At 39.8% G+C, this 57,671-nt stretch carries 56 protein-coding genes and 2 riboswitches (1 of these 58 running past the window's edge); of the genes, 44 read left to right on the forward strand and 12 right to left on the reverse strand.

The genetic code is table 11. The features are described 5' to 3' along the window. A partial coding sequence (locus CH76_RS03200) for a CPBP family intramembrane glutamic endopeptidase (protein ID WP_235190341.1) occupies positions 1-748 on the reverse strand: 748 nt, incomplete at its 3' end. 156 nt (positions 749-904) lie between these two features. On the opposite strand from CH76_RS03200, the gene groES reads away from it, so the two are divergent. From groES to CH76_RS03245, 9 genes are all read left to right on the forward strand, one after another. Further along, positions 905-1,189: a co-chaperone GroES gene (groES, locus tag CH76_RS03205; protein ID WP_036142879.1), complete on the forward strand. Its 285-nt coding sequence runs from the start codon at positions 905-907 to the stop codon at positions 1,187-1,189. Between the two features lie 26 nt (positions 1,190-1,215). After that, positions 1,216-2,850, forward strand: coding sequence for a chaperonin GroEL (groL, locus tag CH76_RS03210; protein WP_036142882.1), 1,635 nt, complete (start codon positions 1,216-1,218; stop codon positions 2,848-2,850). A 267-nt stretch (positions 2,851-3,117) separates the two neighbouring features. Then, a complete protein-coding gene (locus CH76_RS03215; RefSeq protein ID WP_036142885.1) occupies positions 3,118-3,813 on the forward strand; it encodes a DUF2225 domain-containing protein in 696 nt (231 codons plus the stop codon). Beyond that, positions 3,797-4,144, forward strand: a complete 348-nt coding sequence (locus tag CH76_RS03220) for a hypothetical protein (RefSeq protein ID WP_036142888.1) — start codon at positions 3,797-3,799, stop codon at positions 4,142-4,144. Before CH76_RS03215 ends, CH76_RS03220 begins: the two co-directional genes overlap by 17 nt. Positions 4,145-4,205: 61 nt before the next feature. Next, complete coding sequence (locus CH76_RS03225; protein WP_036142891.1) at positions 4,206-5,090, forward strand: CoA ester lyase; 885 nt, start codon at positions 4,206-4,208, stop codon at positions 5,088-5,090. 132 nt (positions 5,091-5,222) lie between these two features. Next, entirely contained in the window at positions 5,223-6,410 is a 1,188-nt protein-coding gene (locus CH76_RS03230) for an FAD/NAD(P)-binding oxidoreductase (protein WP_152553284.1), read from the forward strand. A 14-nt stretch (positions 6,411-6,424) separates the two neighbouring features. After that, positions 6,425-6,988: a DUF1641 domain-containing protein gene (locus CH76_RS03235; protein ID WP_036142897.1), complete on the forward strand. Its 564-nt coding sequence runs from the start codon at positions 6,425-6,427 to the stop codon at positions 6,986-6,988. A gap of 69 nt (positions 6,989-7,057) precedes the next feature. Next, positions 7,058-8,074, forward strand: a complete 1,017-nt coding sequence (locus tag CH76_RS03240) for an ATP-binding protein (RefSeq protein WP_036142900.1) — start codon at positions 7,058-7,060, stop codon at positions 8,072-8,074. Beyond that, positions 8,075-8,704 (forward strand): response regulator transcription factor, encoded by a 630-nt coding sequence (locus CH76_RS03245; RefSeq protein WP_036142903.1) that lies wholly within the window; start codon positions 8,075-8,077, stop codon positions 8,702-8,704. A 54-nt stretch (positions 8,705-8,758) separates the two neighbouring features. On the opposite strand, the gene CH76_RS03250 is transcribed toward CH76_RS03245, so the two are convergent. Next, positions 8,759-9,079, reverse strand: coding sequence for a general stress protein (locus tag CH76_RS03250; protein ID WP_036142906.1), 321 nt, complete (start codon positions 9,077-9,079; stop codon positions 8,759-8,761). A 109-nt stretch (positions 9,080-9,188) separates the two neighbouring features. Here CH76_RS03250 and CH76_RS03255 point away from each other — a divergent pair, with 109 nt between their 5' ends. The 7 genes from CH76_RS03255 (at position 9,189) to CH76_RS13440 (ending at position 14,666) form a co-directional block, all read left to right on the forward strand. Continuing rightward, positions 9,189-9,746 carry a hypothetical protein gene (locus CH76_RS03255; RefSeq protein WP_036142909.1) on the forward strand — a complete coding sequence of 186 codons (558 nt, stop codon included), beginning with the start codon at positions 9,189-9,191 and terminating at the stop codon, positions 9,744-9,746. After that, a complete protein-coding gene (locus tag CH76_RS03260; protein ID WP_036142912.1) occupies positions 9,743-10,951 on the forward strand; it encodes an RtcB family protein in 1,209 nt (402 codons plus the stop codon). The genes CH76_RS03255 and CH76_RS03260 overlap by 4 nt, the downstream gene beginning before the upstream one ends. Positions 10,952-11,093: 142 nt before the next feature. Beyond that, a complete protein-coding gene (locus CH76_RS14260) occupies positions 11,094-11,483 on the forward strand; it encodes a YHYH domain-containing protein (RefSeq protein WP_369792353.1) in 390 nt (129 codons plus the stop codon). 114 nt (positions 11,484-11,597) lie between these two features. Further along, the gene (locus tag CH76_RS03270; protein WP_036142915.1) at positions 11,598-12,260 is read left to right on the forward strand and encodes an LPXTG cell wall anchor domain-containing protein; all 663 of its coding nucleotides are present in this window, start codon (positions 11,598-11,600) and stop codon (positions 12,258-12,260) included. A 37-nt stretch (positions 12,261-12,297) separates the two neighbouring features. Next, complete coding sequence (locus CH76_RS03275; protein WP_036142918.1) at positions 12,298-12,990, forward strand: AIM24 family protein; 693 nt, start codon at positions 12,298-12,300, stop codon at positions 12,988-12,990. A 133-nt stretch (positions 12,991-13,123) separates the two neighbouring features. Beyond that, positions 13,124-13,657 (forward strand): copper resistance protein CopC, encoded by a 534-nt coding sequence (locus tag CH76_RS03280; RefSeq protein WP_036142921.1) that lies wholly within the window; start codon positions 13,124-13,126, stop codon positions 13,655-13,657. 13 nt (positions 13,658-13,670) lie between these two features. Beyond that, positions 13,671-14,666, forward strand: a complete 996-nt coding sequence (locus CH76_RS13440; RefSeq protein WP_161769857.1) for a copper resistance D family protein — start codon at positions 13,671-13,673, stop codon at positions 14,664-14,666. A gap of 41 nt (positions 14,667-14,707) precedes the next feature. Here CH76_RS13440 and CH76_RS03290 read toward each other — a convergent pair whose 3' ends face one another. Beyond that, positions 14,708-15,160, reverse strand: coding sequence for a DUF1572 family protein (locus tag CH76_RS03290; RefSeq protein ID WP_036143060.1), 453 nt, complete (start codon positions 15,158-15,160; stop codon positions 14,708-14,710). Between the two features lie 53 nt (positions 15,161-15,213). Here CH76_RS03290 and CH76_RS03295 point away from each other — a divergent pair, with 53 nt between their 5' ends. Together CH76_RS03295 and CH76_RS03300 are read left to right on the forward strand one after the other, a co-directional pair. After that, the gene (locus tag CH76_RS03295; protein ID WP_036142924.1) at positions 15,214-17,007 is read left to right on the forward strand and encodes a glycerophosphoryl diester phosphodiesterase membrane domain-containing protein; all 1,794 of its coding nucleotides are present in this window, start codon (positions 15,214-15,216) and stop codon (positions 17,005-17,007) included. Positions 17,008-17,066: 59 nt separating this feature from the next. Continuing rightward, entirely contained in the window at positions 17,067-18,791 is a 1,725-nt protein-coding gene (locus CH76_RS03300; RefSeq protein ID WP_036142927.1) for a glycerophosphodiester phosphodiesterase family protein, read from the forward strand. Positions 18,792-18,920: 129 nt separating this feature from the next. On the opposite strand, the gene CH76_RS03305 is transcribed toward CH76_RS03300, so the two are convergent. Next, positions 18,921-19,532, reverse strand: coding sequence for a superoxide dismutase (locus CH76_RS03305; RefSeq protein WP_036142929.1), 612 nt, complete (start codon positions 19,530-19,532; stop codon positions 18,921-18,923). A 205-nt stretch (positions 19,533-19,737) separates the two neighbouring features. Between CH76_RS03305 and CH76_RS03310 the strand changes: the two genes are divergently transcribed. From CH76_RS03310 to CH76_RS03325, 5 genes are all read left to right on the forward strand, one after another. Further along, entirely contained in the window at positions 19,738-21,264 is a 1,527-nt protein-coding gene (locus tag CH76_RS03310; RefSeq protein WP_036142931.1) for a class I adenylate-forming enzyme family protein, read from the forward strand. Between the two features lie 38 nt (positions 21,265-21,302). After that, complete coding sequence (locus tag CH76_RS13885) at positions 21,303-21,452, forward strand: hypothetical protein (protein WP_161769859.1); 150 nt, start codon at positions 21,303-21,305, stop codon at positions 21,450-21,452. Between the two features lie 145 nt (positions 21,453-21,597). Continuing rightward, entirely contained in the window at positions 21,598-22,743 is a 1,146-nt protein-coding gene (locus CH76_RS03315) for a thiolase family protein (RefSeq protein ID WP_036142933.1), read from the forward strand. 12 nt (positions 22,744-22,755) lie between these two features. After that, positions 22,756-23,523 carry a 3-hydroxyacyl-CoA dehydrogenase gene (locus tag CH76_RS03320; RefSeq protein ID WP_036142934.1) on the forward strand — a complete coding sequence of 256 codons (768 nt, stop codon included), beginning with the start codon at positions 22,756-22,758 and terminating at the stop codon, positions 23,521-23,523. A gap of 14 nt (positions 23,524-23,537) precedes the next feature. Next, complete coding sequence (locus CH76_RS03325) at positions 23,538-24,680, forward strand: acyl-CoA dehydrogenase family protein (protein WP_036142936.1); 1,143 nt, start codon at positions 23,538-23,540, stop codon at positions 24,678-24,680. Positions 24,681-24,712: 32 nt separating this feature from the next. Here the strand turns inward: CH76_RS03325 and CH76_RS03330 are convergent, their stop codons facing one another. Next, positions 24,713-25,099: a GyrI-like domain-containing protein gene (locus CH76_RS03330; protein WP_036142938.1), complete on the reverse strand. Its 387-nt coding sequence runs from the start codon at positions 25,097-25,099 to the stop codon at positions 24,713-24,715. Between the two features lie 86 nt (positions 25,100-25,185). On the opposite strand from CH76_RS03330, the gene CH76_RS03335 reads away from it, so the two are divergent. Continuing rightward, complete coding sequence (locus tag CH76_RS03335) at positions 25,186-26,802, forward strand: long-chain fatty acid--CoA ligase (protein ID WP_036143063.1); 1,617 nt, start codon at positions 25,186-25,188, stop codon at positions 26,800-26,802. 36 nt (positions 26,803-26,838) lie between these two features. Here the strand turns inward: CH76_RS03335 and CH76_RS03340 are convergent, their stop codons facing one another. Next, a complete protein-coding gene (locus CH76_RS03340; protein ID WP_036142942.1) occupies positions 26,839-27,123 on the reverse strand; it encodes a DUF2653 family protein in 285 nt (94 codons plus the stop codon). After that, a complete protein-coding gene (locus CH76_RS03345) occupies positions 27,114-27,551 on the reverse strand; it encodes a hypothetical protein (RefSeq protein WP_036142946.1) in 438 nt (145 codons plus the stop codon). Before CH76_RS03345 ends, CH76_RS03340 begins: the two co-directional genes overlap by 10 nt. A gap of 151 nt (positions 27,552-27,702) precedes the next feature. Here CH76_RS03345 and CH76_RS03350 point away from each other — a divergent pair, with 151 nt between their 5' ends. From CH76_RS03350 to CH76_RS03385, 8 genes are all read left to right on the forward strand, one after another. After that, positions 27,703-28,731: a YdcF family protein gene (locus CH76_RS03350; protein ID WP_036142949.1), complete on the forward strand. Its 1,029-nt coding sequence runs from the start codon at positions 27,703-27,705 to the stop codon at positions 28,729-28,731. Between the two features lie 12 nt (positions 28,732-28,743). Continuing rightward, positions 28,744-29,415, forward strand: a complete 672-nt coding sequence (locus tag CH76_RS03355) for a tetratricopeptide repeat protein (RefSeq protein ID WP_051910197.1) — start codon at positions 28,744-28,746, stop codon at positions 29,413-29,415. Beyond that, positions 29,412-30,788, forward strand: coding sequence for a protoporphyrinogen oxidase (hemG, locus tag CH76_RS03360; protein WP_036142952.1), 1,377 nt, complete (start codon positions 29,412-29,414; stop codon positions 30,786-30,788). The genes CH76_RS03355 and hemG overlap by 4 nt, the downstream gene beginning before the upstream one ends. A gap of 157 nt (positions 30,789-30,945) precedes the next feature. Then, a riboswitch (SAM riboswitch) is annotated at positions 30,946-31,047 on the forward strand. 77 nt (positions 31,048-31,124) lie between these two features. Beyond that, positions 31,125-32,966 (forward strand): bifunctional homocysteine S-methyltransferase/methylenetetrahydrofolate reductase, encoded by a 1,842-nt coding sequence (locus tag CH76_RS03365; protein WP_036142954.1) that lies wholly within the window; start codon positions 31,125-31,127, stop codon positions 32,964-32,966. After that, positions 32,959-36,387, forward strand: coding sequence for a methionine synthase (metH, locus tag CH76_RS03370; protein WP_036142957.1), 3,429 nt, complete (start codon positions 32,959-32,961; stop codon positions 36,385-36,387). Before CH76_RS03365 ends, metH begins: the two co-directional genes overlap by 8 nt. A gap of 148 nt (positions 36,388-36,535) precedes the next feature. Continuing rightward, the gene (locus CH76_RS03375; protein ID WP_036142960.1) at positions 36,536-37,561 is read left to right on the forward strand and encodes a fatty acid desaturase; all 1,026 of its coding nucleotides are present in this window, start codon (positions 36,536-36,538) and stop codon (positions 37,559-37,561) included. 287 nt (positions 37,562-37,848) lie between these two features. Beyond that, the gene (locus tag CH76_RS03380) at positions 37,849-38,808 is read left to right on the forward strand and encodes a sensor histidine kinase (protein ID WP_036143067.1); all 960 of its coding nucleotides are present in this window, start codon (positions 37,849-37,851) and stop codon (positions 38,806-38,808) included. A 5-nt stretch (positions 38,809-38,813) separates the two neighbouring features. Then, a complete protein-coding gene (locus CH76_RS03385) occupies positions 38,814-39,419 on the forward strand; it encodes a response regulator transcription factor (protein WP_036142963.1) in 606 nt (201 codons plus the stop codon). A 31-nt stretch (positions 39,420-39,450) separates the two neighbouring features. Here CH76_RS03385 and CH76_RS03390 read toward each other — a convergent pair whose 3' ends face one another. From CH76_RS03390 to CH76_RS03405, 4 genes are read right to left on the reverse strand one after another with little or no spacing between them, the layout of a single operon-like run. Next, the gene (locus CH76_RS03390) at positions 39,451-40,425 is read right to left on the reverse strand and encodes a proline dehydrogenase family protein (RefSeq protein WP_036142966.1); all 975 of its coding nucleotides are present in this window, start codon (positions 40,423-40,425) and stop codon (positions 39,451-39,453) included. Positions 40,426-40,461: 36 nt separating this feature from the next. Continuing rightward, complete coding sequence (gene fetB / locus CH76_RS03395) at positions 40,462-41,211, reverse strand: iron export ABC transporter permease subunit FetB (protein ID WP_036142969.1); 750 nt, start codon at positions 41,209-41,211, stop codon at positions 40,462-40,464. After that, complete coding sequence (locus CH76_RS03400; protein ID WP_036142972.1) at positions 41,208-41,921, reverse strand: ATP-binding cassette domain-containing protein; 714 nt, start codon at positions 41,919-41,921, stop codon at positions 41,208-41,210. The genes fetB and CH76_RS03400 overlap by 4 nt, the downstream gene beginning before the upstream one ends. Before the next feature lie 48 nt (positions 41,922-41,969). Continuing rightward, positions 41,970-42,488, reverse strand: coding sequence for a phosphoribosyltransferase family protein (locus CH76_RS03405; protein WP_036142974.1), 519 nt, complete (start codon positions 42,486-42,488; stop codon positions 41,970-41,972). Positions 42,489-42,622: 134 nt separating this feature from the next. Here CH76_RS03405 and CH76_RS03410 point away from each other — a divergent pair, with 134 nt between their 5' ends. The 11 genes from CH76_RS03410 to guaA all read left to right on the forward strand — a co-directional run bounded on the left by CH76_RS03410 (position 42,623) and on the right by guaA (position 55,027). Further along, the gene (locus CH76_RS03410; protein WP_036142977.1) at positions 42,623-44,092 is read left to right on the forward strand and encodes a nicotinate phosphoribosyltransferase; all 1,470 of its coding nucleotides are present in this window, start codon (positions 42,623-42,625) and stop codon (positions 44,090-44,092) included. Further along, positions 44,092-44,919 (forward strand): ammonia-dependent NAD(+) synthetase, encoded by an 828-nt coding sequence (gene nadE / locus CH76_RS03415; protein ID WP_036142979.1) that lies wholly within the window; start codon positions 44,092-44,094, stop codon positions 44,917-44,919. The genes CH76_RS03410 and nadE overlap by 1 nt, the downstream gene beginning before the upstream one ends. A 135-nt stretch (positions 44,920-45,054) precedes the next feature. After that, complete coding sequence (locus CH76_RS03420) at positions 45,055-45,723, forward strand: nitrous oxide reductase accessory protein NosL (RefSeq protein ID WP_036142982.1); 669 nt, start codon at positions 45,055-45,057, stop codon at positions 45,721-45,723. Between the two features lie 62 nt (positions 45,724-45,785). Then, positions 45,786-47,039 (forward strand): nitrous oxide reductase family maturation protein NosD, encoded by a 1,254-nt coding sequence (locus CH76_RS03425; protein WP_152553282.1) that lies wholly within the window; start codon positions 45,786-45,788, stop codon positions 47,037-47,039. Further along, positions 47,036-47,488, forward strand: coding sequence for a nitrous oxide reductase accessory protein NosL (locus CH76_RS03430; RefSeq protein ID WP_036142988.1), 453 nt, complete (start codon positions 47,036-47,038; stop codon positions 47,486-47,488). Before CH76_RS03425 ends, CH76_RS03430 begins: the two co-directional genes overlap by 4 nt. Then, on the forward strand, positions 47,485-48,291 hold the full coding sequence (locus CH76_RS03435) for an ABC transporter permease (RefSeq protein ID WP_235190342.1): 807 nt from the start codon (positions 47,485-47,487) through the stop codon (positions 48,289-48,291). Before CH76_RS03430 ends, CH76_RS03435 begins: the two co-directional genes overlap by 4 nt. Continuing rightward, positions 48,288-48,971: an ABC transporter ATP-binding protein gene (locus tag CH76_RS03440; RefSeq protein WP_051910201.1), complete on the forward strand. Its 684-nt coding sequence runs from the start codon at positions 48,288-48,290 to the stop codon at positions 48,969-48,971. Before CH76_RS03435 ends, CH76_RS03440 begins: the two co-directional genes overlap by 4 nt. An 88-nt stretch (positions 48,972-49,059) precedes the next feature. After that, positions 49,060-50,004, forward strand: coding sequence for a MoxR family ATPase (locus tag CH76_RS03445; RefSeq protein ID WP_036142992.1), 945 nt, complete (start codon positions 49,060-49,062; stop codon positions 50,002-50,004). Then, positions 50,001-51,134 carry a DUF58 domain-containing protein gene (locus tag CH76_RS03450; protein WP_051910203.1) on the forward strand — a complete coding sequence of 378 codons (1,134 nt, stop codon included), beginning with the start codon at positions 50,001-50,003 and terminating at the stop codon, positions 51,132-51,134. Before CH76_RS03445 ends, CH76_RS03450 begins: the two co-directional genes overlap by 4 nt. After that, positions 51,131-53,260, forward strand: a complete 2,130-nt coding sequence (locus CH76_RS03455; protein ID WP_051910205.1) for a DUF3488 and DUF4129 domain-containing transglutaminase family protein — start codon at positions 51,131-51,133, stop codon at positions 53,258-53,260. Before CH76_RS03450 ends, CH76_RS03455 begins: the two co-directional genes overlap by 4 nt. A 23-nt stretch (positions 53,261-53,283) precedes the next feature. After that, positions 53,284-53,385: riboswitch (purine riboswitch) on the forward strand. Between the two features lie 88 nt (positions 53,386-53,473). Then, positions 53,474-55,027, forward strand: coding sequence for a glutamine-hydrolyzing GMP synthase (gene guaA / locus CH76_RS03460; protein WP_036142995.1), 1,554 nt, complete (start codon positions 53,474-53,476; stop codon positions 55,025-55,027). Positions 55,028-55,110: 83 nt separating this feature from the next. On the opposite strand, the gene CH76_RS03465 is transcribed toward guaA, so the two are convergent. After that, on the reverse strand, positions 55,111-56,817 hold the full coding sequence (locus tag CH76_RS03465) for a retron Ec67 family RNA-directed DNA polymerase/endonuclease (RefSeq protein ID WP_036142998.1): 1,707 nt from the start codon (positions 56,815-56,817) through the stop codon (positions 55,111-55,113). Positions 56,818-57,307: 490 nt separating this feature from the next. Here CH76_RS03465 and CH76_RS03470 point away from each other — a divergent pair, with 490 nt between their 5' ends. Further along, positions 57,308-57,671 carry the 5' portion of an MOSC domain-containing protein gene (locus CH76_RS03470; RefSeq protein ID WP_036143000.1) on the forward strand. Its footprint extends 269 nt past the window's final position, so the window shows 364 of its 633 coding nt (coding positions 1-364); the start codon lies at positions 57,308-57,310; the stop codon falls past the right edge of the window.

A 57,671-nucleotide genomic window follows, 5' to 3' on the forward strand; every position in this document is an offset into this window, starting at 1 on the left:
AAGACATAAAGAAAATAAATTGCTCGACATTTTCAGCCCAGCGTTGTAAATCTTCACCAAAAAACTGTGCAATCGTTACAAACGTATTTAATAACATATGCGCAATAATTGGCGCCCAAATACTACGTGATTTGTAATACACCGTAGCAAAGATAAAGCCGGATACTAAATAAACAAGTAAGTGTGTAAAATCAAAATGAATAACCGCAAATGCCAATGAGCTAATTAGTGCCGCTACCACAAAGTTAGTAGGACCAAGTAGTGTACCAAAAATACTGCGGCGGAACACAAACTCCTCTAATATAGGCCCAATAATTGCGACTAATACAATAATGATCGGAGCGGCCTTTGCTGCTTCAAAAATTTGTGCGGTGTTTTCACTGCCCATTTCGATACCAAGAAAGGTTGTTTCAATATAAGCAGCTAAGCCTTGGCCCACTAAAACAAGTATAAATCCTGTAATACCCCATAAAACAACACTAATGTAGTTTAGGCGTGGTGCATTAAAGACGCTATACCAGTAGCCCTTGTCACGCGTTAACAACAACATCACAAGTAGTGCAATTACAGCACTTACTACAAGGTAAATGCCTGCAGGCTGAATCGTTGCGTCACCTGTAATCGCGACAAGTAATTTATAAAAAGGCTCAAGCAAAAATAAGCCAGATACTTGCATAAACGCATAGACCACAATTACTGCTAATGAGATGAAGAAATATTTTTTAAAATCTTGTACCTTATACTCCATAAAATCGTCCTTTCGCTCGTTCTCTTTCACTATTGTAGAGGAAACCAAAGTAATTTGCTTGCAAAAGAAAATAAAGTTTTATATTATGAATAGTGTATTAGCACTCTCATTAAATGAGTGCTAAAAAATAAAAATTGTAATTGGAGGTTGTTTCACTTGTTAAAACCATTAGGTGATCGTCTTGTAATCGAAGTAATTGAGGTAGAAGAAAAAACAGCATCAGGTTTACTATTACCTGAGACAGCAAAGGACAAGCCACAAGAGGGCAATGTCATTGCAGTAGGTAACGGCATGTTCTTACCAAGCGGTGAGCGAGTAGCGCTTGATGTAACAGTTGGCGACCGCATTTTATTTGAAACATACTCAGGCACTAAAGTGAAGTATGATGGACAAGAATATTTAATCCTACGCGAATCAGACGTATTAGCAATCGTTGAATAATATAAAATATTAAGGAGGACTTTATCATGGCTAAAGATATTAAATTTGCAGAAGAAGCACGCGCACTTATGGCGCAAGGTGTAGATAAATTAGCAAACACAGTTAAAGTAACACTTGGACCTAAAGGACGTAATGTGGTACTAGAAAAACAATTTGGTTCACCACTTATTACAAATGATGGTGTAACTATCGCTAAAGAAATCGAGTTAGACAATGCCTTTGAAAATATGGGCGCTAAGCTTGTATCAGAAGTGGCACAAAAAACAAATGAAATCGCAGGCGATGGTACAACAACAGCTACCGTTTTAGCGCAAGCAATGATCCGCGAAGGCTTAAAAAACGTAACAGCTGGTGCTAACCCTGTCGGCATCCGTAAAGGTATGGACTTAGCTGTAGCTGCAGCGTTAACAGAGCTTAAGGCAATTTCACGCCCAGTCGAAAACAAAGAGTCAATTGCTCAAGTAGCAGCGATTTCTTCGGCAGACGAAGAAGTAGGCGAACTAATTGCAGAGGCAATGGAGCGTGTTGGTAACGATGGTGTTATTACAATTGAAGAATCTAAAGGCTTTACAACAGAGTTAGACGTTGTAGAAGGTATGCAGTTTGACCGTGGCTACTTATCACATTATATGGTGACAGACTCAGACAAAATGGAAGCTGAGCTAGACAATCCATACGTATTAATTACAGATAAAAAAATTACAAACATTCAAGAAGTGCTACCAGTACTTGAGCAAGTTGTACAACAGGGTCGCCCACTATTAATTATTGCTGAGGATATTGAAGGCGAAGCATTAGCTACATTAGTAGTAAATAAATTACGCGGTACATTTAACGCAGTAGCAGTTAAGGCACCAGGCTTTGGTGATCGTCGTAAAGCAATGCTTGAAGATATTGCTATCTTAACAGGTGGTCAAGTTATCTCAGAAGAAATCGGCTTAGATTTAAAATCAGCTGATATTACAATGCTAGGCCGCGCTGCGAAAGTTGTTGTAACAAAAGATCACACAACAATCGTTGAGGGTGCTGGTGGTGTTGAAGCAGTTGAAGGTCGCGTAGGTCAAATTCGTGCACAATTAGCTGAAACAACTTCAGAGTTTGATAAAGAAAAATTATTAGAGCGTCTTGCAAAATTAGCAGGCGGTGTTGCAGTAGTTAAAGTAGGTGCAGCAACTGAAACAGAATTAAAAGAGCGCAAACTTCGTATTGAAGACGCACTTAACTCTACACGTGCAGCAGTAGAAGAAGGCATTGTATCTGGTGGTGGTACAGCATTAATGAACGTATATGGTGCTGTAGAAAAAGCCGCAGAAAATGCAGAAGGTGACGTAGCAACAGGTATTAACATCGTACTACGCGCACTTGAAGAGCCAGTACGCCAAATCGCAAACAATGCAGGCTTAGAAGGCTCAATCATTGTTGACCGCCTAAAACGTGAAGAAGTTGGTCACGGTTTTAACGCAGCAACAGGCGAATGGGTAAACATGATTGATGCGGGTGTAGTTGACCCAGCTAAAGTAACACGTTCGGCACTACAAAACGCAGCAAGCGTTGCTTCACTATTCTTAACAACAGAAGCCGTAGTAGCAGACATCCCAGAGCCAGCAGGCGCAGCAATGCCAGATATGTCTGGCATGGGCGGCATGCCGGGTATGATGTAAGTTAACTAGTTCATTAGGATTAGTTAGCCTTAGCCACCTCTCAAGGTATATACTTGAGAGGTGGTTTTTTTGTGCTAACCATTACTTTTTACATGCAGGATTGACAATGCAAATTTAATTTGTCACGAAATTATTAAAAAACACACGCTAAAAGCTAGATATTTTAGTGAAAAAGATATAAATTTATATAGAATGGCTCACATTGTACGATATAATGGTAGAACTAAATGAATACATAAAAAATTTGATAGAAGGGAGAATAAGCATATGAAATTTAATGTCAATTATTATCAAAGTGATGTGGCGTGTAAATACTGCAAAAAAACCTATAAAACATATAAAGCACGACCAGTACGTTGCAAAATTATTGGCGAGGATACAGATTTTATGCCGATTTATGAGGGACTTAACCCACTACTTTATGAAGTAGCAGTTTGCCCACACTGCGGCTATGCCTACCACAAATCTATGACGCGTACATATGGCCCCTTCTTATTAATGATTGAAGAACTTTACATTAATGAGTTGAAAACGAGTTTTGATTTATGTGGTGAGCGTACGATTGATGACGCTATTATGAGTTATAAACTTGCCTATTTAGTGGCGCGCTCAGCAATGGAAGAAGCCTTATTAATGGGTAACTTTGCGCTAAAAATTGCTTGGCTCTACCGCTTAAAGGACGATACTAAGCATGAGCTACACTATTTACAAGCCGCACGAGACTTTTATAGTAAAGCCTTCGCCTCTAACCGCGACGGTGAGGAGCGCATTAAATATTTACATGCGGAGATTAGTCTGCGTATTGGTGACATTGACGAGGCACGCAAGGAGTTTTCGCGCATTATGAGTGACCGTAATATGTCTAATAAATATCGCAAATACGCTCGTAATCGCTGGGAAGATTATAAATATACGTTAGCTCCAAAGGTTAAAGAGGGTGAAGTCAATGAAGTTTCAATTTAATCGCTTAGATATTAGAGAAGAAGATATTTTTGCGGAGCTTCACCATTACTTATTACGTAAAAATAATCGTTATATGACCAATGATGAAATTATAGAAAAAACAGGAGTGTCTGGTGAGTTACTAGCGAAGTGGGCGAAGAACGGCAAATTTAAAGCGTCCATCTTTCCTAATATCGGTGCACCTTGTGAGCGTTGTGGCACAGTGACTCAAACGCGTCTGTGCTTAAACTGTGCCGAAAATATTACAGGCACATTAGCTAAGGAAGAACGCGACCGCGAGTGGTTTAAAAAAATTAATCAAAAACAGCGTAGTACCTATCATTACCGCTAAGGCACTTTCCGTAGAGAGTGCTTTTTTTGTGGTAAAATTTATGGCAAAGGGGGAAGTGGAAATGAAATGGCAATATCGTTCGATGTTATTTATACCAGGGGTAAAGGATATATGGTTAGCAAAATTAAATGAAAATGTGGCGGATGCCATTATTATGGATTTAGAGGATAGTGTGCCACAGGAGCGCAAAGCGCAAGCGCGTGACTTCGTAGCACAGGCATTAAACATGCCAACTAAAAAATCATTGTGGGTGCGCATTAATAAAACGACGCAAGGCTATGCATTAGAAGATATTGAGGCAATTGTTTGTGCTAAACTCACAGGTATTGTTGTACCAAAGGTGGCAAGTGTAGCAGATGTGATTAGTTTAAGCGCTCAACTTGCGCAAGTAGAGCAAGCAAGAGGTTTGGCTGTTGGTAGCATTCGATTATTACCTATGCTCGAAACCGCACAAGCATTATGGTTTGCTTATGATATTGCTAGTATTCCACGCGTAGCGGGTATTGCAGGCATTAGCTCAAAAAACGGTGATGCAGAGCGCTCACTTGGCACACGTTGGACAGAAGAAGGGCTTGAGACGCTATATTTAAAATCACGTACCGTAATGGCGGCACGTGCTGCTGGTAAAATGCCGATTGGTGGGTTATGGCAAAATGTTCACGACCTAGACGGCTTAACAAAGGCAGCGAGTTTTAATCGACAACTTGGCTATGATGGCGAATTAATTTTACACCCTAGTAATGCGCCTATCGTTAATCAAGCTTACGCACCAACCTTAACAGATATCGCTTACTATGAAGGTATGATTGCGGCATTTGAACAAGGTAAGCAACAAGGGGTAACAGCCATGCTGTATGAGGGTGAACATATTGACTATGCCCATGTTGAGACGGCAAAGGAAATTGTAGCCTATGCTAAAAAAATGCTAGAAGGCGACGCTATCTAATACAGATAGCGTTTTTTTGTGCAAGGCTTCACAAAGATGGGGGAATACCCTAATAGTAAGCGTTGTAAAAATCCCTTACGATAAAAGGAGTTAAATTGAACTTTTATTTTGAGGAGGATTTTTATGACGGAAATGAAAAAAACAATCGCTATTGTTGGTGCGGGTACAGCAGGTGTAACAATGGCAGCACAGCTTTTACGTAAAGCATCTTACTTAAAAAATAACATTGTAATTATTGATCCATCAGACAAGCATTACTACCAACCCTTCTTTACTTTAGTAGGTGGCGGCGACTCTAAACTTGAAGATAATGTGCGACCACAAGCTGAAGTTGTGCCAGAGGGTGCATTACTTTTACAAGAAGCGGTTACAACATTTAAGCCAGATACTAATCAAATCGAAACAAATAAAGGTACAGTCATTACTTATGATTATTTAATGGTAGCGGCTGGTATCCAGTTAGATTGGGATAAGGTTAAAGGCTTAAAGGAAACAATGGGCAAAAACGGTGTGTGCAGTAACTACCACCAAGATTATGTAGAAAGTACATGGGAGGCAATGAAAGCAGTAAATGGTGGACGTGCGATTTTTACGCAGCCTTCTACACCTGTAAAATGTGCAGGTGCACCACAAAAAATTATGTATCTTGCAGACGAGCACTTCCGTCGTGTGGGTGTGCGTGACAAAACTAAGGTAGAGTTTATTTCAGGCATGGACGATTTATTTCCAGTTAAGCGCTACTACCCTATCCTAAAAAAATTAGTAGCCGACAAAGGTATTGGCGAAACGTACTTTATGGATTTAGTTGAAGTGAACGGCGCAGCACGTAAAGCAACATTTAAAAATAGTAAAACAGGTGAAACTATTACACGTGAGTTTGATATGTTGCATGTTACACCACCAATGTCAGCACCTGACTTTATTAAAAAGAGCCCCATTGCAAATGAGGCAGGTTGGGTAGATTTAGATATGCATACACTACGCCATACGAAATACGAAAATATTTTTGGCGCAGGCGATTGCACAAGCTTACCAACCTCACGTACGGGAGCAGCCATTCGCAAACAGGCACCTGTTGCAGTTGATAACTTACTTGCGCATATGAATAAAAAAGAAATGACCGCAAGCTATGATGGCTACTCATCTTGTCCAGTAGTAACAGGCTATAGCACTGTAATGCTTGCAGAGTTTGTGTACGGCTATGAGGCACAGGAGTCATTCCCTATTGACCAACGTAAGCAACGCCATAGTATGCACATGCTAAAGAAAAACGTACTGCCAATGATGTACTGGAATGGCATGCTTAAAGGCACAATGTAAAGGGAGGGATTACCGTGACCGAGAAAAAAGAAATTGCTGAAGTGTTAGCCCAATTAGAAAGTGAAGAACAATTAGCCTCACTGCAATACCTTGTCGAAAAATTGCCGACCTTTGTCGATAGCTTAAAAGTAGCCGAGGATAAGCTTGCTTTTGTAACCTCATCGATGCAGGATGAACGCTCCCTAAAAATGATTGCCGCAGAAACCGAAGAAAAAATTGAGCGTCTGCATATTGATGAGTCACATATTAATGCCATGATGGACCTTGTACAATTACTACCACGCTTAGCACCCGTTGTGCAACAGCTAGATAATGTGATGTCCTTTGCACAAAGCGTATGGGGCGATAAACGTACGGTTGATCAATTACTTACTACTACTAAAGAGACTGTTAATTTATATGTACCAATTGATAAAGGGCAGGAAATCATTGAGGAAACGAAGGAAGAATTTGCACGCACGAAAGACAGCGCGCCCATTTCTGTATTCGGTTTGATGAAGATGATTAAGGACCCTGTTGTCCAAGATGGATTGAAAATGGCACAAGCCTTTTTAACCGTAGCTAATAAACATCGTTAAATTTCCTTGAGCGGCGAGTACACACTTCGTCGCTCTTTTTTTGTACACTACAGCTAAGGGGTGATTGCGGTGGATTATACAGAAGAATTATTTCACCATTTACAGGACGGCATTATTATTATGGATGGTAAGCGCCAAATTCGTAAAATTAACAAGGCAGCCGAAAAGCTAATGGGTTGGCATGTGGGAGATGTTGTACCGTTTTGCTCCTACTGCGAAACACGTAAGCTCGCGGCCCATGAGGAGCGTTGTTATTTAATTGCTAACCAAGGTAAAGTGCCGTACTTTGAGTCAAAGATGCCGCGCATGGGAGAGTATTTAATTAATGTCGAAATGAGTAATGCCCTGATTTATGAGGCAGATGATGGAGACAAACATTATTTATTAGTGATGCGTGACGTGACAGTAAAAAATCAGCAAGAGGCGGCAAGACTATCTAAAAAAATGCTACATCATTTAACAGAGGCTAAAGAGGCAGAGCATAAAAGGTTAAGTCAAGAGTTGCATGATGGTGTAGGGCAATCATTGTATAGTGTAGCGATTGCGATGGACAATTTGTCGATGGCTATTGATGATGAGCAATTAGCGGCTTATATCCAAGAGGTGCGTGATGAGGTAGGTAAGGCTATGGAAGACGTAAAATTTTACTCGCAGTCATTACGCCCTAAAAGCTTAGACCAGCTAGGGTTACTGCCAACCATCGAAACACTTGTTAAATCACTGCGCCAAAAACGTGTGGATTTACATATTACTGTAGTAAGTAATTGCTATGACCGTCTTTCGCCTGTGGCAGAAATTAATTTATACCGCGTGGTACAAGAGGCACTGCACAATATTATGAAGTATGCGGAAGCTACTGAGGTACAAATTATTTTTGAAAAGGACCGCTTCGGCCTACAACTCATCATTCAAGACAATGGGATAGGTTTTAATGTAGAGGAAGAAAAGGAAGGGCTTGGCCTGTTACATATGGGAGAGCGTATTTCGCAGTTAAAGGGTAAGACGGTTATTCAATCTGTAGCGGGTGAAGGTACAAAGATTACTGCCTACATCCCTAAAAATGAGCTCATACGAGAGGGCGATTAAATGAAAATTTTAATTGTAGATGACCATTTATTAATTCGTAAAGGTGTACGTTTATTACTGGAACGTATACCCTATATTACCGAAGTATACGAAGCGGATAGTGGGACAGCTGCTATGATGCTAGCTCAAAAGTATATACCAGATGTTATTTTATTAGATTTATCCATGCCAGGTGGATTAGATGGCTTTACAACAGCACGTAATATTCAAGCCACTGTACCTTCTGCTAAAATTATTGTACTTACGATGCACGACGAGGAAGCTTATATAAAAAAAGCACTCCAACATAATATTGCAGGCTATTTATTAAAAAATAGTGAAGGTAATGAGTTAGCCGATGCTATCGAAACCGTATCGCGAGGAGAGCGCTATTACCGCACACCGCTATCTGCTGAGCAATTAGAAAAACTAAAAGGCAATAATGAACATTCTGTGCTAACACCGCGTGAGCGCGAGGTACTACGACTCGTAGCATTAGGTTACAGTAACATTCAAATTGGTGAGCAACTCTCTATTAGTACGAAAACTGTTGAACGCCATAAATCTAATATGATGAATAAATTAGCCTTAAAAGAGCCCCACGAGCTCATCCAATATGGTATTAAAAATGATTACTTGTCGTTGAGTTAAAATATAATAAAAAAACAGCTAGAGTGTGAATGAACTACACCCTAGCTGTTTGTTTTATTTATTTGCAATAATTACGAGACGACCTTTGTCGAGCTCTGATTCTGCATCTGCTGCCTCACGTTCTGTTAAGCCAACTGATTGCATTTTACTACGTAGCTCATCGCCGCGTGATGTGAAGATATTTTTAATAGCTTCAACCATACCTTGTTCTTTTAAACCAACATTTTCTGTGTGAAGCTCTTTCGTAATATCCTCTGAACGTTTTTCATAGTGTGCGAAAATATAAATCTCATCGCGTTTATAACCCTCGTCCACTAATCCATCAATAATTTCTCTTGCTTGAACACCGTTTTCTACTATACGTGTAACTGCCATAATTATTACGTCCTTTCTTGAATATACTGTATTTGCTTACACTACTATGTATACCCTAGCGCTATAAAACAAAACATAAAGGTGCTAAAATTCTAGTGAGGTGATGGCAATGAAAAAAGTATTGTTAACAGGCTTTGAGCCATTTTTATCGAATAAAACTAATCCTACAATGGCAATTGTACAGGCATTAAACCATACAATTATAAAAGAACATATCATTATAGGAGAGGTGCTACCTGTTACGTTTACAGGTGCGCGTGCTAAGTTACGTGCCTTAATAGAACAAGAGCAACCAGATATCGTAATAGCTTTAGGTTTAGCGAGCAATCGTACAACAATTACACCAGAGCGTGTTGCGATTAATTGCATGGATGGTGCGCCTGATAATGAGGGCTACTTCCCACAAAATGAACCGATTGGTAATACAGCGGCGTATTTTTCGACCTTACCAATTTATCAAATAGTAGATGCTTTAGAGCAGGCAGGCTTTAAAGCAAAAATTTCGAATACTGCAGGCACTTATGTGTGTAACGCTGTGATGTATGAGTTGTTAAGTATAACAAATGAACAACTACCTGCAGGCTTTATTCATATTCCACCTGCATTAACAAATCAGCAACAAGCAATAGAGATTTGTATTGCGACAACAATAGGAGAGATTACATGAAAACAACAATTTTTGGCCAGCATGAGGAGGGTACGCTACGTCAATTTGATAACTGTTTAGCAACAGGTCAAGTAGGAGGCGGCGTGCTATGCGCGGATGGGCATTATGGATATAGTCAACCCGTAGGAGGGGTCATTGCGTATAAAGAGCAAGTTGCACCGTCGGGCGTCGGTTATGATATTGCGTGTGGTAATAAGGCTGTGCGTACTAACTTAGTGTATGACGATATTCGTGAGGATATGAAAGTTATTATGGATGATGTGGCTAAGCGTATTTCTTTTGGGATTGGTCGTAAAAATAAAAAGAAGATTGACCATGAAGTGTTTGATGATGGACGCTGGGATGTGTATCGCACATTTGGTCAACAAGAGCACGACATACTAAAAAAATTAGCGTATGAGCAACTTGGTACAGTTGGTGCTGGCAATCATTTTGTTGATATTTTTGTAGATGAGGCTACGAGTGAGGTATGGGTAGCCAATCACTTTGGTAGCCGTGGTTTTGGTCATAAGACGGCAAGTGGCTTTTTAAATCTTGCGGCAGGGCGTAATTTTTTAGACCGTGCCCCAGGCGAAACAATGGAACAGCTACCAACATTGCTTAGCACTACTACGGAACTTGGCCAACTTTATTTAGAGGCTATGAGTTTAGCAGGGCGCTATGCTTATGCAGGACGTGATGTTGTGATGGATGAGGTGTTAGCGATTTTAGGTGCAAGGGAAGTTGAGGCTGTACACAATCACCATAACTTTGCGTGGCAGGAGCAACATGATGGTGAAGATTTTATTGTTGTACGTAAAGGTGCAACACCAAGCGCGCCTAACCAACTAGGTTTTATTGGCGGTAGTATGTGTGATACTTCGGTTATTGTACGTGGTAAAGACAATGCAGCAAATGCTGATGCATGGTATAGCACAGTACACGGTGCAGGGCGTGTTATGAGCCGTACCGAAGCGGCAGGTAAAATGAATTGGAAAACAAAAAAGCGTCGTGGTGGCAAAATCACACCACATCAAATGCAAGAGGCGGTACAAGCTTATGGTATAGAGCTACGTGGTGCGGGCACAGATGAGAGCCCCTTCGTTTATCGTAAATTGCAAACGGTATTAGACGCACATGCGGACACTATAGAAGTTATTCATAAATTGCGACCAATTGGTGTAGCAATGGCAGGTGCTAATGAGTTTGATCCTTATAAAGATTAAGCAGTAAAGAGGTGGGAGAAATTCCAACCTCTTTTTTTATGCGCTATGTGGCAATTATAGTTGAAAATTCAAATTCAATAGAAAAAAATAGGTCATTTGGATAATGTTTGAGGTAACGAATAGTAAAAAGGGCATGTTAGGTATGAAGAAGTTAGTAGGTCTTTGTTTTTCGGCATTATTAGTGAGCACAGCAGTATCAGTAGAGGCACACCCAGGGCGTACAGATAGTAATGGTGGACATACTTGTCGTACAAATTGTGAAAAATGGGGGCTTCAATACGGTGAGTATCATTACCATAATGGCGGAGGTTCGTCAGGCGGTGGAGGAGGAAGTGTAGCGCAGCCTGTTGCCGCACCACAACCAACCGCAGAGGAAATCCGTCAGCAAGAGCTAACAGCAGGACAAAATGCAGGGTACACAGCAGGAGCGGCCTATGGTGCAACCTCATTAACAGTTAAAGAGGGCAAAACAACAGAGGGTAGTAAAGCGTATCAAGAGGGTTATGTCGCAGGGTATAAAAAAGGTATGTAAGAAGCACAGCAACAACTCAAACAAAAAATTGAACAAGCAAAAACAGCAGGTGAGAAAGCAGGTAAAGCTTTACAAACCGAGCAAGTACCTGAGCAGTTTGCACAAATTGATGAAGTGAAAAAAGCCTACCAAGAAAGTTATAAACCAGCCTATAAAGCGGCTGAGCAAGAGAAGATAACAGAGCATAAGGCACAAGGTAAAGAGCATGGACTTGTATTAGCTGAAGCAGCTAAAGTAGATGACCGCTTTAAAGCGGCGTACGAAGAAGGCTATAAAGAAGGCAAGCAACAAAAAGAAAAGCAACTGCACAAAGAAGGTTATGATAAAGGTTTTGAATTAGCACCCGCAGACAAGTTAGATCAAAAATTTATGGCAGCTTATACAGCAGGTTATGAAGAAGGTAAGCAGGCAATTGAAGATAAAGTGAAGGCGGAAGGTGAAGCGTTAGCCTTTACAGCAATTGATTATGAACCAGCTTACAAAGAGGAGCCTTTTGCAAGTTGGCATCAACAGGGCTTTGATAATAACACTGAGCGCGAAGCAATTATTACACGTGCCTATGAAAGTGGTGTAGCTGGCGAAAAATACGAATTACCTACAGAGCTTGCGCATGCCGAACCATTATTTGAACATCACTATGCTATTGGTAATGAAGCGTATAAACAAAAACAAAACGGTGCATTAGCAGCGGGCGCAGGTATTGTAGCCGCAGGTGGCGGAGGATATTATTTATATCGCCGTAAACGTAACAACAAAAAGAAAGCGGAACTTTTTTGACTAGTATGCGTAAATGAAAGAAAGGGAGTGGTGAACAATGGCAAAAACACTGCGAGATTTCATTCAACAAACGCAACAAGATGAAGCGAAAAATGATTACTTTCAATTAGAAACAGAGCGTGTGCTAGAAGTTAACCTGAACGGTGAAGTTTGGTCAAAGATGGGTGCAATGATTTCCTATACAGGCGCTATTAAATTTGAACGCGAGCGTGTACTAGAGCATGGCTTCGGTAAAATGTTTAAAAAGGCATTTACAGGCGAGGGTACACAATTAATGAAGGCGAGTGGTAATGGGCGTCTTTACTTAGCTGACCAAGGTAAAAAAATCACGATTTTTGATTTGCAAGGTGATGCACTTTGCGTCAATGGTAATGATTTATTAGCCTTTGAGCCAACTGTAAATTGGGATATTCAATTAATGCGTAAGATGGCAGGTATTATGTCAGGTGGCTTATTTAACGTTACGCTAAATGGTACGGGTAAAGTAGCAATTACCACACACTTTGAGCCGTTAACACTTGTGGTGAAGCCAGGTGAAACAGTTTATACAGATCCACATGCAACCGTTGCGTGGTCAGGTAATTTAACACCAGAATTTAAAACAGATATTAGCTACCGCACTTTTATTGGTCGTGGTAGTGGTGAGTCTATCCAAATGGCTTTTTCAGGTGAAGGTTTTGTTATTATCCAGCCATTTGAAGAAGTTTATACAGCTAGCACAGAAGGTTGAATAATGTAGTACAAAGCTACTAGTAAGTATGTAGCTTTGTATTTTTTTTGCAAAATACACCGAAATTTCAATCAAAGTTCACATCTGTCTTATACAATGAAAAAAGATTTCACATAGACAGGAGAAGATTGAATTGAAAAAAATACTAGCCTTAACATTTTTATTACTAGCAACAACATGGTCAACAGCATTTGCGCATACGCATATTGCGAGCTCAACACCAGCAGATGGTGATGTGATTACAACACCATTACAAGAAATGACGTTAACATTTGAAGGTAAGCTAGAAGCAGGTAGCACATTTACATTAAAGCAAGATGGTCAAGATGTAGCGGTAACGACAGCAGTTGACGATGCAGTATTAACAGGTACAACAACTGAGCCATTAACAAATGGTGCATATGATTTACATTGGAATATTATTGGCGCAGATGGTCACGTGATTGAGGGCGACATTGCCTTTACTGTTGATGCACCTGTAGAAGAGCCTGCAGAAGAACCTATTGAACAAGAAAAGGCAGAAGTTACTTCAGAGGTACAACCAACTGAAACAGTGGAAGCACCTCAACAAGAAAAAGCACAAGCATCTAAGGCACCTTTACTTATTGGTGGCGGTTTAGCCATTATTTTATTACTAGCAGTAGTTATGATGCGCAGAAAGAAATAAGCTGATGTTAATTGTGACACAGACACTTTTATACACAGGTCTTGCTGTGATGATGGGTGTTATTATTGTGCGCTTAAGCCCGCTAACCATTACAGTACCTCGTAGTGTTTTGCCACTTGCGGTTGTAACAGTAGTGAGCTGTGCGGCACTGCCTGTACTTAAACTTATACTGTTTTTAAATGCACAGTATGATGTGGCAACAAGTACTAAAATGGTGCTCTTTACTTTTGAAGTGGGGCGTTCATGGTTAGTAGTAGCATTACTTGGTGGTGCATTATTACTTAGCTCTCAGCGCTCTACTGCAGTTCAACTAGTGCTCGCTTTAGCGATGATTATTGCCTTTAGTTGGTCGAGTCATGCGAGTTCATTTAATCAATTTACAGGTTTTATGAGTCATACTGTGCATACAATGGCTGTTTCTATTTGGGTAGGCGTATTACTAGTAGCAAGTTTTTTTGCGAGTGAGCAGCAATTAGGTAAGTCATTTTTACGTTGGTTTACACCGATTGCTCTTACGGCGTTACTAGCAGTGAGTGTAAGCGGTGTGATGTTAGTAACAATTATTACACCAGCTTATGTAACAGCATGGCAAATCCCTTATGGTCAGGCATTAGTTATCAAGCATGCTTTGATTGTACCGTTAGTAGTATATGCTTTAATAAATGGTGTGCTTAATCGTAGTGAGCGTCGGAGTAGTAAGGCGTGGCTACGTGCAGAGAGTGTGATTATGCTAACGATATTTAGTGCAACGGCTGTGCTCAGTATTAGTTCACCAGATAGTAAAACCGAAAAAACAGCGGCACTGTATCAAGCATTTCATGCTAATCTTTCAGCACCTATATTAAGTTGGACGTTTGAAGGTTGTATTTTTTTAGTGGCAACACTCGCATTTAGTGCGTTACTCCTTCAAAGCTTTACTAAAAATCAACCCGCTAAGCTATCACTTGTACTTGGCTTTGCAACAGCTTGTAGTATGTATTGCACAGCTATGCTTATGATAAGTGCATAAAAAAACGAGTCGTCATCCATTGGGTGACGGCTCGTTTTGTTTTAGCTTCTTTTTAATTTAGTAATATAAATAATTTGCCCAACATGCTCACTATAATGAACAAGCATACGTGTTAGTGCCTCAGTAACCGAAATTTGCTCACCACGTAATAATACATATTTATGAACATCATAAGGGCGTAGGTTTTGCAACATAACTAGTAACTTATCCCATCCCTCTTGCCACAATGCTAGTAACTCCTTTTTAGAAGAAATATCATTATAAAACTCTGCGTTGCGGTTACGTGTTGGTTTTTCACCGTCGGCGTGTAAAAAATTAGTAGCGCGTGATACCATATTGCCATGCAAATGCTTGACCAAAATACTAACGCTATTTGAATCTTTATTAGGTTGCCATGTTAAGGCAGATTCAGCGATTTCAGCAAGCATTTCATCACCTTGCTGTTTAATAACGGAAAAACGTCGGTACATTTCTTGCAGGAAAATCGTTTCCATCTAAAAACCTCCTTAAAGTTAGGTTACAATATGTAAAAAGAGGGAGTGACATTGTGGGGAAAACAATAGAAATTGTAAGAGCAAGTATACGCCGGATTATGATAGACCCGCGTGACTACATTATAGGCTTTATGATTTTACAAATACTACAGTGGCTTGTTGCAATACCAATTTTATCATTTTTATTTCATCGTGCACTAAGCACTGCAGGTATGCAAGGTATAACAGATGGTAATATTGGTCAGTTATTACATAGCCCATTAGCTATTATCTTATTAGTGGTACTTGTATTATTACTAACGGTATTTATTTATTATGAGCTAGGCTTCTATTTTTTACTAGCAGATTTTCAGCGTAAACAACAAACATTTACGTATCGTACAATTTTTAAGCAACTCAATAAAAAATCCAAATACTTTTTAAGTGTACACACATTACTCTTTAGCCTGTACTTTATGTTAATTGTGCCAGTAGCAACTGTTGGTGTTAACTCAAGTTTTACTGAGCAACTTAAAGTGCCAGATTTTATTGTGGACGAAGTAATGACGACTACGAGCGGTCAAATTTTATGGTTAGGTTTAATGGTGCTATTGTTTTATATTAACCTTCGTTTGATTTTTAGTATTATGTTTTTTGTTACAGGTAAGGACACAACTATTTTACAAGCTATGAAAAAAAGTTGGCAGTTGTCACGTCAAAATATGTTGTTATTAATTACAGTGTTAGGAGGTATTATACTTAGCTTTACTATAGTAATGACTGTGCTAACTACACTAATATTAACACCGCTACTTATTGTTGAGAGTACTATTAAGCTAAGTATGCCAATTTTTGCAGGATTGACGTTAACTCTTATTCAAATTTTATTCTTTTGTGGTGGTGCTATTTTACAGCCACTATTAGCAGAAGCCTTAACTTCGATTGGCCATAATTTAGAGCAACCGTCGCTTAAAAAGGTTGAGCGTCATTTAGTACGCCCTAAAATTTTAGGCTGGTTAGCTGAGCATAAGTTATTACAAGCTTTAGTAATTATAGGGTTCATCGCGCTTTGCGTAAGTAATTATTTCACCTTACAAAAAACAGTGTATCAACCTACTACGCAAATTGTAGCGCACCGCGGTTATGCCAATAAAGCTTTAGAGAATACAATCACCTCTATGGAAAAGGCAGCAGAGGCAGGTGCAGATTTTGTAGAGATGGACATTCAACAAACAAAGGATGGCAAGTTTGTGGTCTATCATGATGCTACGTTATCACGCTTAGCAAATCGCAGTGGCCATATTTATAATATGAATTTAGATGAACTTGTCGGCATCCCGATTAAAAACAATCAATTTACGGACGAAATCCCTTCCTTTGAAGCTTACCTTGACCGCGCAAAGGAATTGAAAATGAAACTACTTGTAGAAATTAAAACACATGGGCATGAAACGAAAGATATGGAAGAGCGACTTGTGGATTTATTACGTGCAAAAGGTGTGGCTAATGATTATATTATCCACTCATTAGACCGTTCCTCATTAGAGCGCGTGCTAGCTTACGATCCGACTATTACAACAAGTTATATTCTAGCAATGAGCATAGGACGCTTGCCTGATGTACCTATGCCGTACTTAGGTATCGAAGAGTTTTGGATGACAAGTGATTTATTAAAACAAGCTGAGGAACAAGGTAAAGGAATTATGGTCTGGACTGTCAACAAGGAAAACTTATTGCATAAGTATGTACGCATGAATACATTTAGTCTTATTACTAATAATGTAGATAAAGCGATAGAAGTTCGAAATTCCTATGATAAGCAAAAAACATTATATGAACGTATTCAAATTATAATGGAACGTTTGTAAATTATCGAAATGCGTTTAAATAAAAGAACAAGGGTATAGTTGTGTAAAGAGGTGAGTGTATGAAGCGTTTACTAAAAGTAAGCTTGCAACAATTCATTCAATATCGAAATAACTATCCCAAGGGGCTATTTTATTTATACAGTTTACAATGGCTACTGGGTTTACCAGTGGCCTTTTTTTTGTATTATAAAATTGTAGATATTGCAGGGATGCAAGGATTTCTACGAGGGCCGATTACACAATGGTTAAATTCGCCCAGCATCGTAATTATTGTAACCTTATTAGCCTTTGGAGCTTGTTGTGCTTACCAATATACATTAAATTATTATTTTATAAGCGCACATTTGCAAACTACTAAACCCACAACTATATTTGCTGCGCTTCGTTTAAAAAAGCGTCGATTTTATTTACTACCTGCAGGTTTAATGACAGCGGGCTTATTATTAATCATGCCCTATGCGCCATTTGGTATCGGGCCGACATTATTACGTAGCTCAGGTTTTATGACACCTTTTACTACAAAGGTTGGTGTAGTAGTTTGGTTTATTTTAATTGGCTTAATACTATATTTAAGTTTACGCCTATTATTTAGCGCTTATTATTATATGGCAGATGATACAACATTTGCTCAAGCACTACGCCACAGCTTATATGTTTCGCGTACTAAACTTACACAAAGCATTGCTATTTTAATCGGTGCGTTACTTGCTTACCTACTAACACTTACGCTAGTAACAATTATAGTATCGGTACCGTTAATTATAATGGAAGCAATCATGCAAAGCGGTCTACCTATTGTGGCTGGCATTACTGTAAGTGTTATTGGATTTAGTTTTTTCTGGATTACAGCTTATGCTCAAATTGTAGTAGCTCAACTTATTATGCAGTTAGCTGTTTACACGGGTCCTGCGCCAAAAGTAAAAGCGTGTAAGAAACAAAAGCATACAAGCATCTTAATAGGTATGGTATCACTAGTTGTTTTATGCGCTATTGTTAGTAGCTATGTGCTAGCTAATAGTATTTATGAGCCTACTACTAAAATTGTAGCGCACCGTGGCTATTCACAAAAAGCTTTAGAGAACACCATTCCTGCCATGCAGGAAGCAACAAAAGCAGGCGCTAATTTAGTAGAGCTCGACATTCAACAAACAAAGGATGGCAAGTTTGTTGTTTACCATGATGAGTCACTTAAGCGCTTAGCTAAGGACAAACAAAAAATTTATAAAACAACAGCACAAGATATAACAGGGACAGCCATTCAAAAGAAAGAATTGAAAGGCGAAATCCCAAGCTTTGAGGCATATTTAAAAGCTGCTAAAACAAGTAAGAGTTACTTACTTGTAGAAATTAAAGTTCATGGACATGAAAAAGAAGGGTATGTAAAAGATATTGTAGCGTTACTTAAAGAGTATGGCGTAGCTAATGATTATATTGTTCAGTCGCTAGATAAGCAGGCTATTGAAGATGTCAAAAAAGCCGATCCTACAATTAAAACAAGTTATTTAGTGAAAGATGAAGAAAAGGATATGTACGGTATTACTGCAGAGTTTTTAGGTGTAAAAGAAAAATATGTAGATGAAACCCTACAAAAAAAATCTCATGATGCGCATAAGGGCGTTATGGTTTGGACTGTAGAAGGTGAGAAAGATTTAAAAAAGTTTATTGAGCATGATGTATATGCTGTCATCACAAATGAGGTTGCTAAAGCGGTAGAGCTACGCGATGATCACAATAAAACAAAAGGCATTATAGAGCGTCTATGGCTAATTCGTCAACGACTATAAAAAAAAGAAGCAGGCTTTTAAGCCGGCTTCTTTTTTCGTTGTGGTTGCTGTAGTAGGTTAAGTAGTTTGTAATAAACGTTCGTTTACAATGTCCCAATCAATCGTGTTCCACGTGGTTGCTGTAGTAGGTTAAGTAGTTTGTAATAAACGTTCGTTTACAATGTCCCAATCAATCGTGTTCCACCAGTTGGTTACAAACTCAGGACGTCGGTTTTGGTATTTTAAATAATAGGCATGCTCCCATACATCGATGATTAATAATGGTTTTTTACCTGCAGCAAGCGGTGTATCTTGATTGGCTGTACTAAGTACTTCTAGCTTGCCATCATGTTCCACTAACCAGCCGTAGCCACTACCAAAGCGACTAACAGCTGCTTTTGATAGTTCGTTTTGGAAGTTGTCAAACGTAGTGAAGTATTTTTCAATTTCACGTTTAATATCTGCTGTAGGCTCACCGCCACCTTTTGGTTTCATAGACTCCCAAAATAATGAGTGACAATAGTGCCCACCACCATTGTTTTGTACTGCAGTACGAATCTCCTCAGGTACTTCGTTAAGGTTTGTTAAGATTTCCTTAATTGATTTTTGCTGTAATGACTCATGCCCCTCTAATGCAGCATTTAAATTATTTACATACGTAGCATGGTGCTTACCATGATGGATTTCTAATGTTTGTGCATCAATATAAGGTTCTAATGCATCTACAGCATACTGTAGTTTAGGTAATACAAATGTAGACATTAACGTCATCTCCTTTTTGTCTTATAAGAAATATTGTTTCCTAAAGGAAACTTTAAAGTATATTACATAATAAAGCAAGGTAAATTGCTTTATTGACGTGGTGCACAAAAAATATACCGTTATTTCGACAAGATAATTGAATAAACTAGCAATAATTGTTACAATCATTAAAAATATAGAATTTTCAGAAAACGGAGTGATAATTATGCATGTCAGTGAAGCGCTAGCGATTAATGCAACAAGACACCCAAATAAATTAATTTTTGCCTGTGAGGGGCGTGAGTACACGTATCGTCAATTTAATGAGGAAGTTAACCGCTTAGCTCATGGCTTATTAGCAAATGGTTATCATAAGGGCGATAAAATTGGTATCTTTATGAAAAATTCGGATCATTTTATGTTAGCTTTTTTAGCAATTGTACGTGCTGGCTTTGTGGCTGTACCCATTAATTTTAGGTTAACTAGTACGGAGACATCGTATATTTTAGAGCAGTCAGAGGCTAAGGCAGTATTTTGTGATGATGTGTTTGAAGAAACTGTCGTAGGAGCGAGCGCAAAAACAGAGCGCACGCATGACATTATAGTGCAGCCTAGTGCACAGCACGCAGACTCAGTAGATTGGGCAACTGTGCGTACAGATGATACAAGTTATCCTCGCGTTTTAGTTACGGGTACAGATGATGCCGAAATTTTATACACATCAGGGACTACAGGCTATCCGAAAGGTGCTTTGTTTGATCATCAAACGGTTATTAATGTGCATATCTCTTATACATTATGTTTAACTTTAACGAGTGAACATCGTGCGTTATGTATTGCACCTCTATTTCATTCAGCACAATTAAATGGCATGACATTAACCGCAATTTATTTAGGTATGTTTACCGTGATTCATCGTGATTTTAATCCAGAGGCAGTGCTTGCAGATATCGAAAAATATAAGCTAAGTGCTTTCTTTGGTGTACCTGCGATGTATACAGCATTACTACAAGTACCCAATAAGGAACAATATGATTTATCCACAATTGATAAATGTATGTATGGTGCAGCACCAATGGCCCCAGCATTAATTGAGAGTGCTATGCAATTGTTTGGTACACGTTCATTTTATAATTTTTGCGGTATGACAGAGGCAGGACCAGGTGGCGTATTTTTAAAGCCCGAGGAGCACGATACTAAACTTGGTGCAGGTGGCAAAGCCATGTTTTTATATAATACGCGTGTTGTGGATGAGGATATGAATGATGTAGCACCTGGTGAAATTGGCGAATTTATTATGCGCGGAGCAACTATTATGAAAGAGTACTACCGTAAGCCAGAAGAAACACAAAAAACATTTCGTGATGGTTGGTTAATGACAGGTGACCTTGCGACAATTGATGAGGATGGTTACATTACAGTAGTAGATCGCAAAAAAGATATGATTATTTCAGGTGGCGAAAATGTATACTCAGTAGAAGTAGAGCAAGTATTAAATAGTCACCCTCATATTTTGGAAGCAGCAACGATTGGTTTACCGGATGAGCGTTGGGGTGAGAGTGTAACAGCTGTTATTGTAGCAAAGCCAAATGTAGTAATTGACGAGCAAGAGATTATTGCTTATTGCCGCGAGCATATTGCGAGCTATAAAATCCCACGTAAATTTTTATACGAAGATGCATTACCACGAAATGCATCGGGTAAAATTTTAAAATACCAATTACGTGATGAGTATATTAAAACGCAAGTTTAGCAAACTGTATGCTACAGTTAGCTAAGAGGTGGCAAAGGATGAAGCGTTATTTGTGTACAGCTTGTAAAGTCAAATCAACCGATAGTGCTGAGGAGCTTGCGCGAAAGATGCAACCTCGTATTTGTATTGGTCATGTGGGGCTAGCTATTACAGGCATTATTATTGTAGCAATTGAGTTATTTGTATAGTAGGAATGATGAGGTTCACCTCATCATTCTTTTTTTATGTTATTTTTTATTTTTCGACAGATAACTTGATGTTAAGTAGAAAAATTGGTAAAGTTTTAATTAGAAAGAAAAATCAGAAAATTTTGCTTGAAGGGGAGGAATTGGGATGAGAGAGGTAGTAATTGTTGCGGCAGCTCGTACAGCAGTGGGCAAACGAAAAGGGGCGTTAGCTACGACACGTGCAGATGATTTAGCGGCAGAGGTGTTAGCTGAGGTGGTGCGTCGCGCTACTATTGAAAAGGGGCAAGTTGAGGACGTTATTTTAGGTTGTGTTACCCAGACTGCAGAGCAAGCAGGAAACGTTGCACGCACAGCATTATTAATTGCTGGCTTCCCTGTACATGTACCAGGTGTAACAATTGACCGACAGTGTGGTTCAAGTCAGCAAGCTGTTCACTTTGCCTCGCAGGCCATTTTAGCGGGTGATATGGATATTGTAATTGCTGGTGGCGTGGAGAGTATGACGCGCATGCCGATGGGCTCTAATTATTTGGATACTAAGCCGAGCCAAAAGTTAACGGCACAGCACGAAATTATTCATCAAGGTCTCTCAGCAGAGCGTATTGCAGCACAGTGGGGTTTTAGTGCAGAAAAACTGAATGACTATGCACTCACTAGTCATAAACGTGCATTAGCAGCTATTGCCGCAGGTCATTTTAAAAAAGAAATTGTTGGACTTGATGTTACAACAGACGAAGGCATCAAGCATTTTGATACAGATGAGGGACCACGAGCTAATACTACACGAGAAAGTTTAGCTGAATTAAAAACTGTCTTTAAGGAAGATGGTGTAATTACAGCAGGTAACGCTAGCCAAATGAGTGACGGAGCATCAGCTGTAGTCTTGATGTCTAGCGATAAAGCAAAAGAGCTTGGTATTAAACCCCTCGCTCGTATTGTAGCGCGTTCGGTAATAGGCTCAGATCCAACGTTAATGTTAACAGGTCCTATTGCAGCAACAGAAAAAGTATTGCAAAAAGCTGGGCTTACAATTAATGATATGGATACGTATGAGGTAAATGAAGCATTTGCACCTGTACCACTTGCATGGCTTAAGGATACGGGAGCGGATGCGAGTAAATTAAATGTAGATGGTGGCGCTATTGCCCTAGGTCATCCGCTAGGTGCAACGGGCACGAAACTATTAACAACAATGCTTTATCGTATGCATCGAGAAAATCAACGTTATGGCTTATTAGCAATCTGTGAAGGCATGGGCATGGCTAATGCCACGATCATTGAAAAATTATAAGGGGTGAAGGATATGCAATTAAATGAAGTTGTAGCTTTTATAACAGGTGGTGCTTCGGGAATGGGAGCTGCTACGGCACAACATATCGTGTCAGCAGGAGGTAAGGCTATCTTAGTAGATGTTAACGAACAAAAAGGGCAGGAGCTTGTAGCGAGCAATCCTTCAAGTATAGTGTTTGCCAAAACAGATGTTACAGATGAAGCCTCTGTTAATGCGGCATTAGATAAGGGAATACAAGCATTTGGCAAGATAAATGTAGTGGTTAATTGCGCAGGTATCGCGCCACCTGCTAAGTTATTGTCGCGTAAAGGCATCCATACATTAGCACAATTTGAGCAAGTTATTTCGATTAACCTTGTAGGAACATTCAATGTTATTCGGTTAGCATCAGACCGTATGCAACATAATACACCTGATGTTGATGGGCAACGCGGCGTAATTGTTAATACAGCTTCAGTAGCTGCATTTGATGGGCAAATTGGACAAGCGGCCTATAGTGCCTCTAAAGGCGGCGTAGTAGCAATGACTTTACCTATTGCTCGTGAGTTAGCAGACCATGGCATACGTGTAATGACTATTGCTCCAGGCTTAATCGAAACCCCGATGTTTGCGGGCCTACCAGAGCCAGCACAACAAGCATTGGCACAGATGACACCGTTTCCTAAGCGTTTAGGGAAACCATCAGAGTATGCATTTTTAGTAGAGAGTATTATTCGTAACACTATGTTAAACGGTGAAGTAATCCGCTTTGATGGCGGAATTCGTATGCAACCAAAATAAAGGAGTGTGGGGATATGGTACGTTATCGATTTGAAACAAAGGAGCATGATTTATTTCGTAAATCAATACGTCAGTTTTTAGCAGAAGAAGCTGTGCCCTATTACGACGAGTGGGAGCAAAACCACCTTATCCCTAAGGATTTTTGGCGCAAGCTTGGAGAGATGGGGTATTTATGCCCTCAAGTAGAAGAAAAGTATGGTGGTCTCGATTTAGATTTTAGCTTTGGTGTAGTTATAGGTGAGGAGCTAGAGCGCGTAGGTAGTGGTTTAATTGGTGTTGGTTTACACAATGATATTGTAGTGCCTTATATCGAAGCCTACGGTAATGAAGAGCAAAAAGAGCGCTGGTTACCGAAATGTGTAACAGGTGAGTATATTACTGCTATTGCAATGACAGAGCCCGGGGCAGGGTCGGATTTAGCAAGTATTAAAGCAACAGCTATTCGAGATGGTGATCATTATATTGTAAATGGGCAAAAAACATTCATTACAAATGGGATCCATACAAATCTGGCAGTAGTAGCAGTAAAGACAGACCCAAAGGAGCGCCATCGTGGTGTAAGTTTACTTGTAATTGAAGAAGGGACACCAGGTTTTACTAAAGGGCAAAAATTGAACAAGGTAGGTATGCATTCGCAGGATACTGCAGAGTTATACTTTGAAGATTGCCGTGTGCCTGTAGCTAATTTATTAGGTGAGGAAGGTAAGGGTTTTACCTACTTAATGGAAAAGTTACAACAAGAACGCTTATTTGTAGCTATTTCAGCGCAAATTGCAGCTGAGGATATGTTTGAGCTAACAATGACCTATATTAAGGAACGCGAGGCTTTTGGGAAGTCGATTAGCCAATTTCAAAATACACAATTTAAAATGGCGGAGATGGCAACACAGTTAGAGTTAGGTAAAACGTTTCTTGAGTCATTAATTGAGGACCATATTGCAGGCAAGGATGTTGTCACTAAAGTATCTATGGCAAAGTATTGGATTACCGAAAAGGCACGTGATATTGCTACGGAGTGTATGCAGTTGCATGGTGGTTACGGCTATATGGAGGAGTACAAAATCGCAAGGCGTTACCGCGACATTCCGGTAATGTCGATTTATGCAGGCACTAATGAAATTATGAAAGTCATTATTGCTAAAAATTTAGGTATATAAAAGCCCATAGCATAAGGCTACGGGCAAATTCCTTATTTAAAGGCTACAAAAATTTCGACACGACCATCTTCTAGGTAGCGTTCAAAATCAATTGTGTAGGCACGGTTAATCGAGCCTTCAGACTCACGTTGCCAAATTGATTCCCATGTATCAAAAATATGGGGAGCAGAAGTAATATATGTTGTGTAAGTAGCTTGCGGTAATGCTATTACATCATCACTAATTGGTGATGTGGTAGCTACACTTAACGTATAGTCTCCGCGGTAGTCACTTTCGTAATCATGGTAAATACCATAAAGCATGCCGCCATCATTTTTTTCGCGAGCCGTGTGCCAAACTGCACGGATTTTATCTTGTAATGCATCGTCTGTAAAATTATTAGTACGTACTGACGCCAGTATGTAAACTTCTTTCTCCATAGTAACAACTCCTTTTCTAGATTGTAGCATGCTTGCGCAGTGTAATCGAAAAATACGTTTAAAAATATGAGGAGTGATGAGTAATGATGATGGATACACCTTTATTATTAACGGGATTTTTGGAGAGAGCTAGACGCTATTACCCTAATAAAATGATTGTGTCACGCACAAGCGAAACGATGATACATCGCTTTACGTATACAACATATGTCGAGCGCACAAAGCGTTTAGCTGATGCATTAACAAAGATTGGGATGACAAAGGGGATGAAGGTGGGCTCTTTTGCATGGAATCATCATCGACATTTAGAGGCCTATTTCGCTGTACCTTGTGCAGGTGCGGTATTGCACATGATTAATATCAGGTTAGCACCTGAGCATATTGTTTATGTAATTAATCATGCAGAAGACGAAATCCTATTAGTAGATAGCGATTTATATACGCTAATGGCACCCTTAGTGCCACAGCTTACAACGGTTAAAAAAATTGTCATTATGCAAGATACGCCTAAGTTACCACCAGCGCCGACAGGTATTACACTTTATGATTATGAAACATTATTAGCTGAAGCCTCGGCAGCGTTTACTTTCCCAAAAGATTTAGACGAAAACACACCAGCGGGCATGTGTTATACGAGCGCAACAACAGGTATGCCAAAGGGTGTAGTGTACACGCACCGAAGCCTTGTCTTGCACAGTATGATTAGTGGTTTATCAGATACGCTTGCGCTTGCAGAGCGCGATGTAGTGATGCCAATTGTACCGATGTTTCATGCTAATGCTTGGGGGCTACCATTTGCGGCAGTTAACTTTGGCGCTACACAAGTATTGCCAGGTCCAGCATTTACACCAGCATTGTTACTAGACCTAATTGAACAGGAGAAGGTAACGATTACTGCAGGTGTACCAACGATTTGGTTAGGTATGGTTAAGGAGCAGGATAATGCGCCGCGTGATTTATCCTCATTACGTCTTGTAGTAAGTGGTGGCTCAGCGTCGCCAAAAGGCTTAATTCGTAAATTTGAACAGGACTACGGCGTGCCATTTTTAGTAGGCTATGGCATGACGGAAACCTCGCCCCTTGTTAGTGTTTCTAATTTTAAAGAGGAAATGGACGACTGGACTTACGAAGATAAATTAGAGCTACGGGCTACACAAGGTTTAACAACACCTCTAATTGAAACGCGTGTGATTAATCAGCATGGTGAAGTGCCATGGGATAATGAAACGATGGGTGAGCTAATTATTAAAGGGCCATGGATTGCGAGTGGTTATTATAAAGATGAGCGAACAGCAGAAGCGTTCCAAGATGGTTGGTTATATACGGGAGATATTGCAGTTATGACGCCTGAGGGTTATATTCGCATTACAGATCGGACGAAAGATTTAATTAAATCTGGCGGTGAATGGATTTCTTCTGTAGATTTAGAAAATGCTCTAATGACCCATCCGGCCGTTTTTGAAGCGGCAGTAGTAGCCATGCCACATGAAAAGTGGCAGGAGCGTCCATTAGCTTGTGTCGTCTTAAAGGAAGAAGGTGCAGTTACTAAGGAAGAGCTTATAACTTATTTAGAACAACATGTAGCAAAGTGGTGGTTACCAGATGAAATTGTCTTTATTGATGAGGTACCTAAAACGTCAGTAGGTAAGTTTCTAAAGGCGAAGATTAGGGATAATATTGCGACATATTTAGAACAAGCGTAATAAAACACCTACGAAATTTTCGCTAGGTGTTTTTGGTTAGCTCTCTACAGTTGCATAGATGCCATCATTTTCATTAAATTGCAGTTGAATACGTGAAGCAAATGGGTCCATATGCATTTGTTCCTTCACCCACATGCGTAGTGCGCCAACCATATCGCCAGCGTCTAACATAATTGATTTACCTGGTAAAAAAACCTCCGCACTGTACTGCTCTTCATCATAGCCTAGCTCCACTTCAACTTGCTCAAGAGCTACGTTGTTGTGGTAAGCCTGTGATAGGCAGATTGCGTTAATAATATCGTCTTCACAAATTATCGCCATTGTTTAGCTTCCTCTTCGTCACGTTTCTTTTTCGTTACCATTGACCAGATTTTAGCTGCAAGGAAAACAACTAATAAAATAGCACCAACGTTAACCAGCAAACCTAAAATTGAACCAAGCATACCCATGCCGCTAAATAGACTACCAAATAATAAACCAGCAAGACCACCCATCATTAGGCCTTTCATTAAACCGCCGCTTTTGTTGGCAGTATTTTTAGAAGCAGGTGATTGATTTTTTGTTGTTTGGTTTTGATCTTTCTTTTGAATATTTGTATTAGTGTTAGAGTTGTTGCTTTTGTTAAAGCTTTTTTTACCTGATTTGTAGCCTTTAGCTTCGGCTGTCATGCCATCATCAAAAGGTAGAAAAGCACCAACTGATGAAAACATTAATGTCATTGCAAATAGCGCTGCTAGTAATTTTTTCATTGTATATGATTCCTCCAAAAAAGTTAGTATGTTTAGTTTACATGAAGTGAGCGAAAAATAACAATAAACACGTTAAGAAATGTTCATATCGTGAAAAATGTGCAAATGTTATACTTACTATAGGATTTTAATGTAAAGGAGGCATAATAAAATGGTTTTGCTAGTGGTATTTTTTATTGTTTTTTTAATAATGTATATACAGGAGAAGCGACGCTTTGCGAATGCTGTAGTATTTGGTATTTTTATGATGTTGCTTGGAATGACTCTATTATCGACAACACTACCAGCTATTAGTAGCCAATCTGAGATACTATCTTTGATTTATTTAGCCTTTTTAGTGGCGCTTGTGCCGGTTGCTATTTTTGGTATGACAATTGGGACATTCTTTAATAGCAAAATTTTATTAGAGAAGGAGGGGCGACGACTTAGTAATCTATTCTTCGGCTTAATTGGTTTTGGGATTTCAGTAATGATTATCGCATTCGTGTTTATAGTGTTGTCTGGGCAAGCTGCCAATGACCGTATCTTACTTCTCTATATTTGGGTGGCTATGTTATTTGGTTATGGCTTATTTTTATATAGCTGTGTCGTACTTTATGCAACACTTTATTATTTCACACCCATTTTTTATAAGCCTGATTATATTATAGCGCTCGGCTCAGGCTTGATTGGTGATAAAGTGCCGCCATTACTTGCAAGTCGCGTGGATAAGGCTGTTAGTTTATATTATAAATACGCGGCAAAGAAGGGCGTGCCACCTATTTTAGTAATGTCGGGTGGGCAAGGTAGTGACGAGTTAGTAGCAGAGGCTACGGCTATGCGCGATTATATTGTCGAAAAATACGGCATTCCTTCAGAGCATATTTTAGTTGAAGATCAATCTGTTAATACGGAGCAAAATATGCGTTTCTCTAAAAAAATTATGGATGCTCATAGCGGTGAGCGCGAGTATCGCTCAGTATTTGTAACAAATGAGTTTCATTTATTTAGAGCAAGTCTTTATGCACGTAAGGCTGGGCTTGATGCGGAGGGCGTTGGCTCACGCACAGCGTTTTATTATGTACCAAATGCCTTTACACGAGAATTTATTGGGCTACTCGAAATGAATAAAAAATATCATATTATTATATTTATTTTAGTGACGCTAATGATGGCTTTGCTAATGCGTAGCTATTGGTAAGGAAGTGATGATGTGAGTGAAGCAGAAGAATTATATTTACAAGGCAATGCCGCTTATGAGGAAGGGCAATTAGAAAATGCTTTTCGTTCATATGAGGCATCGTCGGCACTTGGGCATCCCGATGCTACTAATAATTTAGCAGATATGTATTTACACGGAGAGTATGTCGAAAAAAATACGAAGCGTGCCTTTCAATTATTTTTAGTAGCAGCTAAAGCAGGTGTACATGAAGCTATGTTTACCCTAGGATTGCTATGCGAAAATGGTATTGGTGTTGTAGTTGCACCTGAGCAGGCCTATTTTTGGTATCGTCGGTCTGCAAAGTATAACGATGTGATGGCGCAATACCGTTTAGGCTCGATTTATTACGAGGCATTACTCGGTAAGCCACGTAATGTATCAAAAGCGCTTTATTGGTATCAGCTCGCTGCACAGCAAGGACATCTCGATGCGCAATATAATCTTGGTTATATTTATAACAATGAGCAAGACGGCGAGATTGATTACGCTAAGGGACGCTTTTGGTATGAGGAGGCTGCAAGCCGAGGAGATATTTTGTCATGCCGTCGCTTAGAGGAAATTTACGAACTAGGTTTAGGTGTAAAGGCGGATGCCACACGTGCTAAATATTGGTGTGAGCAAGCAGAAGCAATTGAACGTATGAAGGGAGAAAATGAAAAATGAAAACAGTAGCAGTAGTAGGTGGCGGGATTACCGGCGTATGCACAATGCATTACTTGCAACGTCAAGTACACGAAAAAAAATTGGATGTTAAACTCGTACTCATTGAAAAAAATGAATACCTTGGTGGAAAAATCCATAGTGAAGCGCAAGACGGCTTTATTATGGAGACAGGTGCAGACTCTATTGTAGCGCGTCACCCAGGTGTTATTGAATTAGTACGTGAGGTTGATTATGAGGATGAGCTAGTTTATAACGAAACAGGTACATCATTTATTTATACGAATAATGAACTGCACGCTATCCCGAAGGACTCAACTTTTGGTATCCCGATGTCATTAGCTTCACTAGAGGCGAGTACATTAGTATCAGCAGAGGGTAAGGCAGAGGCGCTAAAAGATTTACATATGCCAAACAAAAGCTTTACGAAAGAAAGCTCGATTGGCGAATTTTTAACGTATTACTTAGGTGAAGAGCTAGTACAAAAACAAATTGCTCCTGTACTATCAGGCGTTTACTCAGGTAACTTAAACGAGTTATCCATCGCTTCTACACTGCCCTATTTAATTGATTATAAAAATGATTTTGGCAGTATTATTAAAGGTTTTGAAGCGAATAAGGCGCAATTTTCACGTGCTGCTGACAAAAAGTTTATTTCCTTTAAAAAAGGATTAGATAGTTTGTTATATCGAATTGTTGAAACGTTAACAGATGTTGATGTAAAGCTAGGTACGGGTGTAGAAACAATTGAAGAAGGACGTACACTTCATTTAACAAACCGCGAAACACTGACTGCAGATGCTATTGTATTGGCGCTGCCAAATGATGCCATTGCAAAGTTATTGCCAAGCGAAGCCTTGCAGCCATATTTTACAAAATTTACGACAGCTTCAGTGATTACAATGTATTTAGGTTTTACTGTACCGGATGCGCTATTACCAGCAGACGGCACAGGCTATATTGTATCGGATAATACAAATGTCGTGTGTAATGCCGCAACTTGGACAAGCCGCAAGTGGAAACATACTTCAGCACAAGGTAATTTATTAGTACGCTTATTTTATAAAAATATAAATGCACGCTATGAGGAGCTAGAGGCAATGACGGAGGACGAGCTTACTGCAATAGGTATCGCTGACGTGAAAAATAGCTTAGGTATTGATGCAGAGCCAAGTGTTGTTAATGTTACAAAATGGACGAACCAAATGCCACGCTATGATTTAGCTCATCGAGATGCGCTACAAGGCTTGGAGCAAAAAATGGCTGAACACTACCCAACGATTTATTTAGCGGGTTGTTCGTATTATGGTGTAGGCATTGGCGCCTGCATTCAAAATGGTAAAACAATTGGCGAAAAGGTCGCTAACGAATTATAAATTGAAATCCACCAGTGCCTTACTTGCACTGGTGGATTTTTTGTAAACGATAACATCTGTACAATAGGTAGCATTTTTTGTTAGAAATGCATAATAGTATTGACGTGAGTGAGCCCTAGCGATATGATACTTCACAATAGTTAGAAATTTCATAACATTCTTATCGAGAGAAGCGGAGGGACTGGCCCTACGAAGCTTCAGCAACCAACAGCGATGTCAGGTGCTAAATCCAGCTAGTGAATTACTAGGCAGATGAGGAGGAAACATACGATGCGTAGCCCTCTTTTTTGTACATAAAAAGAGGGCTTTTTTATTTTACTTTAGGAGGAATAAGGTATGGGCTTGCTTGAAAAATTACAAACATCAATTGTTGTGGGTGATGGTGCGATGGGAACGATGCTGTACGCGACAGGTTTAGCATCATGCCATGAAGAATTAAATTTATTACAGCCAGCACTAGTAGAGAAAATCCATAATGAATACATTGCGGCAGGTGCAGATGTCATTCAAACAAATACGTACGGCGCAAATGCTATAAAGTTAGCGCGTTATGGGCTTGCGGATAAAGTAACAGAGATTAATAAAGCAGCAACACATTTAGCTAAAAAGGCAGCGGATGGTAACGTATATGTATTAGGTACAATTGGTGGGATTCGTGATATTCGTAAGACGGATGTTACACTAACGGAAATTTTGCAAGGGGTAAAAGCGCAAGCTACAGTATTTTTAACGGAGGGTGTGGATGGGTTATTACTCGAAACATATTATGATTTTGATGAGCTAGTGGCAACACTTGAGCTACTACGTGAGATGACGACGCTACCCATTATTGCACAGGTATCCATGCATGAAGTAGGTGTGCTTCAAAATGGTAAGCCACTCAATGAAGCACTAACAGAGTTAGAACGATGTGGTGCAGATGTGGTAGGTGTTAACTGCCGTCTTGGTCCGTTTCATACGATACAGGCTTTTGAGCAGGTAGATTTGCCACAGCACGCTTTTTTATCCACCTATCCGAATGCGTCATTGCTTGATGTAGAGGACGGTAGGATTGTTTATGAGTCGGAGTATGATTACTTTGGACGAGCTGCAGCAACATTATGTAAGCAAGGTGTGCGCTTAATTGGTGGTTGTTGTGGCACAACACCAAAACATATTGCTGCTGTTAAAAAACACGTAGCGAGTTTAACACCTATTAACGAGAAGCCCAAGCGCCAAATTGCAGTGGACTTTGTGCGCGAGGCTGAGCCACGTACTGTAAAACCGCTTCATGAGAAGGCAAAACAGGAGCGCTCGATTATTGTGGAACTTGATACACCAAGGCATTTAGAGGTGGAGGGCTTTATTAAAGGCTCAGAACAACTGTATGCGGCAGGTGCTGATGTAGTGATGATGGCTGATAACTCCCTTGCGTCTCCGCGTATTAGTAATATTGCAATGGGCGCAATGATTAAAGAGAAGGGTGTACGTCCATTAACACATATTACGTGTCGAGATCGTAATTTAATTGGGCTACAATCACATTTAATGGGGCTAAATGCATTAGGCATTCATGATATTTTAGCTGTAACGGGTGATCCAACAAAGGTTGGCGACTTCCCAGGGGCAACGAGTGTTTATGATGTTACTTCCTTTGAACTGATTGCGCTGATTAAGCAATTAAACGAGGGCATTTCGTTTTCAGGCAAACCTTTACGTAAAAAGGCAAACTTTTCGGTGGCGGCGGCTTTTAATCCAAACGTGCGTGTAGTAGCACGAGCTGTGCCACGCCTAGAGAAAAAAATTGAACACGGCGCAGATTACTTTATTTCGCAGCCTGTCTATACAAAGGAAAAAATTATCGAAACCTACGAGGCAACGAAGCATTTAAGTGTACCAATTTATATTGGTATTATGCCTGTAACTAGCTATCGTAGTGCCGAGTTTTTACATCATGAAGTACCTGGCATTAAGCTGTCAGATGAAGTACTTACACGCATGCGCGATTGTGGTGAGGATAAGGAGCGCGCCACACAAGAAGGCATCGCTATTGCGAAAGAACTGTTAGATACAGCAGCCAAATACTTTAAAGGCATTTATTTAATTACACCATTTTTACGATATGATATGACATTACAATTAATCGCTCACATTAAGGAAATGGATGAAGCGGCAAAAGGGGTTTCGATTAATGGCTAAGCAGACGATACAACAACAACTAGAGCAACGCATTTTAGTAATGGACGGCGCAATGGGCACAATGCTACAAAACGAAAAGCTAAGCGAGGATGATTTTGGTGGTGAGGCATTAGATGGCTGTAATGAAAACCTTGTATTAACGCGACCTGATGTGCTGTTAAAAATTCATGGACAATATTTAGCGGCAGGCGCTGATTTAATTTGTACAAATACATTTGGTGCTACACCACTGGTATTGGATGATTATGATATTGGCGACAGAGCAGAGGAGATTAATATTCGTGCTGCTCAACTTGCGCGCGAGGCAGTAGATGCAGTATCGACAGAGGAGCACCCACGCTATGTGGTTGGCGCAATGGGGCCGACGACTAAAACATTATCCGTAACAGGTGGTGTAACGTTTGAAACGCTAGAAGAAAACTTTTACATTCAAGCTAAAGCATTAATTGAGGGTGGCGTTGATATATTATTGCTCGAAACCACACAGGATACGTTAAATTTAAAGGCAGGAACAATTGGCGTACAGCGTGCTTTTGCAGTGACGGGCAAAGAGTTACCTATTATGATTTCAGGTACGATTGAGCCGATGGGTACAACACTTGCAGGACAAACAATTGAAGCATTTTATATTTCAATCGCGCATACTAAGCCATTATCTGTTGGCTTAAACTGTGCAACAGGTCCTGAGTTTATGACGGACCACCTACGTTCACTATCAGAGCTTGCGACTAGCTTTGTGAGTTGCTACCCTAATGCTGGTTTACCAGACGAAGAAGGTTGCTACCATGAGTCACCTGAGTCATTATCTATTAAGCTACGAGGTTTCGCTGAAAAGGGATGGCTTAACATTGTTGGAGGGTGTTGCGGGACAACGCCAGCGCATATTAAGGCCATTTGCGAGGCAGTAGATGGTTTTGCCCCGCGCAAGCCACAATCGCCGAGTGCTGAGCATCGTGTTTCAGGTATTGAGCAACTCCAATACGATGACTCTATGCGTCCACTATTTATAGGAGAGCGTACGAACGTTATTGGCTCACGTAAATTTAAAAAGCTTATCATTGACGAAAAATACGAGGAAGCGGCTGAAGTAGCGCGCGCTCAAGTAAAAAACGGGGCGCATGTTATTGATATTTGTTTAGCCAACCCTGACCGCGATGAGATTGCAGACATGAAAGGCTTTATGCATGAAGTCGTAAAAAAAGTTAAAGTACCACTCGTGATTGACTCAACAGACGAAAAGGTAATGGAGGAAGCGTTAAAATTTTCGCAAGGTAAGGCGATTATTAACTCTATTAACCTTGAGGATGGAGAGGAGCGCTTTGATGCGGTTGTACCGCTTGCAAAAAAATACGGCGCGGCTTTAGTTGTTGGTACGATTGATGAAGTCGGCATGGCTGTAACACGTGAGCGCAAACTAGAAATTGCCAAGCGTTCGCATGATTTGCTAGTTGAGAAGTGGGATTTCCCTGCGGAGGATATTATTTTTGATCCGCTCGTATTCCCTGTTGGGACAGGGGATGCGCAATATATTGGCTCAGCTGTCGAAACAATCGAGGGCATTCGTTTAATTAAAGAGGCGCTACCTAAATGTTTAACTGTGCTTGGTGTTAGTAATGTGTCCTTTGGTTTGCCACCAGTAGGACGTGAGATTTTAAACGCGGTATATTTATATAACTGTACACAGGCAGGGCTAGATTATGCGATTGTTAATACAGAAAAACTAGAGCGCTACGCATCTATACCAGAAGCTGAAATTACAATGGCCAATCAATTATTATTCCATACAACGGACGCTACACTTGCTGAGTTTACGGATTTTTACCGTGATAAAAAGAAAGAAAAAACAGAAGAGGACCTACCAAAAACAGTGGAGGGACGCTTAGCGTACTACATTATAGAAGGAACAAAAGAAGGGTTGCTTGAAGATTTACAAGCAGCATTAGCGTTATATGACACCCCACTTGCTATTATTAATGGTCCTTTAATGAGTGGCATGGCTGAGGTAGGGCGTTTATTTAATGACAACCAACTAATTGTTGCTGAGGTGTTACAGTCAGCAGGTGTAATGAAGGCAGCTGTATCATTCCTTGAAGACTTTATGGAAAAGAGCGATAGTGATGCAGGTAAAGGCAAAATTGTGCTAGCTACAGTTAAAGGCGACGTACATGATATTGGTAAAAACTTAGTGGACATTATTTTAAGTAATAATGGTTACAAGGTAGTTGACCTTGGTATTAAGGTTACGCCAATTGAGTTAATCGAAGCGATTAAAGCAGAGAAGCCGGATATTGTAGGGCTTTCAGGTTTACTTGTAAAATCAGCACAACAGATGGTAATTACAGCACAAGACTTTAAGGACGCAGGTATTGATGTACCCATTTTAGTTGGAGGAGCAGCATTATCACGTCGCTTTACCGAAACAAAAATTTCTGCACAGTATGACGGTCCAGTGCTTTATGCGAAGGATGCCATGCAAGGTTTAGCTATTGCTAACCGTTTGCAAGATGATGTAGACCGCGCGTTATTATTAGCTGAGCTTGCGGAGGCTATTGATAAACGTAAGGTTGCTGATGAGCTACGTGCGCAAAAGCCAGCACCAACTTTAACCGAAAAACCTGTGCGTACAATCGCTGATGCTACTGTGCGCGTGCCAAGTGATTTGCGTCGCCATGTGCGACACTCCCATTCTGTACAGCATTTATATCCTTACGTAAATATGCGTACATTAATTGGGCATCATTTAGGCTTTAAAGGAAATGTCCTAAAAGCATTAGCAGACAAAGACCCACGTGCCACCGATTTATATGACTTAGTTACAGGCTATCTTGCAGAGGATTTATTTAAGCCAGCTGCGATGTATCAATTTTATAAGGCGCAAGCAGAGGGGGATGATGTTGTATTGTATGCAGAAGACGGCACAACAGAAATCCAACGCTTTACCTTCCCGCGTCAACAAGTAGCACCTTACTTATGTCTTGCAGATTTTTTAAAGACAAAGGATAGCGGTGAGATGGACTATGTAGGTTTAATGTGTGTCACAGCAGGCCATGGTGTTACCGCCTATGCAAATGAATTAAAAGAGCAAGGTAAATTTTTAGAGAGTCATGCTTTTCAGTCTACCGCACTTGAATTGGCAGAAGGCTTAGCTGAACGTATTCACCAAGAGATGCGTGATCAGTGGGGCTTCCCAGATGCTACCGACTTTACGATGCGTGACCGCTTTGCAGCAAAGTATGAGGGACAACGTTTTTCATTTGGCTATCCTGCTTGTCCAAATCTAGAAGATCAAGAAAAACTATTTGCTACATTACGTCCAGAGGATATTGGTGTGCAGTTAACAGAAGGTTTTATGATGCAGCCTGAGGCATCAGTATCAGCTATTGTTTTTGCGCATCCAGAGGCGCGTTATTTTAATGTATAAGCTAGTAGAGAGGAGAGCGTGAAACTGCGCTTCTCTCTTTTTTTATGACAGATGTCATATAAAACACATGACGTTTTCATCTACTGACAATGATGACTGTATCTTATGATTAGGTCATAAAGAAAAAACGTAGGGAGTGGCAACATATATGACAAGCTTTACAGAAAAGAAAAACCAATTGCGTAAAGATGTAGCACAGTTTGCAAAGTCAGATACACGTAAAAGTATTATGCAACTCGTTAATACATTGGGACCGCTACTTATTTTATGGGTAATTGCTTACCAAACTATCGCAATTTCACCTTGGATTACAGTAGGTGTTAGTGCAATTGCATCAGGATTTGTTGTACGTAGCTTTATTATTTTCCACGATTGTACACATGGTTCATTTTTTAAAAACAAAAAGGCTAATGATATCGTAGGATTTTGGACGGGTGTGTTAACATCATTCCCTTACGAAAAATGGAAGCGTGAGCATACAATTCACCATGCTACAAGCTCAAATCTAGATAAACGTGGTATTGGCGATATTGATATGCTAACACTTGAAGAATATAAAGAAGCATCAAAACTACGTCGCTTTGGTTACCGTATGTATCGTAACCCATTAGTAATGTTTGGTTTAGGACCACTTTACATGGTATTAGTATTAAATCGTGTAAATCGTAAAGATGCAAAAGCTAAAGAACGTAAAAACACGTACTTAACAAATATTACAGTGGTCGCAATTTGTGCGGCTATGATTTACTTAGTAGGTTGGCAGGCATTTTTATTAGTACAAGGCACAACATTATTTATTGCAGGTGCTCTTGGCATTTGGTTATTCTACATTCAACATACGTATGAGGATTCATACTTTGAAAATGATGACGAATGGGATTATGTAAAAGCTGCAGTAGAAGGCAGCTCATACTATAAATTACCGCGCGTACTACAATTTTTAACGGGGAATATCGGCTTCCACCACGTGCATCACTTATCACCACGTGTGCCAAACTATAACCTTGAAAAAGCGCACGAAGAAGTAAAGCCATTACAAAAGGCAACAACCATCACATTAGTTACAAGCCTAGAGTCAATTCGTTATAAATTATACGACGAAGAAAACCAAAAGTTTGTCACGTTCCGTGAAGCTTCTGAACGTCTGCGTATGAAAAATGCGGTAAATATTTAAGCGGAAGCTGTTTCATTAAGCGGTGTATACGGCTAATGGAACAGCTTTTTTGTTATACTAAAGCAAAAACAAGAAAGTTTGTGAATACCGATATGAAAAAGTGGTATACGATTATCCCAAATAGTCCATGGCTCAGTTTATATTTATGGATTATTTTTTGCCTATTACCCTTCTTCTCTTTATTTAAGGATGCTAGTGCTACTGAAATTGGTGTCGTTGGTATGTTAGTTGCCATTTATGTAATTTTTAATCGCTGCTCAGCTATGTCACGTAGTGGGCTACTTTATATGTGGATTAGCTTTGAGATGGTCATTAGTTTAGTCATGACAGTATTTTATGGTTATGTTTACCTCGCTATTTTTACGGCGTTTTCTATTGGGACAATACGACGTCCTGTGGGCTTTTATATTATGTATGGCCTTCATGTTGGTTTTACCGTCATTGCGACGGGCGTGACATTCTTTTTAAAGTTTGATGTATTGTTTGCACAACTCCCCTTTGTGATTTTTACGTTAATCGGTGTGGTGTTGATGCCTTTTACGCTCTATACCAAAACGCGTCGCGAAAAATTAGAGGGACAACTCGAAACAGCCAAAGACCGTATTGCAGAGCTTATTGTATTTGAGGAGCGCCAGCGTATTGCGCGTGATTTACACGACACATTAGGACAAAAGTTATCAATGATTGGCTTAAAGAGCGACCTTGCTGCGCGTTTAATTGAGCGTGATAAGGAACAGGCCTTGACCGAAATTAAAGAGATTCGACAAACCGCGAGTATCGCACTCAAGGAGGTACGCGAGTTAGTTGCCAATATGCGTACAACACGCTTTGAGGACGAGTTAACACGCGTGTCCCAAATTTTACGTGCAGCTGAGATGACCTTTGTTTTTGATGGTGATATTGAAACACTCGATGTGCCACCGCTCGTAGAGAATGTCTTAAGCATGTGCTTAAAGGAAGCTGTTACAAATGTAGTGAAACATAGTAATGCCACAAAATGTGAGATTGGCTTCCACCAAAATTTTAAAGAAGTTTACCTTGTCGTACGAGACAATGGTGACGGTGTGGCACTAAAAAATAAAAAAACAGGTAACGGATTAAAAGGTATGCAAGAGCGTTTAGAGTTTATTAATGGCTCATTTAAATTAGAAAATGATCAAGGTACTGCATTAACTGTCACCATTCCTGTGGCTATAACACATCAGGATGTAACAGAGAAGGCAGATACTTTATATAACAAGGAGTGATGGACATGATACGTGTGGTTATTGCAGAGGACCAAGGGATGCTACTAGGGGCATTACGTTCATTATTAAATATGGAAGATGATATTGAGGTTGTAGGCATTGGGCGTAACGGCGAGGAAGCCATTGCCCTTGTACATGAGATGAAACCTGATATTTGTATTATGGATATCGAAATGCCACTAAAAACGGGGCTTGATGCTGCGGAGGCATTGCAGACGGAAGAGTGTAAAATTATTATTTTAACGACATTTGCGCGCCCAGGTTATTTTGAACGAGCGCGTAAAGCAGGTGTACGAGGTTACTTATTAAAAGATAATCCAATTGAAGAACTTGTACAGGCAATCCGAAATATTATGGAAGGCAAGCGCATTTACGCCCCCGAACTCGTAGACTTTGTTTACGAGGTGGATAGTGAAAATCCATTAACGGATCGTGAGAGTCAAGTGCTTGAGCTAGTGGCTGAAGGTAAAACAACGAAGGAAATCGCTTCGACTTTATTTCTATCCGCTGGCACTGTTCGCAACTATATTTCTACGATTTTAGAAAAACTCCAAGTAACTAATCGTATTGAGGCAATTGCGCGTGTGAAGGAAAAGGGTTGGAATAAATAAAGAGGCTTTGGGGAGCAATCCCCGAAGCCTCTTATTTTTTGCGTTTTAATAATTTACGTAGTAACCATACACTTGCGAGTAGAGCGAGTACGGTATTTGTTTTTTTAGTAAATACTTTGTCTGATACATATTTCATATTTTGTGGGCGATTCGCAACGTGCGTTGTAAAATGCGTGTGCCAGTGTGCACCAGCAGGGAAATAAGTACGTACGTTATAGCCTTCTTGCACAAGTGACTCTTGTAAGGCTACGTCTTGCCCAATATGAAATTGAAACTCATATGATGTTTGTGGCAAATTGTACTCTGCAGCACGGCGTTTTGCAAAGGCGATGATATTTTTATCATGCGTAGCAATAACAGTATAGCTACCTGTTTGGAAGCGTTGCTCAATTAATTCAATCATGTTTAAATCAATATCCATTTTATCTTGGAAGGCAACAGCCTCTGATTCATTGCAAACTTTTTTTGTTAAGGTAAGTGCAGCATCCCGAAACGTTTCGACATCCTCTTGAGCACGGTAAAAATGAGCTTGCACTACAGTCGAAATATGGTCGAAGCTCTCTTGCAGTTGTTGCGTCATGCTAATAATTGTTTGCACATGGGCATACTCAGCAGTTTGTAAGGTAATGAAGTGCTCATATGTACGTGCAACTTCGGCTAATTCATAAAGCATGTTGTAGCACTCGTCTACATCTAGTAATAAACCAAATTGCTCAGGTTGAAGCGTAAAGACAGCGCTTAATCCCTCAGCGTGTAATTGTTGCATTAATAAACGCACATTGTTTTTTTCGGCTGTTACATCAGCAGCATCAATAATTGCGTTGCCAATGTAATCAATTGCAATGCGTTGACCTGAAGCTTGTAGCACCTTACATGTTTCGATAATCTCAGCGTGTGTTGTACCACCGATATATGGCTTAAAGCCAAGCTTTGGTGCAATTGCTTGCACACCATTAGTAAACGTATCACTATATGCGAGTTGCTTTGTTACGTCACGTAAAACCATTGTTATGTCCACCTCTACTTTATTTTGTTAAGTATATCATAGGTTGAGAAGTTGTTTTCGTTCATTAAATAATGCGGGATAGCTCAAAAAGCCTAGCATTAAACTGGAAATGGTAGCATTGGTTAACAATGCAAAAATAATTAAGATTTGAAATTGTACCGCCTGCATAGGGTCAGCACCACCAATAATTTGCCCACTCATCATACCAGGAAGTTGTACGAGCCCAATAGTTTTTTGGCTTTCAATGGTGGGGATCATACTTGCCTTAATAGCATTCATTAGTTGATGGTGTATAGCTTGTTTAGGCGTACCACCAAGAGACAAGATTAATTCGACCTCATCCTTATGAGCTTTAATTTCTGCATCAAAACGATTTAAAAATAAAATCGACAGTACCATAGCATTACCAATCATCATGCCACTAATTGGGATGATATACTGCGCTGTAGCCGGAATAATTTTAAACCCAAGTAAAATACCTTGCGTGACTAGTTCGACAGTAGTGATAGTGGCGACTAGCTTCCAAGTGATGCCTTTAATATGTTTGCCTTTTTTACGCGCATTGAGTGTAGCCGTAGTAATCATAATAACAATCATTAACAGCATATAGGCAGGGTGGTCCCCGTCAAAAACAAACGTCAAAATATAGCCGACTGCAATTAACTGTATAACGGAGCGCACGGTAGCGATAATAACGTCACGCTCTAAACCAAGATTGAGTGTTTTAGATAGTGCAAGTGGAATTAAAATAAAAAATAAGGTGAGCGATAAGGAAAAATAACTCATGCTAGCCCTCCCTCTACAAATTGACGCACCCGTTCATTAGTAGGTGTAGTTAAAATAGTAGGCGCGCCCGTTTGAACTAACTCACCGTCAATCATTACCCATACCTCGTGACTTAAAGAAATTGCCTGCTGTAGATTATGTGTAATCCAAATGATAGTGACACCATATTTTTTATTAAGTTCAACAATAAGTTCTTCAATTTCGGCAACAGCTATGCGGTCGAGTGCAGACGTAATCTCATCAAGTAATAATACGCTGGATTTATTAATGAGTGTACGCGCGATAGACACGCGTTGACGTTGACCACCTGATAGCTCATCTGCTTGTTGGTCAAGTAAATTTGCGCTGAGCCCGACTGAGGCTAGGGAAGCGATAGCTTCGTCTTTTGTGAGTTGTTGTCCTGCAAGTTTGCGTGGAAGTTGCAAGTTATCAAAAACAGTACCTGTAATCATAGGTGCTGCTTGTAGCGCCATACCAACCTCGCGGCGCAGTACTGTAGGCTCGATAGCTGTTAGTGCCTTATTGTTAAGCATAATAGTACCAGCAGTTGGGCTAATTAAACCGTTACATAATTTGAGTAAGGTTGTTTTGCCTGCGCCAGATGGGCCGACAAGTGTAGTGATTTTACCCTTAATGAAGCGCCCTGAAATATGCTGTAAAATATTTTTATTGTGCACACTAAAGCATACATCTTGAAGCTGTAGGGTCATATAAAAAAACTCCTTTTCGCATAAAAAGACGCCCTTAGACGTCTCTAGCTATAGTGTATCAAATACCGGGAGTTTTTCTAAATAAATAATATCCTCGCGTGTTGCTGCATAGCCCTCTGCAAGCACAGCTGCTCGTGCAATAACGGTAGCGCCAACTTGCGTCACTAACTGTTCAAGCGCAGCTAATGAGCTACCCGTTGAAATGACATCATCAATTAAAGCGACGCGTTTACCTTTAAGTAGAGTTGCATCGCAACCATCTAAAGTTAAAGTGCCAGTAGAGAGGGTTACAGGGTTTTGCATATACGCCTTTTTAGTTTGGCGTGCCACAATATATGTAGGTTTAAAAAGACAGCGTGATAATTCGTGCGCAAGCGGGATGCCCTTAGCATCAGCTGTTACTAAATAATCGACAGATGGTAACATGCCTGCAAGTTGTTGTGCCGCGGCTGTAGTAATTTCGGCGTCGCCAAGCAAGCTGAAATTAGCGATAGCTAGATGGTCGCCAATATCAACAAGGGGCAATAACCGCGTTAGCCCAGCAATTTCGATTTCGTATTTCTTCAATGGCTTGTCATCCTTTAAAATAGTATTTTGTACCTAAAAATAGTATAGCGTAAAACACACCTCAAGTCTTCAGGGAAAGAATAATGACAAAATAGTGTATACTATGACTATCAAAATGGGAAGAAGGGGTTTTTATGAGAACCAATTATGCAGATGATAGCTTAGCGTTACACACTGACTTATACCAAATTAACATGGCTGAGGCGTATTGGGCTGACAACATGCATGATCGTAAAGCTGTATTTGAGTTGTATTTCCGCAAGCTACCTTTTGGTAATGGCTATGCCGTATTTGCGGGATTAGAGCGTATGCTTTCTTACTTAAAAGATTTTTCATTTAGTGAATCAGATATCGCCTACTTACGTGATGAAGTTGGCTATAAAGAAGACTTCCTTAACTATTTAAAGGATATTCGTTTTACAGGAGATATGTACTCAATGGTAGAGGGAGAACTCGTATTTGCTAACGAACCAATTGTACGTATTGAAGCGCCACTTGTAGAGGCACAATTAATCGAAACAGCATTATTAAATATCGTCAACTACCAAACATTAATTGCTACAAAGGCGAGCCGTATTAAGCAAATTATACCTAACGAAACAGCGATGGAGTTTGGCACACGACGCGCCCAGGAGATGGACGCAGCAATTTGGGGTACACGTGCCGCTGTTATTGGAGGCTTTGAGGCAACGAGTAATGTACGTGCAGGTAAATTATTTAATATCCCTGTAGCAGGAACGCATGCACATGCATTAGTGCAGGCGTATAAAAACGATTATGACGCGTTTCATTCTTATGCTAAGCGCCACAAGGACTGCGTATTTTTAGTGGATACGTACAACACATTAAAGTCAGGCGTACCAACAGCAATTAAAGTAGCAAAAGAACTTGGTGATAAAATTAACTTCGTTGGTATTCGTTTAGACAGTGGTGACATAGCCTTCTTGTCAAAAGAAGCGCGACGTATGTTAGATGAGGCGGGCTTCCCTAATGCTAAGATTGTTGTCTCTAATGATTTAGACGAATATACGATTTTAAATTTAAAAGCACAAGGAGCGCGTGTCGATATGTGGGGCATTGGTACAAAATTAATTACTGCCTATGATCAACCAGCGCTTGGTGCTGTATATAAAATGGTAGCCATTGAAGACGAAAACGGTGTCATGTGTGACACAATGAAAATTTCGGCTAATGCTGAAAAAGTCACTACCCCTGGTGAAAAGAAATTATACCGCATTATTGACAAAGAAAACGGTAAAGCAGAGGGCGACTACATTACAATGGCTGACGAAAATCCACAGGCAGAGGAGCGCATTAAAATGTTCCACCCTGTGCATACGTTTATTTCAAAATTTGTAACGAACTTTGAGGCACGTAATTTGCATACACAAGCGATTACAGCAGGAGAAGTTACGTACGAGCTACCGGCACTCATGGCAATCCGTGATTACGCAAAGAGCAATTTAGATTTACTGTGGGATGAGTATAAACGTTCACTAAATCCTGAGGAGTACCCTGTCGATTTAAGTCAAAAATGTTGGGACAATAAAATGAAAAACATTGCAGACGTAAGAGAAATGGTTGAGCGATTGGAGGCGTTATAATGACATTACAGCAACAAATTATTGAGGAGCTAAAAGTAGTTCCTTCTATTAATGCACAAGACGAAATTCGCCGTTCGATTGATTTTTTAAAAGACTATGCCAAAACCTATTCATTTGTGAAGGGCTTTGTGCTAGGAATATCAGGCGGGCAGGACTCAACGCTCGTTGGTAAGCTAGCACAGCTAGCTGTTGACGAGCTAAATGCAGAAGTTGGCGAACAGCATTATAATTTTTATGCAGTACGCCTACCTTATGGTGTGCAGTTTGACGAAGCGGATTGCAATGATGCGCTCGCATTTATTAAGCCGAGTGTGACCTACACAGTTAATATTAAACCTGCTGTAGATGCGAGTGTGCAAAGTCTACAGACAGCTGGGATTACGATTAGTGATTTTACTAAGGGAAATGAAAAGGCTCGCGAGCGCATGAAAGTACAGTTTTCGATTGCGGCAACAAAGAGTGCAGTCGTGCTAGGTAGTGACCATGCGGCAGAAGCTGTTACAGGTTTCTTCACAAAATTTGGTGATGGCGCGGCAGATTTAATGCCCATTTGGCGTTTAACTAAGCGTCAAGGCAAGCAACTATTGCAAGCACTTGATTGCCCACCGCATTTATACGAAAAAACACCCACCGCAGATTTAGAAGAAGAAAAGCCAGCGCAGCCAGACGAAGAATCATTAGGCGTAAGCTATGAAGCACTTGATGATTATTTAGAGGGCAAAGGAGTAAGTACAGAAGCTCAAGCAAAAATTGAAGGGCATTTTTTACGTTCAGCGCATAAGCGTCATTTGCCAATTACCGTGTTTGATGATTTTTGGCGTAAATAAGTCAACTAATTTGCTCAAAATGTGAAGAAAAAGTGCATATTTTTCAAATACCTCACAGTTATTTCGAACTTACTTCACAGTTGGGTGCTAAAGTATGAAGTATAGAAAAGAAAACGAACTGGGGGAAGTAAGAAAATGAAAAAGTTAGGGTTATCAGTAATGATGGTCGCAGCACTAGGTTTAGCAGCTTGTGGCGCAGACGACAAAAACGAAAAGGCCGATGAGCCAGAAAAAGTAGAAGAGCCTGCAACAGCTGAAGTAGAAAAACCAGAAGCAACAGAAACAGAAGATATTATGGCTAAGCTAGAAGAGCCAACAGAAGATACAGTATGTGAAGTATGTAATATGAAGGTCTACGTTAAAGACCACGAAATGGGTATGTTCTCAGCGCAAGCGATTAAAGAGGACGGCACAAACGCATTTTACGATGACATTGGTTGTCTTTTAAATGCTGAACTGAAATTTGAAGAGCAAAATACAAAGTTTGTTCGTGACTTCAATACAAAAGAGTGGGTACAAGTTGATGATGCGACGCTTGTAAAAACAGAGCTAAAATCACCAATGAACTGGGGCTATATTTCATTTGCGGATAAAGCAGATGCAGATAAATATTTAGCTGATAATGAAGGTACAGAAGTGATTGAACTAGCAGCAGTACAAGCTGAAGCAAAAGAGCGCTTTGAAAAGAAAAAAGCGAAGATGGCTGAAGAAGGCGAAGGCGAGCATGATATGCACGGCGAGCACGAAGGTCATGATCACGATATGCACGGTGAAGAAGAAGACCACGGCGAACACAAACATTAATAATAAGCGACTAGACTAGAGATATTATCTCTAGTCTTTTCGGCGTTTAGCGAGGTGATAAAGTGAAACGACTGATACTGAGTGTGGGGATGTGGCTCGCTTTTATGATGCCTGCCTCTGCAAACTTACAGCAACAAATTGACGAAGCTAAAGCTGGAGCAACAATAGAAGTAACAGGCGAGCATACGGGAAACTTTGTTATTACAAAGCCACTCACCCTAATTGGTAAAGACGCAACGCTTCGTGGTGAGGGGATGAAGCCCGCATTAACGATTGAGCAGACGCATGATGTAGTTGTGGATGGTATTAGTGTAACGGCTCAACAGCGAGCGATTGTTGTTAAAGATGTGCAAGATGCAGTGATTAAAAACATTACAGCTACAGGGATGCTCATTGGCATTCAATTGCATCGCGCTACTACTATTGAGCTTGCGCATAATACAATAGAGGGAACAGACGCACATTATGCTAAAAAGGGTAATGGATTGGCACTGTTTCAAAGTGAAAATTTACATGTACATGACAATGCCATCACTAAGGTGCAAGACGGGATTTATATCGAAGAAGTAAAGGGTATTACTGTTAAGGATAATACTGTGACACATAGCCGTTATGGTACACACTTTATGTATAGTGATGATGGTGTCGTAGAAAATAATACGTATGAGCATAATGTGACAGGTTTAATGGTTATGATGGTAGACGGCTTTATTGGGCGCGGGAACCACACACGCTATCACAATGATATGAACGGCAGCGGTATTTTATTTTATGATGTAAAAAATGCACGGCTAGAAGGTAACGAAATTACAGAAAATCGTTTAGGTCTCGTGCTACAAAAATGTGATACCGTGCGGGTAGAGGGCAATCAATTTGTAGTCAATCAAACAGCGCTTGAAGCAACCCGTATTGATGATACAAGTTTAGTTATGGCTAATACATTTACAGGTAATATTTTAACAGCGCGTTCGGACAAGCAAGGCATAGCCTTACATGCTAATTATTATGACGATTATACAGGTATTGATGCGGATGGTGATGGCTACGGTGACACACCTTATACGGCATACTCAAGTTTTGGGCAGTGGATGGTACGCCAGCCAGCCTATCAATATTTTGTGGCTTCGCCGAGTGTGGAGTTATTAACCAAGCTTGATAACCAAACTGCTGTAGCACAAGATGTATTAGTAGATGAGCGACCTAAGTTAGTGGCTGCTACTTTTACTAAGGAAGCCGTTAATTATAAACAGACTACACTAGGTGGCTTATTATTTTTAGGTACAGTATTACTATGGAGAAGGGGCGTTAAACGATGAAGAAAATTTTACTTGCGGCGGCAATGCTCGCATTAGTAGGCTGTGGCGAAAAAAACTATGAGCCACATGCATTAAATGAGGAAACAGATATTTGTCAAATTTGCCAGATGACCGTAGCACATCAAGAGTTTGCGGGACAAATCATCGAAAAAAATGGTGACTATGAAGTATTTGATGATATTGGTTGCCTTGTCGAAAAGCTCGCGCGTGATGACCAAGATGAAGCGGATGTAGGAGCGGCTTTTATTAAAGATGCAAAAACGGATGAGTGGATTAATGTTTTTGACGCAACGTATTTGTATGACAAAGAATTTTGGACGCCAATGAACTACGGCGTACTTGTATTTAAGGATGCGACAGATGCAGAAGCTTACCAAGCAGACGCAGGCTACGGCAAACTAATGAAGTTTGATGACTTACAAGATTTTAAATGGGGCATTCATCAATGATGTTTATTAAATTAGAGTGGAAGCAAATGCTAAGAAGCCGCTGGATGCAAATGGTGGGGCTATTATTTACATTTGTTTTTACTACTATTGTTGTAATTCAGCAAATGGCATTGCCTGATGCACAAGGTTTTTCACGCCAAACAGCTTCCTTTTTAAATTTACTATTATTTTTATTGCCGTTATTTATTTTAACAATTGGCAGTATGAGTGTGGCGAGCGATATTGAATCACGCTGGCTCTCTCTGTTAAAAACGTATCCCTTAACAATGCGACACTATGTCATAGGGAAGTTTATCGCAACTGTGCTAGCCTTTTTATTAATTGTGGCAGTAGCGTTTAGTGTTGTGTTATTGCTGGGTGGGTTTTTAGGTGGCGTTAGTTTGCCGCCTGTATTTATTGGTATTACCTTACTAAGCATTTTAATTTTTGCTTCGCTGTCTATTGTGATTGGTGTGCTAGCAAAAACGCGTCTCTATGCGTTAGCATTGGCACTAGTTGTTTGGTCTATCTTTTTATTATTGATTTCGTATGGCTTAATGGCACTAGGCACAGTTATTGCAGGTCACATGCTACAAAAAATTACAGTAGTAGTTATCCACCTAAATCCTGTGGAGTGGCTACGTTTTGGTTATTTATTATTTGCAGAGCAAGCAAGCGTGCTAGGACCTTCTTATTTTGATTTAATTAGCTTCTATCAAACGCTAGCAGGCAAACTCACCTATACATTAGTCACAGCGCTGTGGATTAGTGTGCCATTAGTGCTTGCAAGATTTGTAGTAGCACGAAAGGGGAAGGAAGCATGATTGTCGAAGCAAGAAAAATCGCAAATGTATATAAAAATGGACGTGGTCTCAAGCAAGCAAGTTTTACCTTGCGAGAGGGTACGATTATGGCATTAGCAGGTGGTAATGGTGCAGGTAAGAGTACGCTCATTCGTTTATTAACTGCACAGGATAAGCCAACAAGTGGTGAGCTAATTTGGCATCACTCACGCGAGGTACGCTATATGCCTGATGACGTAGATTTTCCTGCTACACTTACAGCAGAAGAAATTTTGCAGCTGCTTGCAGCATTAAAAAAAGTAAGCAAAGAAGAGCAACGTCGCGTACTTGAACGTGTTGGTTTGTGGGATGTGCGTAAACAACGTGTGCAACAATACTCTAAGGGTATGCGACAACGTCTTAACTTAGCACAAAGTTTACTTGGTGAGGGCAAGCTTATTATTTTGGATGAGCCAACAAACGGGTTAGATCCTTACTGGATTGCTGAGCTAAAAAAAATGATGGCAGAGGAACGCGCCAAAGGGTGCACCGTATTATTTTCGACACATTTACTTAATTTTGCGGAGAGTTTAGCAGATGATGTATTGATTTTACATCACGGCGAAGTACTAGCAACAGGCGAGATGACAACGGTACTACAACAAAATAATGCGCAAGACCTTGAGCAATTATGGCTTGCGAAAATCGAACAAAGGACGTGACTTGGTATTTTACCCTCACGTCCTTTGTTGTCACGTGAGGTCGTTTTCGTTATGCTAAAGAGAAGTTTAAGAGCAGGAGGCTACAAGTATGAATGAAGAAGTACAAAAAATCATTACCAATATTGAGCGTGTCATGATTGGTAAAAAAGATGTTGCCACGTTAAGCGTTGTTGCATTACTCGCTAACGGACATGTGTTGCTTGAAGACGTACCTGGTGTTGGTAAAACGATGATGGTGCGCTCACTTGCTAAATCAATTAGTGCAAGCTTTAAACGTATTCAATTTACACCAGACCTACTACCATCCGATGTGATGGGTGTTTCGATTTATAATCCTCAAACGATGCAGTTTGAATACCGCAAAGGTCCGTTAATGGGCAATATTGTGTTAGCTGATGAAATTAACCGTACATCGCCTAAAACACAATCTGCATTGTTAGAAGCAATGGAAGAAGCCTCAATTACAGTAGACGGCGAAACCATGGCACTTGAGAAGCCATTCTTTGTAATGGCAACGCAAAACCCAATTGAGTACGAGGGTACATACCCTTTGCCTGAAGCACAGCTTGACCGCTTTCTTTTAAAATTAAAAATGGGTTACCCAACAGTGACGGAGGAGTACGAAATTTTAAGCCGTGTACAAGAAGGCACACCAATCCATGAGTTAGAGGCTGTAATGTCTTTAGCAGAGTTACGCAGCTTACAGCAACAAGCAGAGAGCATATTTGTAGATGCTACAGTGCGAGAGTACATCGTACAGCTAGCAAGTGCGACACGTAGCAATTCCTATATTTATTTAGGTGTTTCGCCGCGTGCTTCAATTGCTTTAATGCGCGCCGCAAAAGCGTATGCTTTTATTCAAGGACGTGATTTTGTGTTGCCTGATGATGTGCAGTACCTTGCGCCATTTGTATTTGCTCACCGTATTATTTTACAGCCCGAAGCCCGCTACGACGAAATTGCACCCGAAGAAATCATTGAGCGCATGATAATGAATGTACCTGTGCCGGCTAAAGGCTTTGCATCGCGATGAAGATGGGCAAGCTACTGCAGGTTATTATCCTGCAGATTATTGTCTTTTGCTTTGCTATGTTTCAAGGGGGCTTTGTTAGCTGGTTTATTTTCTTTACGGTAACACCGTTTTTATTGTACGCGCTTGTAATGTTAGTATGGCGCGAAAAAATTGTTTTTGTGCATCGTACTATCACACCCACGCATATTACACGTGGCGAGGATGTTGAGGTGAGCGTCCATGTACGACGTAAAACGGTCTTTCCTATTGCGTATGCAACGCTTGAAGAACATGTGAACCAGCCTAACCTACAACATTTTAGACATAATACTTCGCCTATTATTAAAATAGGTAGTTTTAGCCGTAATTTTATTTGGACATATGAGCTAAAAAATTTGCCGCGTGGGGAGTACCGTTTTGTGGGCGCAGATTTTTACGGCACCGATTTCTTTGGTTTAGGTAAGCTAAAGGCGACAGATGATAGTACTAAATCAATTATTGTGTACCCTAAGCTTCACCCTATTACGTATGTACCCATCCAAGCGGTATTTGAAGTGGGCGCGGCTACCACATCGCGCAGTAGCACAAGCGACTCTACAATTGCTGTAGGTGTGCGTGATTATGAGCAGGGCGATCGTTTATCATGGATTCACTGGAAGTCCTTTGCTAAGTCACAACAATTGCGTACGAAGGAGTTTGAAGAGCGCCAATCAGAGGTGGTTAGTGTGGTAATTGATACGCGTCACCAAGCGCAGTTTGAAGATGTTGTAGAGTTAACAGGCTCATTAGCCCGCACATTTTTTGAGGTGCAAGGTGAGCTTGCTTATGCAGCAACAGATGCTTTGCAACAAGTTTTACATCTGCACCACAAAAATCATTTTGATGACGTGATGCACAAGCTAGCAAATGTTAAGCCTACAGCTGATGCTAGTAATTTGCGCGCACTCAATACACGTGGCTTTGCTTCGATGCTCTTTGTAACGGCTGAGCTTACGGATGAGGATGTCGCTATTTTTGCTCATTACAATTGCCGCGTGATTTGCTTTGTACTTGGCCATAATAAAACACAGCGCCTTGCGCCAAACGTTCAAGTACAACAAGTGACAGCGGGCAACTACCGCAAAGTATTGCAGGAGGTGACACGTAAATGATGAAGCGCTTTGTCCCTCAACTATTTATTTATATTTTGCTGTTCTTCTTATTACGAGAGTGGTTAATACCTGTTGTCGAGCTAACAAATACGGGCTATACCGAATATATTTTAGGGTTTGTTGGCATGGCACTACTACTTTGTTTAGTGAAGATGCCGTGGTTCATTGCGGCAATCCTACAAATCAGCTATATTATAGTATTTATTTTTTACGTGTATACCGACAACCTGTCCCTACTTTCGATGGATGCTTTGCAATTTTTTGCGACAGAGTGGCGCATTAATGTAAGTGCTATTTTTCATTTAGAGCTTGGGCAAGTTTCTAACGTATTTCGTACTTTACTTTTATTTATACTCATTTGGATGTTGGTGTATTTGGTACAGCAATGGGTAACGATGGGCTATAATATTTTTTACTTCTTTGCGATGACTGTATTTTTCATTGCCACACTAGATACATTTACAGAGTATGATGGTGAACAGTCGATTATTATCGTAATGTTTATTGGCTTGTTATTAATAGGCGCTATGTTTATTAAACGCCTCGAAACAACAACTCAAGATCAGTTAACCTTAGGCTATCGCCTACGTCTTTATTTACCATTTGTCATGCTCGTAATTGGTGTCATTGGCATTGGTGTGTTTTTACCAAAGTCAGGTCCATCATGGGCTGACCCTGTAGCCTTTATTACAGGCAGTGATGGTACAAGTAGCAGTGATCGCCGCGTTGGCTATAGTAATGATGATACAAAGCTAGGTGGCAGTGTAGCGGATGATGATACGCTAGTTTTTACAGCTGAAGCACCAAGTGCACAGTATTGGCGTATCGAAACAAAAGATACCTACACAACAAAAGGTTGGGTACAACAGGTAAGCGAGCAAAACACATTACCTTACACGAGCGGTGAGCCGATTGACAGTAGCTTTGAGCATAGCGAGGACATCGCAACTACTGTCATTCATAATGCAGAAGTTGCTAAAAAGGCAGGCTTTATTGTACAGCCTTATGCCACAGTAGCCATTGATGCAGCCGCAAGCGCAATGACTATTGATCAAGGGACCGAAAAAATCACACCTGAAAAACCATTAACGAGTTACCAGTCAACTTATAGCCCGGTGCAGTTTATCTATCAGGACATTCCGCAAACGACAGAGCTTGCACTAGAGGTGTTACCATCTGAGTTTGACCGCTTCTTGCAGTTACCTGCGCTATTACCACAGCGTATTACGGAGCTCGCACAAGAGGTTACGAAGGACGAGGAGTATGTGCTAGCGAAGGCACAAGCTATCGAAGATTATTTTAAACACAATCAATTTGTGTATGATAAAAAAAATATCGAGATGCCCAAAGAAGGGCAAGATTATGTAGATCAATTTTTATTCGAAACGAAACGAGGTTACTGTGATAACTTTTCGACAGCAATGGTTGTAATGCTGCGCTCTGTTGGCATTCCAGCGCGCTGGACGAAGGGCTTTGCGCCAGGTACATTAAATGATGCGATGCAGTATGAAGTAACAAATAACGAGGCGCACTCATGGGTAGAGGCATACATCCCAGGTATTGGTTGGATGCCATTTGAGCCAACCATCGGCTTTAGTGGTGTGGATACGATTGATTATACAGTTGATGAGCCAGAGCCAGAAGTGACTGAGCCAGAAGTTGAAGAGCAACCAGTAGAAGAAGAACAAACAACATCAGCTGAAGATGTTACGAAAAAACCAAGCGTGTGGTCAAAAATTAGCACATGGTTACAACAAAACACTTGGCTGTATTATGTACTTCTGATTGTCATTTGTTTAACTGTCCTTGCGATGGTGATATTACGTAAGCAGTGGTTGCCAGGCTATTATGTGCGTAAGTTTAAAAACAAAGCACGCAATCGTGAAAACTTTATGACAACCTATACCGTTTTAGTTGCACAGTTTGCACGTTTTGGTTACGACCGTCGCACAGGTGAAACACTCAAGCAATATGCAAAACGCATCGACGAAGCCTATGCAACAACAAAAATGCAAGAGCTTACTGAAATTTACGAGCAGCTCGTGTATAGTGAGAGTGGGCAATCAGCAAATTACGAGCAGTTGCACGAAAGTTGGGAATATTTAATCAATCGCACAACTGGTTGATTTTACACACTTATTTAGAGTAGAATTAAACAAATATATGCTTTCATATAAGTTTGGGGATATGGCCTAGATGTTTCTACGAAGTTACCGTAAATAACTTCTCTATGACGGCAAGAGAGCAAGCTGCTTTTTTGCCTATGATGGACGCGTACGAATCTTTTCGGCGCGTCTTTTCGTAATAAGCAACCTAACAATTATAAAGAGGTGGAAAACGTGTCAAACAGTTCGATTATTACAGAACAAGAAAAAATCGTTGTACTTGATTTCGGTAGTCAATACAATCAATTAATTACGCGTCGTATCCGTGAGTTCGGCGTATTTAGTGAATTACACGCACACACAACAACAGCAGAAGAAATCAAAGCTATGAATGCAACAGGTATTATTTTCTCTGGTGGCCCTAACTCAGTTTATGGCGAAGAAGCATTCCATATTGATCCTGCAATCTTTGACTTAGGCTTACCTATTTTAGGTATTTGCTACGGCATGCAATTAATGGCGCACCAATTTGGCGGTAAAGTAGAAAGCTCTGACAAACGTGAATACGGTAAAGCAGACATTAGCCTTACAGCAGATAGCACGCTATTTGGCGACCTACCAACAAACCAAGTAGTATGGATGAGCCACGGTGACCACGTAACGGCAGCACCAGAAGGCTTTACAGTAAACGTAACAAGCCCATCTTGCAAAATTGCAGGTATGGTAAATGAGGAACGTAAAATGTACGCTGTACAATTCCACCCAGAAGTACAACACTCTGTACATGGTAACGATTTATTACGTAACTTCGTATTTGAGATTTGTGGTGCTAAAGGCGACTGGTCAATGCAAAACTTTATTGACATCGAAATCGCTAAAATCCGTGAAACAGTTGGCAACAAAAACGTACTTTGTGCATTATCAGGCGGCGTAGACTCTTCAGTTGTAGCTGTACTTATCCACAAAGCAATCGGCGACCAATTAACATGTATTTTCGTTGACCACGGTTTATTACGTAAAGGCGAAGCGGATCAAGTAATGGAAACATTATCAGATGGCTTTAACTTAAACATTATCAAAGTAGACGCACAACATCGTTTCTTAGATAAATTAGCGGGCGTTTCTGACCCAGAGAAAAAACGTAAAATCATCGGTAACGAATTTATTTACGTATTTGATGACGAAGCATCAAAATTACAAGGTATTGATTATTTAGCACAAGGTACACTTTACACTGACATTATCGAGTCAGGTACAGCGACAGCGCAAACAATCAAATCTCACCATAACGTAGGCGGTCTTCCAGAAGATATGGAGTTTGAGTTAATCGAGCCACTTGCTGCGTTATTTAAAGACGAAGTACGCGCACTAGGTACAGAAATGGGTATGCCAGACCACATCGTATGGCGTCAACCATTCCCAGGTCCTGGTCTTGGTATCCGTGTACTTGGCGAAATCACAGACGAAAAGCTTGAAATCGTACGCGAATCAGACGCTATCCTACGTGAAGAAATCGCTAACCACGGTTTAGAGCGTGACATCTGGCAATACTTCACAGTACTACCTAACATCCAATCAGTAGGTGTAATGGGCGACCAACGCACATACGATCACACAGTAGGTATCCGTGCTGTAACATCAATCGACGGCATGACTTCTGACTGGGCACGTATCCCTTGGGAAGTGCTAGAAGTAATCTCTCGTCGTATCGTTAACGAAGTACCACACGTTAACCGTATCGTCTATGACATCACATCTAAGCCACCAGCAACAATCGAGTGGGAATAATAAAAAGAAAGCCTAGAATCCTTATTTAAAAGGGTTCTAGGCTCTTTTTTTATATTGTTGCAAACAATTCGCAAATAACAAACTTAAGTTGTAGTATAGTTACTTACAATTTCATTAATTGCATCAAGTAATGGTTTGAAATTATTAAAATCAATTTTTTTATAATTTTTAGATACGTAATTTGCAAAAACTGCTTTCCCATAATTATTTTGGTCCTTATATTTTGTAGAATTACGTTCAAAAGTTTTGTTATTTATTATAGTTTCAAGTGTATTAACATCAAATAAATCTTCTATTTCACATTCTTTTTTTTCTTTTACTAATTGATGAGTAGAAAGATAAAGATTAGAACTAATGTTAGCATAGTATTTAGATTTAAAAAAAGCTAATTTTTGTTTATCACTTTCCAGTTTAGTGGCTTTTATAAGTTTGGAAATAGGTTTAGAGTTATTTTCCAATTCATTATCTAAAATAAAAATAACAGGATTTTTAGGAACTACGTTTAATTCTTTAAATTTCTCTGCGTAAAAAGGGAAACTATCATTATTTGTATTACAATAAAAATTATAAAGTTTCTTCATAGAGTCGGCCCCATCTAGTGGGAAATCAAAAAAATATCTTAAACGTTTAGTTCTACGTAAAAATGAAACTTTAAAATTGTATGATCCATCTTGGTTCTTTTTAATTAAAGTTGGATAAAGATTATATAATTTCTTTAAAGCTGATTTTATATAAATACTATCTGTCTTACCTTCAGTAATGATACAAGGCTTGTTATTACCGAAAAAATATTTGTAGAATAAAAACATTTGATATTGTTTTTCTTTTCCATTTAAATCACAAAGTTTTGGTTTAACAGTATTGTTTTTTATGTATATATCATTATTGAACCTATCAATTTGATTTATAAATGCGAATCTACCTTCAAGTTGATTTAGGGTAGCTTGTTCTCCATTTATTTTAAACTCGCCATGTTTATACAATGTATTAGCCATGGAGCGAGTTTCTTTATAAAAATCTCTATTAATATTTATCTTTTTATTTACGACTAATCCAGTTACAACTTGTCTAGAATCTTTATATTGTAAACGAGTTTTCTTTTCATTAATCTTAAAACCAGAGTATTTAATTACAGCTTCTACTCGATCTTTGAATTCCTCAAAGTTTTCTAAGAAATTTGTATTGTTAGTAGAGAAAGTTAAATCATCTGCATATCTTGTATAATCTAGTTTGAATTTTTTAGCTATTTTTAATAACTTCATATCTAAGACGTTGCAAATTAAATTAGTTATTATTGGAGAAGTAGGCGCACCTTGAGGTAAAGAACCATTATAACAAGTAAGTTGAGCTAAAATTGTAGCTATATTCTGAGGGAATAAAAAATTTTTATTTTTCTCAAAAAACCCACGAACTCGTCCAAAATGAAAACTATCGAAAAAGTCTTCTAAATCTATATTAAAAACATAGCGTTTATTCTTATGTACCTTTGCGTTAGTCATAATACTTTTCTTTTTGTTAAAAGCATGAGAGATATTTGGTTTAATATTATTTTCTTCCCAAAATATTATTTGCTGTTTCCTTAAAAGTCTATCAATACTTTTTTGGATTTCTTTTAAGTCAGTAGAAGGGCTATTAATCGTTCTTTCACCGCCACTTTTTTTAGGTATGGTGAAATATGTATACGAATTTTCAATTCTTCTAACATATAAAATATATGTTAATTTTTTTTTTTGAATTCTTAAAGTTCTAGAAAGGTCATCTAATGTAGTTATATTTTCAAAAGTATTCAACTTTTCAATTCCTCCTCAAAAAAAAGAACGTGTGGTTACTCATTACGTTCTATAGGAATCGGCACCATACGGTACAATTATATGATGAATAAGGAACAAATCTCCCTACCATTTTTGTCAAAACTTGCGAAGCACAAGTTAAAAATCTAACCACACGTTATTTATTCATTATAATGTTTTATGACTAATTTTGGAAGGGTATATATTTCTTTTTACTTATTGATTTGGAATCATCTTTCTATTAGCAAATTCACGGTTTATATTAGGATATAAGTGTCCCTGCGTTCCTAATTTTGTCTGTATATCTTCATGTCTTAATCCATCTCGAATTACCAAGGCATTTTCATCTGAATTTTAATAATCATCGAGTGGGAATAATATAAACTTAGGCTCTTCTTGAGAAATCAAGAAGGGCTTTTTATTTTGTTAAAATATATTCCTTCTTAAACATTCCTTTAGTATGATAAAAGAGAAATAGGGGGGATGTAAGATGGCAGAGATTGTAACGCTTGCTGTGGGTATGCCAAAGGAGATGCGCTACGATGAAAATCGCACGCTAGTGACAGGCATTAAAAAATCAGAGGTGGCTGAGGTATTGCTGACTAAACAAGGCTTTATGCATGATGATGTAGCAGACAAAAAGCATCACGGTGGCCCAGACCGTGCTGTTTGCTTGTATCCTATCGAGCATTACGAAAAGTGGGAAAAAGAGTTTGGCAAGCCGCTACCTAAAAGTGCCTTTGGTGAAAATCTCACCGTGCGTGGCATGCTAGAACAAGATGTTTGTATTGGTGATGTGTATACAGTGGGCGAGGCAGTGATTGAAATTACACAGGGACGTGTGCCATGCAGCA

The sequence above is a fragment of the Lysinibacillus sp. BF-4 genome, assembly GCF_000743635.1.
Lineage (GTDB): Bacteria > Bacillota > Bacilli > Bacillales_A > Planococcaceae > Metalysinibacillus > Metalysinibacillus saudimassiliensis.

What these genes read in the sequence shown, in the direction of transcription:
- groL (WP_036142882.1), top strand. Translation starts at nt 1,216, where the DNA reads ATGGCTAAAGATATTAAATTTGCAGAAGAAGCACGCGCACTTATGGCG.
- CH76_RS03215 (WP_036142885.1), top strand. Translation starts at nt 3,118, where the DNA reads ATGAAATTTAATGTCAATTATTATCAAAGTGATGTGGCGTGTAAATAC.
- CH76_RS03220 (WP_036142888.1), top strand. Translation starts at nt 3,797, where the DNA reads ATGAAGTTTCAATTTAATCGCTTAGATATTAGAGAAGAAGATATTTTT.
- CH76_RS03225 (WP_036142891.1), top strand. Translation starts at nt 4,206, where the DNA reads ATGAAATGGCAATATCGTTCGATGTTATTTATACCAGGGGTAAAGGAT.
- CH76_RS03230 (WP_152553284.1), top strand. Translation starts at nt 5,223, where the DNA reads ATGAAAAAAACAATCGCTATTGTTGGTGCGGGTACAGCAGGTGTAACA.
- CH76_RS03245 (WP_036142903.1), top strand. Translation starts at nt 8,075, where the DNA reads ATGAAAATTTTAATTGTAGATGACCATTTATTAATTCGTAAAGGTGTA.
- CH76_RS03250 (WP_036142906.1), bottom strand. Translation starts at nt 9,079, where the DNA reads ATGGCAGTTACACGTATAGTAGAAAACGGTGTTCAAGCAAGAGAAATT.
- CH76_RS03255 (WP_036142909.1), top strand. Translation starts at nt 9,189, where the DNA reads ATGAAAAAAGTATTGTTAACAGGCTTTGAGCCATTTTTATCGAATAAA.
- CH76_RS03260 (WP_036142912.1), top strand. Translation starts at nt 9,743, where the DNA reads ATGAAAACAACAATTTTTGGCCAGCATGAGGAGGGTACGCTACGTCAA.
- CH76_RS14260 (WP_369792353.1), top strand. Translation starts at nt 11,094, where the DNA reads ATGAAGAAGTTAGTAGGTCTTTGTTTTTCGGCATTATTAGTGAGCACA.
- CH76_RS03275 (WP_036142918.1), top strand. Translation starts at nt 12,298, where the DNA reads ATGGCAAAAACACTGCGAGATTTCATTCAACAAACGCAACAAGATGAA.
- CH76_RS03290 (WP_036143060.1), bottom strand. Translation starts at nt 15,160, where the DNA reads ATGGAAACGATTTTCCTGCAAGAAATGTACCGACGTTTTTCCGTTATT.
- CH76_RS03300 (WP_036142927.1), top strand. Translation starts at nt 17,067, where the DNA reads ATGAAGCGTTTACTAAAAGTAAGCTTGCAACAATTCATTCAATATCGA.
- CH76_RS03305 (WP_036142929.1), bottom strand. Translation starts at nt 19,532, where the DNA reads ATGTCTACATTTGTATTACCTAAACTACAGTATGCTGTAGATGCATTA.
- CH76_RS03310 (WP_036142931.1), top strand. Translation starts at nt 19,738, where the DNA reads ATGCATGTCAGTGAAGCGCTAGCGATTAATGCAACAAGACACCCAAAT.
- CH76_RS13885 (WP_161769859.1), top strand. Translation starts at nt 21,303, where the DNA reads ATGAAGCGTTATTTGTGTACAGCTTGTAAAGTCAAATCAACCGATAGT.
- CH76_RS03315 (WP_036142933.1), top strand. Translation starts at nt 21,598, where the DNA reads ATGAGAGAGGTAGTAATTGTTGCGGCAGCTCGTACAGCAGTGGGCAAA.
- CH76_RS03320 (WP_036142934.1), top strand. Translation starts at nt 22,756, where the DNA reads ATGCAATTAAATGAAGTTGTAGCTTTTATAACAGGTGGTGCTTCGGGA.
- CH76_RS03325 (WP_036142936.1), top strand. Translation starts at nt 23,538, where the DNA reads ATGGTACGTTATCGATTTGAAACAAAGGAGCATGATTTATTTCGTAAA.
- CH76_RS03330 (WP_036142938.1), bottom strand. Translation starts at nt 25,099, where the DNA reads ATGGAGAAAGAAGTTTACATACTGGCGTCAGTACGTACTAATAATTTT.
- CH76_RS03335 (WP_036143063.1), top strand. Translation starts at nt 25,186, where the DNA reads ATGATGGATACACCTTTATTATTAACGGGATTTTTGGAGAGAGCTAGA.
- CH76_RS03340 (WP_036142942.1), bottom strand. Translation starts at nt 27,123, where the DNA reads ATGGCGATAATTTGTGAAGACGATATTATTAACGCAATCTGCCTATCA.
- CH76_RS03345 (WP_036142946.1), bottom strand. Translation starts at nt 27,551, where the DNA reads ATGAAAAAATTACTAGCAGCGCTATTTGCAATGACATTAATGTTTTCA.
- CH76_RS03350 (WP_036142949.1), top strand. Translation starts at nt 27,703, where the DNA reads ATGGTTTTGCTAGTGGTATTTTTTATTGTTTTTTTAATAATGTATATA.
- hemG (WP_036142952.1), top strand. Translation starts at nt 29,412, where the DNA reads ATGAAAACAGTAGCAGTAGTAGGTGGCGGGATTACCGGCGTATGCACA.
- CH76_RS03365 (WP_036142954.1), top strand. Translation starts at nt 31,125, where the DNA reads ATGGGCTTGCTTGAAAAATTACAAACATCAATTGTTGTGGGTGATGGT.
- metH (WP_036142957.1), top strand. Translation starts at nt 32,959, where the DNA reads ATGGCTAAGCAGACGATACAACAACAACTAGAGCAACGCATTTTAGTA.
- CH76_RS03375 (WP_036142960.1), top strand. Translation starts at nt 36,536, where the DNA reads ATGACAAGCTTTACAGAAAAGAAAAACCAATTGCGTAAAGATGTAGCA.
- CH76_RS03380 (WP_036143067.1), top strand. Translation starts at nt 37,849, where the DNA reads ATGTGGATTAGCTTTGAGATGGTCATTAGTTTAGTCATGACAGTATTT.
- CH76_RS03385 (WP_036142963.1), top strand. Translation starts at nt 38,814, where the DNA reads ATGATACGTGTGGTTATTGCAGAGGACCAAGGGATGCTACTAGGGGCA.
- CH76_RS03390 (WP_036142966.1), bottom strand. Translation starts at nt 40,425, where the DNA reads ATGGTTTTACGTGACGTAACAAAGCAACTCGCATATAGTGATACGTTT.
- fetB (WP_036142969.1), bottom strand. Translation starts at nt 41,211, where the DNA reads ATGAGTTATTTTTCCTTATCGCTCACCTTATTTTTTATTTTAATTCCA.
- CH76_RS03400 (WP_036142972.1), bottom strand. Translation starts at nt 41,921, where the DNA reads ATGACCCTACAGCTTCAAGATGTATGCTTTAGTGTGCACAATAAAAAT.
- CH76_RS03410 (WP_036142977.1), top strand. Translation starts at nt 42,623, where the DNA reads ATGAGAACCAATTATGCAGATGATAGCTTAGCGTTACACACTGACTTA.
- nadE (WP_036142979.1), top strand. Translation starts at nt 44,092, where the DNA reads ATGACATTACAGCAACAAATTATTGAGGAGCTAAAAGTAGTTCCTTCT.
- CH76_RS03420 (WP_036142982.1), top strand. Translation starts at nt 45,055, where the DNA reads ATGAAAAAGTTAGGGTTATCAGTAATGATGGTCGCAGCACTAGGTTTA.
- CH76_RS03430 (WP_036142988.1), top strand. Translation starts at nt 47,036, where the DNA reads ATGAAGAAAATTTTACTTGCGGCGGCAATGCTCGCATTAGTAGGCTGT.
- CH76_RS03435 (WP_235190342.1), top strand. Translation starts at nt 47,485, where the DNA reads ATGATGTTTATTAAATTAGAGTGGAAGCAAATGCTAAGAAGCCGCTGG.
- CH76_RS03440 (WP_051910201.1), top strand. Translation starts at nt 48,288, where the DNA reads ATGATTGTCGAAGCAAGAAAAATCGCAAATGTATATAAAAATGGACGT.
- CH76_RS03445 (WP_036142992.1), top strand. Translation starts at nt 49,060, where the DNA reads ATGAATGAAGAAGTACAAAAAATCATTACCAATATTGAGCGTGTCATG.
- CH76_RS03450 (WP_051910203.1), top strand. Translation starts at nt 50,001, where the DNA reads ATGAAGATGGGCAAGCTACTGCAGGTTATTATCCTGCAGATTATTGTC.
- CH76_RS03455 (WP_051910205.1), top strand. Translation starts at nt 51,131, where the DNA reads ATGATGAAGCGCTTTGTCCCTCAACTATTTATTTATATTTTGCTGTTC.